Source organism: Parachlamydia sp. AcF125 (assembly GCF_018342475.1).
Lineage (GTDB): Bacteria > Chlamydiota > Chlamydiia > Chlamydiales > Parachlamydiaceae > Parachlamydia.
The window spans coordinates 346,029-403,699 of record NZ_JAEMUD010000002.1; the positions used below are offsets into that span (position 1 = coordinate 346,029).

A 57,671-nucleotide genomic window follows, 5' to 3' on the forward strand; every position below is an offset into this window, starting at 1 on the left:
TATAATTTTCTGGCAAATAGCCCAACGCTGCTTCGCCTAAACCTTTATAGAGATAGTCCTTCCGCGTCTTAATCTCGATTTTATCACTTCCTTTATGTAAAAACAGCACTGTTCCTTCAATTGAGTAGAGGGGGGGAGGATTAAAAGGAGCTGCATAAGGGATGAGTTCATCGACACGACTCGGCACTGAGGAGTCAGGTTGAAGATAGGCAGCATATATTTCATCGACAGATTGTTGAGTAGCAGTGATGACTTTTTCTTTATTTTCTACATTTTTAGGCGAAAAAAAGTTGCCATCTCCATAGGCTCTCCATTGATCACCTCTTTGATTAACAACGTTTAATCCTTCATGGCCATCTTTTTCGTGTTGAGCTCCCGTTAGTATCCCAGCTAGTTTTTTTGCCATATCTTTTGAAAATTTTAGCTGAGATATGAGAAAAACCTCTAACTCTCCTCGCTGATTACGGATATGGCCTGAGGCAAACAAATCGGTTAAAAAATGACAGGCAAAGGCATCTAGTGCATAGGCTCGTTTGAATCCCTCTATGTCTTGCCTTTCACCCGCATCCCTTGCCTCTTTTAATGCAAGAGCGTGCCCGATACGATAAGCATCCCGGGCATTTGAGGAAAAGTGATCGCTATTATCGATTAACAGTTCATCGATGTCGTTTTTGATCTTTTTGATAGCGTTGTTTTTCTCGATCATTTGGTTACTATAACAATGATGGGGCAAGCTCGAGTGTGTGACGGCTGTGCACTCCTGATCGATTTCTAGCAGGATTTTTCGTATCTCATCATTGCTTGCTTGGGCAAGAGTATCGAAAGCTTTTATAAAACGTTCTGTTTTTTCTTCATCTGTTCCTCCCGGTAACGAAATTGCCTGACCGGCGACACCATAAAAGTCTCCAGCTAAAGCAACAATGTGTTGAAATCGAAGGGGAGTAACGCCTTTGATGAGAAGCGGTACATCCTTTGGTAATCCCTTTAGTTGAACGGCTTCCCCAATGGCAACATGCTCTGCCGATCCAAACCCACCTACGACCAAATGGTTCTTAGGGCACGTATCGACTTTGTAGTTCATGTTGGATAAGCTGATTTCTACAATGCCGGCTGTCTTTATAAGAGCTGCTTGCAGTTTAAGGTGTTCTTCAGCGCCAGGGATTAAATTCCGGAGTCTCGATTGGGCCTCTTGACGGCCAAGAATGGGGCTACCCTGAAAGATGTTTTCCGAATGAAGATTGGGAGTTGGTGCAACTTGATAACTCATAAGAGTTTTCTCCTTCTTGATAAGATTAATGGACGTAGGCTCAAAACTTTTATTTCAGTTTGTTCTTTCTGCAAGACTGCTTGCATCTTAAGTACGTTGCAATGTTGCTTTAAGCAAATAAATTTTGGTTCTTCGAAGATTTGCATAGTGAAAAAATAATTTAAAAAAACAATCCATTATTTTAATTATTTTCAGCCTTCAAAAATTTATTCACCACGCAATCTCCGAAGAACCTGAATTTTTAGAAATTTCAATATTTTTCTTCAATATTTATTTAGAAACACAAATTTAATATAACGTCAGTTCGATTTTTAACTAATTTGTTACCAGAAACTTAAGAACATTTTCTCTCAAATGCAAAGAAGGCTTCTTAAGGCGAAGGGTATAAGCAATAAGACCTGCTAATAAATTGACTATAAAATTAGCTGGACTTCTATGCCTGGTGTGCTCAATCTGCGAGATATTCTTAAGCTGATCTATAATCGTTTCAATAATCCCTCTTTTTCTCAGCAAAAGCTTATCCATTAAAGGCATAAGTTTATTTCGCATGTTTGTTTTTATCTTGGTGATAAGTTGCGCTTCTTTTTCCATCATTTTCTTAAATAATTCTGAGGAAAGGTAGGAGAAGAGAGTAGAGGAGTCGATCACTTGAAGCTCCCCCCCCCTCGTTAGGCCCAGATGTGCCCTATTAAGGCATTGGGCTCAAGATAATATCTTTCACACATTTCTGGCATTTAAAATAATTGGTGCGCTATCCTTGCTTGAGGGAGAGGGTATAGCTTAATGAATAGCTTAAATTTCTCCCATGTAAAGCTTTTGTGCTAGCTGCGCCTATTCAGCCATTTGAACGCGATCTTTGTTGCCTCGCGTAAAAATTTTCCTATTTGGCCTCAATTGTGTGAGATGCCATAATATTGGATATCTCCTCTCAATTTGGCTCTAAATTTTCCATATCTCTTTAAGGGGCATTTTATTTCTAGTTTGTTTAAACCCTTCTGTGACTTTGTTTATTTTCGCTTTCATGGTTTTCGATCTCGTATAAGGTTCTTAGCTCAACTCGCTTTATCTACGCCATCTACCCCAACAGCTTTGTTTTTGTCTAGTTGTTGGAAGCTTTCTAATGGTGAAATTGAATTAGAGGTCCCCAGAGACCGCAATTCAGAATTTGAGCCTATGGCAATAAAAAAGCGCCGGAGGAGTATAAGCTCATTTGATGATAAAATTATTTCCATGTATGCTAAGGGCATGACGGTAAGGGATATTCAATCTCATGTGCAAGAATTGTATAGAGCGGATATGTCTGCTGCCATGATATCCAATATTACAGAAAAAGTCATTGAAGTAGCAATTGAATGGCAGGCTAGACCTTTGCAGGCGGTTTATCCCATCGTATTTTTTGACGCCATTCACTATAAAGTGAAAGAAGGAGGCAAAGTTGTCTCAAAAGCGGCTTATATCTGCCTAGGAATAAACCTTGAAGGGAAAAAAGATATTTTAGGACTTGGGATTGGTGAATCAGAAGGCGCCCTTCACTAAAAGGGGTGTTTTACCTCCATAGTGTCTATCTCCTCCCAAAAGCTCTAGCCGCAACTTAAAACTTTTTAATGTCTTCTTTTCCTATAAGCTTCGCAAGCTTTTTTTTCTATTTGCTGATGGCACATTATTCTGAAAGCTGTAGCGCCCGCTCCGTATGTTTCCAAAAAATAATGGGGATTTTTGAATGGCAGTTGAATGAGTAGAAAGGCCTAAATCGTGATTCGAGCTAAAATTAACCTAGGCTGTCCCCTTAATAATAGATTAAGGCGCCTTCCGATCTTTCAAATTCTTTTAAAATCTGCGATGTCAGGAAAAGTCAGCCCATGTCATCGTTATTCTCATCGCGCTGACATTAGCTGAAGGATTTGTTGGCACAGGGCTTTCCCTTCTGAGAAGGTGACATATTGACTTGCTTTTGATAGCAGAACCCACTTTCCATTTTGTATTTCAGTGGATTGCAAAGCAATTTGCCCTGTTACTTCTGCTACAAAGTAGTAAACGCTTTTTCGGATTCTCTGCCCTGCTCGTTGAAATTCATAACGCTCTTCAAAAGACTGCGGAAAGAGAACTGTAGAAACTGATAATCCCGTTTCTTCAAAAAGCTCCCGTTTGGCTGCCTGAAGCTCAGTTTCTCCCGGATTGGGATGCCCTTTAGGAAAACTCCAATAACCTGCAGGCATTTGTATGAGAAAGACATACCACTCCCCCTTCTTTTGCTGCAGGGGAATTATGCCGTAACTTACATCATATTGGATTGAATCAACCATGGGCGTTCGAGTGATAAGGTCCAAAGACGAGAGTAGCGTTATGCCCTCCGAATCCGAACGAATTAGAAAGAGCAACTTTAATAGAGAGTTCTTCCGCTGTTTTGGGAACATAAAAGTCCAAGCCAGGCTCTGGATTTTCTAGATTGAGCGTGGGGTGAACTTTCCCTTCTGCGATAGCTTTCACAGTTACAATCGCTTCTACTCCCCCTGCTGCCCCTAGGCAATGTCCAATCAAAGACTTTGTCGCATTCATGACCACTTTTGAAGGATGGGGAAGGACTTGCTTCAAAGCATTCACTTCCGCCATGTCCCCTGCAGGAGTAGAAGTGGCATGGGCATTCACATAGTTGATATCCTCGGCTAACACTTCTGCATCTTTTAAGGCTTTCTTAATACATACGGCCACCCCTTTACCGTCAGCTCTAGGCTCTGTAATATGGTGGGCATCGCAGGAAGAGGATCCACCTAGATACTCCGCATAAATCGGAGCTCCTCGGGCTAAGGCATGTTCGAGGCTTTCTAAAACAAGGACACCTGCTCCTTCTCCTAAAACAAACCCATCGCGATCTTTATCCCACGGGCGAGAAGCTTTCGTGGGATCCTCGTTTCGCTCAGATAGAGCTTTGCAAGCGCAAAATCCCGCTATTCCTATAGGCAAAACGGTGGCTTCTGCTCCTCCACAAAGCATGAGATCTACTTCTCCGCTGCGAATATGAGAAGCTGCAGCGATGATAGAGTGGTTTCCTGTCGCACAGGCGGTGGAAATGGAATAGTTAGGTCCCATAAAGCCAAGCTCTTTAGCTAAAAGCCCTCCTCCCATATTGGTAATGATATAAGGGACAAAAAAGGGGGAGACTTTTTTGTAGCCTTTTTCAAAAAGGTTTTGGACCCCATCCACAAAAACTTCCATGCCGCCCATCCCAGAACCAATGATAATTCCGCAGCGCTCTTTATCTAATCTTTCCTGTTTTTCCCCACTTAGTCCCGCTAATTCTAAAGCCTTTTTACCGGCCACTATGGTATAGGCGATAAATTTATCGATGCGCCTTGCTTGTTTTTTATCAATGTATTCGCCCGGATCAAACTCTTTAATCTCCCCAGCAAAGCGTGTGGGGTATTCTTCACACGGAAAACCGGTAATGGGCGCAATGCCACTTTTACCCAGCAAGAGATTTTGATAAAAGAGATCAACTTCATGTCCTAAGCATGAAATAATCCCCATTCCAGTTACCACAATTCGTTTTTTATTCATCGTGCTTCACCTCTTCATCCGGATATTTTGCGACTAGCATCAATCACAAGGTCCACAATTTGTGCCTCAGAAAATAAGCTTTCCAAAGCATACTTTTCCCGAAGTTCAGGCACAAGTAAATGGATAAAAATATCCCCCAAATCGATAATCACCCAATCTCCGTCCTTCCCTTCAATATGCAAAGGAGTGATGCCTAAGGGTTTGACTGCCTCAAGAATAGCCGAAGCAATCGAAGAAACGTGACGATCGACAGTTCCTTCTGCAATCACCATATAATCTGTCAAAGTAGAGACGCCTCTCACGTCTAACGCTACAATATTGCTGCCTTTTTTATCGAATATAGCTTGTGCAATAACATTCAGAATCCTTTCATTCGAACCATTCATCTTGTTTTTTTTAGCCCCTAAGCTTGAGAAGGTTGTTAACTGATTTTTTAAATCCTCTCTTTGGAATGTTTCACATGTCAAAATAAACACCACGGAAAAGAAATGAGATCACTTAAAATACAGACTAATAAATATCTTTAGAGTATAGCCGATGTTTCTGTATATAATCTAGTACTTTTTCGGGAACCCAATGACCGCAGTAAAGGCCCTTAGCGATCCTGTGCCGAATTTCTGTACTGGAGATCTCCATAATAGAAGTAACAGTCATTCCCCTTAAAATAGCTTGGCTGATCGGATCCTCTCCCGCTTCCCATCGACAATTTTCTTGGCGACAACCAATCAAAGGTGGAGCTAATTGGACAATTTGCTCCGGTTCCTTCCATTTCAAAAAGGCTGCAAGCTGATCATCCCCCATTAACAAATGCAGTTGACGGGGAAGCGCTCTTTTGATTTCTTGTTCATATAAAAAACGCAAGGTATCGACCGTGTAAGAAGGCCCTTCTCTTTGAGTTTCTATATATAGCAATTTGAATTCTGGAACAGGAACGAGCGCGGTTGCAACCATTTCTAGCCGGTGGCGGCTATCAGCAGCAGCTTGCTTGTCTAGTTTGTGTGGACTGACTCTTGCCGGACAAAACCATACTTCTTTCAAAGCGTGCTTCTCTTTCAGCTGAATCGCCAGATTGAGGTGCCCAAAATGGATAGGATCGAAGGTTCCCCCATAAATCCCAATTTTATCTTTCATTCTCTAAACCGTAAACTAATTTTTAATTTTTAGATAAAAGCGCATGCTTGCCAAGGGCTAAAATCTTCCTACCCTCCCGAAGTTTTCTCACCCCGAAACCCCTTTTCGCTGCAAAACCCGGTTTAATTTTGAGAAGCAGATAAAATAAGGATAAGTAAAGGGCCCTAAATTCTTTCAGCTAACAAAAGCACCCCTTAGTTTAATACCGTCCAATTGTTTTGCAGGCATAAGCGGCGCAACTTTTTACTTGGATTGACCACCACGGCATTTCCCACAGTTTGGAGCAAAGGGAGATCTGCAATATGATCGGTATAAGCAGTAGAGTGGTGGAGGGGAATTCCTTTTTCCTTTAAAAATGAAGCCACATAGGTGGCTTTATCCTGCCCCCCTAAAACCGAGGCCACTCCTATAAGCTTGTCATTTTCTACTATATAGGAAGTCCCCTTCCAATAATCAACCTGGAACCGTTTAGCGAAATGTTTAACTAAAAAAGCGGGAGAGGTCGATAAAAGGATCGTATAATGATTCAATTGCTGGGCCTCCCCTAGCTTTGAAACCACAAGAGGGTTAATCATTTTTTCAAACTGGCTATCTAAAAATTCTTCTATCCAGGTTTCTAGCTCGGAAAAAGCGATAAATTGAAAATAAATCTTTAGGCAAAGCAGATGCAATCTGCGAAAAGAAACAACCCCTATTTTGTGCAATCCATAGCATGCAATTAGAAGACACATTTTATACCACGTGAGTTTCCCCGTTTGATATAAATAGATGCCTAGCTTTAGGCTACTATTTTGCAACAGAAGGGTGTGATCGAGATCAAAAACAGTGAGATGAGTAGGCGTTTTTAGCATAAAAGGGATGATCCATCCACTTGGCAAATCTTTGAAATTGATAATGCCCGTGCTAGGCCCCTCAGAAGATTAGGCGAAGCTGAGGGGCAGTTAGAAAAAGATTATATCTTTTTCTTTAATTCGACAATCTTTCCTTCAATCTCTGCAATTCCTGCATTGATTTTCTCAAGGCGTTCTTTTTCCGTATTTAGACGAGTATTTACGTTCATAGATTGTTCAATGTCGAATCCAGAAGCATTGCTTGCTTTGCGCAAGACTTCAAGCTGAGCTTTAATTTCTTGCCTACGTTCCTGCTTTTGCTTAAGGACTTCTTTAAGCTGCTGCATGGCTTGCTTGTCATTTTCTGACAAAGCGAGAAGCGCGTTCTCTCGCATTTCGGCGACGTAATCGCGCAGAGGTTTAAGTAAACGTTCAAGCTCTTGCTTTTCCAATTTCGAAGGATTTAACTCTGTAATTTTTAGTAAAAGAGCCTCGCGTTCAGCCTCGATTTCTTGAACACTTTGAGTCGAATAAGTTTTCATCAAATTTTCGATTTCCCCTTTTAATAAATTCAAGGCATCTCGTTTTTGACGATCTTTTTCCTTTAAACGATTTAGGCGTTCATCCTCTTCGGCTTTTTGTTTCTCAAGAATTTTCTTGCGAACAAGTTGGAGTTCATCGCGCAAGGTTTTGACTTCTTGTCTCCCTAATTCAATGCTGCGCATATATTGCGCAATCTCATCTAGGCCATGCTGCGCATCTGCAGGAGAGATTCCATTTTGAAAAGCCTGATCCAAGTCTTGAATCTTAGCTAAAACGCTTTCGGTATTTTGCTTAAAAGTTTCCCTTTGCTGAGAACGTTCTTTTTTCCGTTCTTTTTCAAGCTGCTTGATTTCATCCCAGCAAGCACTTAAGCGTGTTCGGCTAGTCGTAAACGCATAAGTATTAAGCGTTAAAACTTTTGCAAATCCTTGTAAAAGTTTAATATCTTCACGCAGATTAAAAAGTAAGTTTTCCTGAATTTCTTCTTTAAAACGCCCTTCAATGAAAGCATTTACATCTTCTAGAAAATGATCGCTTACTTCTTTAATGAGGTTTTTGCGCCGAGGAAAGACGCTGTCTCCGGCCTGCGATAGGCGCTGAAAAAATTTGTTTTTCTGCCGGACACGCATTTCAGTTTTAATCAGCTCTTTTCGAAGCGCATTAATTCTAGCAGCTTGGGCATTTAACAAATTCAACTCTCGTTGAATCTGTTGATAGAAAGATTGCTTTTCTTGAAAAAGAGAATTTCCCAGGGAAAATTGCGGAAGAGGAAGTTGATTTAGGGCCTGCTCAAACTCAACAATCTCTTTTTCAATACCTTGAATAGCTATTTCAATTTGCTCAGCTGCAAAAGCACTCTGTTCATCCAAAATATCCTTTAAGCGACGGGCTTCTTTCGATAGCTCTGTATACTTATTCCAAAGAAGAGAACGCAATGGAGAGGTGGAGTTTTCTTTAAACAAATCTAAGCAAACTTTTCGAATCTCCCAAAAAGTACGAAAATCTGGATTCCCAGATTGAGCTAAAGCGTTTTCCATGCGAGAAATAGCATGCTGCAACTTTCCTTCTCCGTCTGGAAAATTAGTAAGTTCAGCTTGAAAGGCCTCTAGCGCTGGAGAAGGCTTTCTTACGCTTTCTTCGTGAGAAGATTCAAGGTCATGTTCTTGCGGGTCACTTGATGCGTGTTGTTCGTTTGATGGACGCTGTTCGCTTGTATTTAAATATTCGGTCTCTTGATGACCATCAAGATCCTGTGAGTGCTCACGACTATTTTCGGGATCTTCTTCGCGTAAATTTGTACTTTCAAAATGGCTCATGGAGATATCTTTATTGTTGGACATTAATTATTACCACAATTTTGCGGAAACTTTCCGCTTCAAGGTTGACAACTCTTTTTTAGAAGTTGCCAACAATTGCCCCCTGACCCAAAAAAACCCTGCAAAACTACGCAGTAGGCCGGTTTCAGGCTAAATCATAGAAGATCCTTATTTTTAGGTAAAGAAAATGTCTGAACCAATTCAGGAAGAAATAAAAACCATTTATATAAAAGATTATTTTTTGCTTCAATAAAATAATTTTAGCGTAACTTTTGAATGGCTTTGACAAAATTTTGAACTAGCCTTTCAATTCTTGCTTCCATATCAACGTCGAGTAAATTTCCTTGGGCATCAAATGCTTGAAAAGAATAAGGGATGGCTAGCTGGTCAGGAATCACCCAAGCATGTAAATGGCGACAGATCATGCGCATCGTTTGCAGCGCGTTTGTACTCATTTCGCCCCCTAAAACACTAATTAAAGCCACCACTTTTCCTTCCATATCGTTTTCATGCAGTAAATCAAGGGCATTTTTCAACGCCCCACTTATGCTACCATGGTATTCGGGGGTTGCTAAAATAATTCCATCAGCAGTTTTAAAACTCTTGCGCAATGCTGCCACATCCGGATAGTTTTCATATTCTTTTTCACCCTGACAAAAAGGAAGGTTTAAGTGACGCAATTCTATTAATTGCGGAATACCACCCCAGTTTTTAGTTTTTTCCAGGGCTATTTTTAAAACTAAACTAGTTTTTGAATGAGCCCTTAAGCTTCCAGAGATCCCCATAATTTTCATATTCCCATCTCATAGTCCCTTCGTACCATTTCCCCTGCGACTTCTAAATCATGGAGGTCCAAATCCAACCATTGGAATAAGGGTTCTTGTCGAAACCACGTAAACTGTCTTTTTGCGTATCGGCGGGAAGATTTTTTAAATTCCTCTAAAAATTTTTGAAAATCCTCTTTTGTGCGGGGCGTGCGAAGATAATCCAAAGCTTGCCGATACCCAATCGCTTGCGAAGCCGAAGAATTTTGAAGCAACCCCTTTTTTTCTAACCTTTCCACTTCTTCGAGCAGCCCGTCCTCGATCATTTTTTCGCAACGATGTTCAATACGCCGGTATAAATGCTCTTTGGGACGATAAAGAAACCAGCAACGAAAATCATAATTCCTTGGCTTGTGCCTTCCTTTCCAAGAAAGGTGGCTGACTTTTTTACCCGTTAAAGTTAAAATTTCTAGCGCGCGAACAATTTTTTGTTTGTCATGTTTAGTAATGCTGCGCGCATATTGCACATCGAGCTGCATCAATTTTTCATATAAAAACTCGGCTCCCTTTTCCTCAAGCTCAGCTTCCAGCGTCTTTCGCAGTTCAGGCAAAGAGGGAGGCCCACTAGGAGGGCCATACAAAAAAGAGTGTAAATAAAAACCTGATCCTCCCGTTACAATAGGGACATTTCCCCGCTTATGGATCTCTTCACAACACTGCCTTGCTTCATAATAGAAATCCACCACGCTATAATTTTCGGAGATATCGCGGATATCTAAAAGGTGGTGAGGAATTAATTCCCTTTCTTTTAACGTCGCTTTAGCTGTACCAATATCCATTCCTCGGTAAATTTGCATAGAATCAGCAGAGATAATTTCCCCTCCAATTTCTTTCGCGAGTTTTAAAGAGAAGGCGGTTTTACCGCATCCGGTGGGGCCAGAAATGACAATGACCCGCTTTCTAGGTTTTTGCAGGTTTATCGGAATTTGTTTTTGAGCCTCAATCGCAAAATTAAGGACAATGCGCTCAACTTCTTCTCTTTCTATCACGCCATTCACAACCAGCCCTTTTGTTCTCCATTTTTAGGGAATGTCTTTTATGTGATCCACTACCTTTAGCAAGAAAAACAGCATACCAGTCTCGCTTGTTTTTGCCAAAGGATAGAATGGTTAGTGAAGAATAGATAAAGCTTGTTCTTTAGAGGTAGCGATTACAAAGATATGGTCAAATCCGGACATTTTCAAAACATCCATGACATTAGATGTTACGCAGCATAGCACAAGTTTTCCTGATAAGGCCTTCAATTTTTTGGAAGTAGACAAAAGCATGCGCATGCCTGCACTGCTTAAATAAGTCACTTGGGAAAAATCCATTAAAAGCTTAGAGGATCCCTCCTTAATCTTTTCTAAAATTTTTTCCTCCGCCTTTACGGATGAAATGGGATCTAGCCTTCCTTTAAGATGAAAAATAAGGATCCCCTGTTCTTGTTCTTCGCTAATTTCAATAAAGCCTCCCATCAACGCCATAAAGCATCCTGATTTGAAATCATCCCATTAAGAAGAAAGCTCTGCCAATTCAGATATTTTACCTTCAGGCCCATCTTGGTGGCTTTTTTTATCTAAAAATTGAACTCTTTCGGCAGCAACACGAAGTTTACAACGTTTATCGCCATCTTTGGCATGCCAGACATCGAGCTGTAGACGCCCCTCAATCAGCACAGAAGAGGAACATGACAGAGAATTGACACAATGCTCTGCTTGTTTGCCCCATACGACAACGTCGACAAAACAAACCTCGTGTTGCTTTTCGCCATTAAAGCTTACAAATTCACGGTTTAATGCTAACAAAAGATCTGTAACAGAAACTCCATTCGGAGTCTTTCGCAATTCAGGCTTGCGGGTGAGACGCCCTGCAATTAACACTTTATTTAGCGCGACCATATCAGACTTTTCCTAACTTAAATATGAATAATCTGTTTTTTGCCTACTATCTCCACCATAGCAAAATTAAAATTTTAGACAACAGCAAAGAAGAGGGCGCACTAAATATTTTCAAAGGGAAAGCCTATTCCATTAATTCCAAGCGAACTTTTAACCCGAGACGGGCGCAAACCATAGAGGCAATTGTTCTTAAGGCTTTGATTGTCATTCCTTTGCGGCCAACAACCTTGCCAATATCTGCTTGGTTAACGCGAATTTCTACAACGATCCCCGATTCACCTTCATAGCAATTCACTATGACGGATTGAGGATCTTCGACGAGATTTTTAACTAAATATTCTATAAATTCTTTCATGTCTTTACTCGGTCTGAGGTTTCAGAAAATGTTAATGTCAGTTTGAAGTAAGCGTAAGAAACTTTACTCATTTAGATTTCGATAAGACTTTACTTTTCTTTACAGGTCTACATCTAGGCTAAACACAACAAGATTAACGAGTTCGGATACTTGAAGTCTAGTTAAAAAAGCTACCGAAAAAAAAACCAAAAAAATAAGTGGTTCGCAACCTAATAGCAAGCCTTAAAGAAAGCAAGCAATCTTAATAAAAACTTGTGAATCTGTGAAGCGTTTCCTAACATGCTTTGGGGTATTTGCCCCCATCATTCCCCTTAGGTTTAACTAGACTTTTAATAGAGGTCGATTAAAAATCTGGAATACTTGTCTTTAACCATTCTAAATACTCCCTATTGCCATCTTGAATGACTTGATAGGTTATTTCGGGAATTTGATAACTGCAATTTTTTAGGATAGCTTCTTTAATTTTTTCAAATTTTTCCAATCTTGTCTTAAAAACCACCTTGCTTTCCAGAGCTGTTTCCAGTTGGTTATTCCACATATAAAAAGATTCAATTGAGGGAATGATTTGGGCGCAAGCAACAAGCTGTTCTTGCACTAAATAACGGGAAACCTGGCGAGCTTCCTCAATGCTCCCACTCGTCCAGTGTACTTCGATAAATGTTGTCATCTATCCCTCCAGATCAAGATGTAACAAGCTGGATGTAAGCTAAATGAGGGATCCGAAGATCGACCATCACCTCATTTCCTCGCACCTGATTCATTTCTTCTGTTACAGAAAGTTGGCCGGCTTGCTTGTTTAAAAAAGCACGTAAAGCTAAATAATTAGCTAATCCTTGATGAAATTGCTCTGTATTTAAACGCACAAGTCGGGGAAAGACACATAAAGTCCATTTCCCATTTATTTTTCTTTCTAATAACTCTTCAAATACTAACACGATTTGTCTTTGCCCATGACTTTGAGCATAAGCTTTGGACACATCAATTTTTCTAATGAACATACTTTCAGAGCAACATTTTTTAGTCACTAGATTAAAGAGAGACAAGGCCAATTTTATATGTTCCCCTTTAAGGCGACTTCCCCAAACTTTTTGAAACTCTTTTAAATTTCCTAAAAATATTTCGGGCAGTTTTTTCGGAGTAAAAAAAGGCTTAAAAGGGAAAAGAAAGCCATTTTCGTCGAGGGCTGTATTGGTGAAGTCGCCTAAAAAAGCAATAGGCTGCCTCATCGAATAATCTATCCAAATAGCGCTAGGCTTAATTTTTTTGATTTCAGCTTTTTTTATAAGCGAACATGCTTGAAGTTTGCGCTTGGCTTCTTCGATGTTGAATCGGTAAAGGTTGGTTGGACGGTCAATAGAGAGATCTAATAGCTCCGCTAAAAATACGGTTTTTAAAGCATCTGTATGCGAAGTTGTTTGAACGATTGCAGAGATGTTGTATTGATCATCGCGGGTGCGCAGGTCGCGCAGATGCAAATAATATAAAATCCCCATGCCTACGGAACCTGAAACGAGAACCGTGGACAAAAGAATCCAAACAATCGCTTGGCTAAGGGGAATTTTAGGCGGCGAATAGGTTGGCTTCATCGTTGACTAAAATCCAAGGTTGCATACCGCGGCCTTTGCTTAAGAAGTTGGTTAACCCGTTCCACCTCTTCCAAGGGAGTTGTGGCATAATCATTTAAGGGATTTGAAAGATTGTAGGTATAAAGCGTTTCATCGATAAATTTAATTTTGTTTCCAGCCATTTCGAGCATCGGGTAAAGAGTTGCTTTATCTTTCATGATTCGAAAATAGTTTCCATCCGCGTCCCTTAAATCGGTATCTTGGATATGCTTCCATAAATAATATTTAAAAGTTCCGGGGTGCCAAAAGACAAAAGGAATATCGCGATACAGTTTTTGCTCAAGAATCATATCGGGAATTGGCTGAGCGTATTTCATAGGCGTTTTTCCAGGAGGATAAATTTCACATTGTCCCCAGGTTAAATACACGTCATGCTCCGCGTATATTTGGTGAATTTTTTCAAAGGCTTTATCATGGGCAAGCCAGTCATCCCCATCTATGACAACGATCACATCGTCATCTTCACATTGCAGGCTTTTAATCGCTCCTACGAGTCCAAAAAGAGCGCCTTCATTCTTCTTATGGAAAATGGAATTCCACCGATTTCTTTGGCAAAAGTCCTGGATAATTTCTCTTTGTTTAGGCAAAGTTGACCCATCATCAATGACGCATACATCAAAATTTTTGTAGGTTTGTGACTCGATCGAGCCGAGCGTTTTTCCAATAAAATCTACGCTATTAAAAGAAGGGACGACTACTTTAAAACGTTTCATCATATGTGTCACCAGTATTTAAGCAAATTGTCTATAAGCTTTTTTCTCTTTTAGCCTTGTGCGCTGTAAACCCAAGATGAGTAAGCGATCAATCAACTCTTCGCTAGAAAATCCATTTGCCTCACAGATTTGGGGATAGAGGCTCAACGGAGTAAATCCTGGAAGGGGATTAATTTCGTTAAACCAAAAAGTTCCCGATTGATCAAGAAAAAAATCGATACGAGCCAGCCCTTTGCAAGTTGCAGCTCGATAAGCTTTGAGAGCAAGCAACTTTCCTTCTTCTATCCATTTTTCAGGAAGAGCAGCCCTGGCCGCTGAAGGGGTGGCTTTATCGCTTGAATATTTTCCTATATAATCATACATTTTCCCCTCGGAAAAAATTTCTCCGGGGGGAAGCACTGTGATCTGCTCATTTCCTAAAATAGCAAATTCAATCTCTCGCCCTACAATCTCCTTTTCCACTAAAATGACAGAATCAAGCTCAAAAGCATGCAGAATGGCCCTCTTTAATTCCTCCCAAGCGGTCACTTTTTGCACTCCAAAGCTTGAGCCTAAATGAACAGGTTTTACAAAAAGTGGAAAGGTTAAGTGGTGTTGGATTTCTTGAATAATTTCATCGGAGCGATGGGCCCAATCGGTTTCTGTAAAAGCAATAAAAGGAGCAGTTGGAATTCCCTCTCTTTGCATGAGGCGTTTAGTCACCTCTTTATCCATGCAGATGGCAGAGCTTTGGTGATCACACCCAATATAGGGCTTTCCTAAAATTTCAAAAAACCCTTGAATGGTCCCATCCTCCCCAAACGTTCCATGTAAAATGGGAAAAAAAATATCGCAAGCTTGTATTTGCTCAAAAACCTCTGAAGAGATTAAAGGAGTCCCCTTAGCTTCTTGATTTTTCGTCAACCATTGCCCTTCTGGCGTAATCAAGAATTCGGAGACCTCATATAAATCTTGAGAGAGCGCCCGCCGAATATAGCGAGCCGAGTTTAGCGAAACCTCATGCTCGGCCGATTTTCCTCCATATACCATGCCCACATGCAATTTTGGAGGATTGGTATCCATTTCTTGAAGTAACTCGGGGATAACCGCGTGAATGTCCCCTGCTCCTAAAGTCACCACCACATCATGGGGGAAGAGGCGCGGATAAACTTTTTTCCCAATTTCTGTGCGGGGAGCATAGCAACATTCTAAATTTTTGTTTTGGCAAATCTCCTCTAAAATTTTCTGCGCCGAGATGCCCGGAATCTCTTGTTCTCCTGCGGCATAAATGTCTGTGACGTAGACAATATCAACTGAGTTAAAAATTGTTTGGTAAGTCCCTAGGCAATCTTTTGTGCGGGAATAGCGATGAGGTTGAAAGAGAACAATCAATCTTTTTTCCCCAATTGCTTCTCTGATTGCTCTTAAGGTCACTTCAATTTCCCGAGGGTGGTGGGCATAGTCATCGATAAATAAAATTTTCTGCTTTTGTCCCCGTTTTGTGCACCTTCTCCCTACGCCCGGAAAAATTGCCAAAGCTTTTCGGATCTCTTGCTCGTCTAAACCTAAGCTTAAGGCCAAGCCAAAAACAGCCGCACTATTTAAAACATTATAAGAGCCAATTTGGGCAATCTCAATGTCATGATAGCACTCCCCTTGGTATTCCATGTCAAAAAATGCTTTCCATCCTTTTTGAGTGAAGCGCAAGATGCGCAGCTGACAATCAGGATTAAATCCATAGGAAATCCCTTTTAGGGAAAGCTTTTGTAAGCGGGAATCATCCCCACACCAAAAAAGGTGATCACTTGATTTAACTTTTTTAGCAAAAGTTAAAAAAGCTTGCTCAAGTGCCTCTTCAGTCTGATAATAATTCATGTGATCTAAATCAATATTAGTGATAATCCCCCCATACGGAGAATAACGCAAAAAAGAGCCGTCACTTTCATCCGCTTCTGCCACAAAATACTCCCCTTTCCCATGACGAGCATTTGTATTGAGTTGGGCAATGATCCCTCCTACAGCAAATGAGGGATCTTGCCCCATTGCTTGAAGGACCCAAGCTAAAAGGCTAGACGTGGTTGTTTTGCCATGCGTGCCGGTAACGGCGAGAGTTTTTTGATTTTGCATCAGCAACGCCAAAAGCTCTGAACGATGCAGCAAGGGGCACTGAAGTTGCTTGGCTGCCATAAATTCCGGATTGGATTCCTTAATGTCGCTCGTATAAACAATATGCATATGAGGTTGAATATACGTAGCTGAATGCCCAATAAAAAGGGTAGCTCCAGCCTCTTTTAAAGCGCGGGTTGTAGCGTTTTCAGCTAAATCGCTTCCACTGACAGGAATATTTTGGCTCATGAGAATTCTGGCTAAGCCGCTCATTCCTATGCCACCGATGCCAATAAAGTGATAGGATTTCATCTTTCTTTTCCCTCAAGGTAGTCTATAATGACATGATGCAATTCTTTGGACCGATCGAATTGACGATAGCATCTGAGATTTTCTTTCCAAGTCTGCAATCCACCATTTTGCGTTAATGTATTGAATAGCGTGCCTAATTTTACATAATTTAAATCTAACTGCTGAATTTTTGCTCCTCCTTTTATCACTTCCACTACAAAATCTGCGTTTTTATCTTGGTGCTGGTCGGCTGCTTGGGGAAAAGGAATAAGGATTAAGGGAACTTCATACGACATCGCTTCAGCTATCGTCCCCGCTCCCGCACGCGTTAAAGCAAAGTCGGCGGCACTCCACGCTACATCCATACGCGTTTCGAAAGAAGTGACGTAGGCTTGGATTTGCTTTTGCTTATACGCTTGCTGAGCTTTTTCAGCGGCTTCTAAATTTCCTGTGATATGCCAAAATTGGATGTCGTTTTTATTGAGAATTTCTAAGGTGTTTAATACAGTGTCATTGAGGATAGACGCCCCTTGTGAACCACCAAAGATAAGGCAGGTCTTTTTATGGGGATGCAATCCAGCAAGTGCTCTCGCCTCTTGCTGTGAAAGGTGGTGTTTAATGAAATCTTTTCTAATTGGTAAAGCAATCTCGAGAATTTTCCCTTTTAAATATTGCCTAGCTGCCGAAAAATGGATCCCTGTAAAGAGAGCTTTACCAGAAAACAACTTAATGACTTTGCCAGGGATCGCATTGGCTTCATGTAAAACATAGGGGATTCCCGCTAATCTAGCGGCGCATAAGACAGGAAAAGTATAGTAACTGCCAAAACCTACCACTAATTGCGGTTGATACTGTTTTAAAAACTGGTAGCTTTCTTTAATTCCGCCATAAATCCCTCGCATTTCTCGCAAAATAGAGCAAATTCCCCCTTTTCTACTCCACATTCCGCAGGGAACCTCTTTAAAAGGAAAGGAATCTTTCAAGAAATAGGGATTTGTGGCGAGTTTCCCCCCGACAAAATAAGAGCGTATTTGGGGGCAAAACGCCTGCAGTTTTTCTGCTAAAGCAATAGCAGGATAAATATGCCCCCCAGTTCCCCCTGTCGTAATCACAATGCGCTTTTCCACCTGGCCCTCCTGTAATGAGGGCATTAACATAACGCATTAACAATTCTAAATCTAGTTGCATTATAGATAAAAATATCCTGAGTCAATTCCCGCAGGATTGTTAGGGAACTCAAATCCGATTTACACGCCTAAATAAATTTTTATCCTTATAAGATTTTTTCTCGAAAGCTATTTACTTAAATGTCACCAAAACCCGACTAAAATGAAAAGAGCTGTTGCAGGAGGGATCCCTACAATTCCAACCGCGTAAGGTTAAAACTTCCGGAATAGTTCTCAAAACGCTAGGAGAACTTTATTTAAATTTGCTACTGGAAGTTGCGTAGCTAAAAAATCCTTTTAATTTTTTTTGAGATTAATTGATTAAGGCTTGCTTCCCTGATCACTTGTAAAACTTTCGCTTTTCTCTCTTTTAAATCATAGACGTTTAGTTGTGTGGGGAATTGAGAGGACTCTTTTACTTTTTCTAAAAGAGGTTTTATCTTGCTTTCATACACCGCTTTGCTTGGATGTTTGCCTAGCAAAGCAATCGCATATATTCATTTAAAATTATTCAAAACAGTTTGGTGGATTTTCTCAACCAAATGGAAGGAGATTTTGTGTTAATAAGGGGATATTTGCTTTAAGCGCTTTGATGGCAGAAATTGGCTATACCTATAAGCACTCACCCCCTGTAGAATCCCCCTCTTTGATGCAAGGGGGCATCCTACAGCGCACCAGAAAATGCGGATCAGGTCCACGATTTACCACACTCATTGGAAGCCCAAACGTTCTAAAATAAAGCTTTACGACGCTTGAACATGAAATAAAAATTAAGCCTTCAATTAAGCCTAGGATGCCCGTCACCTGGGATCGATAACATTTAAGGTGCAACCAAAGAGATCGGCTATAATGCCTGGTGCTTTGAGAGACCGATAGGCTAGTTTATTAAGTGACTCAAACTTACCTGCTGTTAAAACTGAGAGCGTAGCAGTGGGTATACCAATTATTCCATCGACGGCTCTAGTTACAAGGCAAGAAATTGCCAACAAGGCGTACGTCAGTCGAGAAGCCACATGTCGTTTGAGAAAGTTATTTGAAGAAGAAAACTTTTCAGCCTTCTTATCTAATGCCCCAGCCACTGGATAAGTTATAATTCCGCATCGCTCATCTGAGAACTCGGCTTTAGGATTGACCATTTTTAAAAAATGGGCATAGGGTTGGGCAACCAGCCGGTCTGTGTTAATAAGATGATTAAACGCTATTGTAAAGGTTTTTTGTTGCTTACCAAGAGTGAGGAAGACTCCTACTCCAGTCCCTAAGCCAACTATGGTATCCAGAGCGCTTGTCACGAAAGAAGATGGGACTAAAGCTAGGTACGCCCCTCTTGCTATAACATGTTTTTTTAGAAAATTTGTTTTCTTAGATAACACCCAGTTCTTACTGACATAGTTTTCAATGGGCTTTATAGAGGCAGAAGTTATATTAGTGTAAGCCATTTCAATCCCTTTAGAGTTAAGTTAACTAAAAAATTTACACCCTAATTAAGCAAAAAAGTAAAAGAGTTTATTCTTTTAGGAGAAAGATCATTTTTTGCTAGCTTTAACGGTTTTCACACTTGCCTCTATCCTATTATCCTTTTTTGGTATGCCTGCAGGCGCAACAATCGATAGGCTAAGCTTAAGGTTCATCAGGGATAGGTGCCGTTTGTTGCAACTGGCAGGCGGTAGTCTGTAGAACCGGTATTGGCAATAAGGACCCATTTGAGATCATTCCCCTAGAATTTTCCGTCGCTTGCTGTTTCGATTTTTCTATACCAAGCAGTCTAAAACACGATAGTATTGAGTAAAGACAAGAAAAGATAAATAAGAGTAGCTTTAAAAAGATCTAATAAATTTTAAACTCCCCAAAAAGGGTTTGAAAAATTGCGAGTTTAGCTACGATACTTTGCAGGCTATATCGATCGCATGGAGGGTCATTGCCCTCATGCAATTCTTAAAGTTGCAATCGATTTAATCTGCCCTCTTTAAAGGGGTGAGGTTAAGGTTCTCTTTAATACCGGGGACTTAATACGGCTGGCTTGTCGCATGCCATTAAAGCGAAAAAGAATCCAAAGTATCTAAGCGGAAGGAATGACTTGAAAGGCTCTAACATCCAAACGAACGGAAGAAAGTTGAAAATATAATGGATATCCCTACTTTTTATAGCAAACACATGCATAATACTTTCAAAAGGTCCAGGGGCACCCCCAAACCTTTTGAATGCTGATATTCTTTACAGAGTTAGCTCTTGCTCAAAGAACATGCGTGCCGAATCTTCGACTAAACGAAACTCTTCTGTGTGTCCTCTTTCCTCTTTCCATTTATCCATGAAATAGGGAGGGTTCTCTTGAAAAGAGGGATTTGCCAAAACGCCTTGAATATAAGCCAGTATTTCACTGGAGTAGTCTTTGCCATTCCCAAAGGAGTTGTTTTTGCCTTCCACAAAAGCCTCTGCTTTTAGTTTTAATTCCTCGATATTAACTTTAATGGTGGGGGAATTGCCAAATTTCATGTTTGGAAGAATTTCTGTTTCGAAGAAAATCATGGCCTGATCTTCAGGCATGCGAAATTCCTCAGTATTCCCTCTTCTTTGTTTCCAATCTTTCATGAAATTTTCAGGGTTAGCTTGAAATAGAGGATCATTTAAAACTTTTTCTATATAAACTAGCAAATTACCAGGTTCTCCACAAGTTTGCCGTGCTGCATAGCTCTTCGCTTTTTTGAGAAAAAGATTAAGATTTAAAGACGTTTTCTCTGAAGGGAGGGTATCGCAATCCACTCCTTCCTTTTTCCCAATCGTTTTTTTTGCTTGATCATTTACAATCTTATCGCGCGAAGATAAGTGCAGCTTTTTCCTAACCCGCCCATAAAGAGAAGCGGCTCCATATATGGCGGCAAAACCCAAAGGAACCACGATTGTAAAATAGGAAAGAATTTTCAGTGCTGCTAAGACGTTTGTCTTTCCCTTGTTTTTTTTATAGGTAGAAATATCACTAAGACCGCTAAAATAACTTTTACAAATATCTAAAATTTTCATCAATCAACCTCGTTTAATTAAATAACGTTATTCGCCACTAAATTCTATAAATTTATTATTATAGTTCCTATTAACATAAATTAACTTTTTTACCACACTTCCTAGAGTTTTCAGTCTTACGCCGATTTTCTTAGCAAATTCGCCTTAAGCTTTGGCTTCTTCATTCAAGAGATAGCAACAGCGAGCAGCAACCCCTCTATCTAGAAATCCTTTAGCATCCACATCATAGCGGTTGGAGGGTATCGGCTATTATGGCAAGCCACCGCACTCGTAATCCACCGAGTTTCAGAACAAAAATGGAAGTCCTCGCTTGCATCCAAATAGTCCAGCCTAAAGCTATCCTGCCGCCTGCAGCCATTTGATCGGATCCCTGAAAGAGAAATCCAGCAAAGCAAATGTAACGACCAATCCGATCGACATAAAGAGCAGAGAACCAAGCCTTTTGCTACGGCTAATCGCGCAAATTGACAACTATTATATTTAAAATTAAATCAAAAATCAACAAAAAAGCTAAGAAAATTTTAATTTATCTATTTTGGCTAAAGGTGTTTCCTTGCCTTTTTTTTATAAAACGGGTACCCTAACAAGCTTATTCTTGTGTCGATTATAGACGGAGACCTCCATGACTTTAAACAAAGAAACCTTAAAAAATTTAGCTCAGCTCAGCCGCATTCGCTACTCTGAAGAAGAGGAAGAAGCACTCCTCAAAGATCTTCAAAGTATTTTGGCTTACATCGATGAGCTCAAAGAAATTGACACGACAGATGTCAAAGCTTGTAATCATGTGCTTGAAGAGATTTCAAATGTGATGCGTCCGGATGTTGTAGGAGCTACCCTTCCGCGAAAAACATTCTTAGATAACTCCCCTTCACAAGTTAGCGGAATGATCCGAGTTCCTCTTGTGATTAAATCCAAGTCATAAGGACAATTTTACATGCATACTTTATCAGCCCTTGAAATTCGGGACCGTTTTCTGCGTGGCGAGATTTCTGCTATCGCGATTGCGCAACATTTTCTTTCTCGGATTGAACAATATGACTCACAAGTGGGAGCCTTTCTTTCTGTCCTAAGAGAGCGCGTTTTAAGAAAAGCGGCCGAACTAGATCGGAAAAAAGCCGCGGGCGAAAAACTGGGAAAGTTAGCGGGAATCCCTATTGGGATTAAGGATAATATCCATATTGAAGGGGAAATTACGACTTGCGCTTCTAAATTCCTGACCAACTTTAAAGCTCCTTTTTCTTCTACTGTTGTAACCCTCTTAGAGCAAGAAGATGCCTTATTGATTGGAAAGACAAATTTGGATGAATTTGCGATGGGCTCTTCCACGGAAAATTCTGCTCTTCAAAAAACATTCAATCCTTGGAATCTCAAGTGCACACCAGGAGGATCGTCGGGAGGCTCTGCAGCAGCCGTAGCAGCTCGCCTTTGCCCCATTGCCTTGGGTAGCGATACGGGCGGCTCTATTAGACAGCCGGCTTCATTATGTGGGGTAGTTGGATTTAAGCCCACTTATGGGCGAGTTTCTCGCTATGGCTTAGTGGCTTACGGATCTTCACTTGACCAAATTGGCCCCCTAGCCACCAATACTGCTGATGCGGCCTTGATCATGGAAGTGTTGGGCCAATATTGTGAAAAAGATTCAACTAGTCTCCCTTATGCTGCCGAAGATTACTTGCGCCGCTTGGATGGAAATATTAAGGGCATGAAGGTTGGGATACCCCGCCAATTTTTAGAAGGGCTTTCCGATGAACCGCGCAAAATTTTTGATTCTTCCCTCCTTATTTTCCAAGATTTAGGGGCCGAAATTGTGGATGTGGATTTGGATATCCTCAAATACTCATTAGCGGTCTATTACATCCTAGCTACAGCCGAGGCTTCTACCAATTTGGCCCGCTTTGATGGGATCCGATATGGCCATCGCTCCTTAAAAGCTCAAACTCTAGATGAAGTTTACGAGCTCTCTAAGGAAGAGGGTTTTGGGAGTGAAGTTAAAAGGCGCATTATGCTAGGAACATACGTTTTGTCGGCAGGTTTTCAGGATGCCTACTATAGGAAAGCGCAAAAAGTGCGCACGTTAATGCTGCAAAAATTTAAAGAAGCTTTTCAGCTATGCGATTTAGTTGCCACCCCCGTATGCCCTTGCGCGGCCTTTGAAGTAGGCGCTATTAAGTCGCCACTGGAGATGTATCTTGAAGATATCTACACTATTTCAAGTAATTTAGCTGGCGTTCCTGCAATTAGTATTCCAAGTGGTTTTACACAAGATCATAAGCCGTTAGGTCTTCAACTAATTGGCCCTCAAAAGCATGACGTGGCTGTTTTACATGCAGCAAACGCCTTTGAACGTGTAACAAACTATCATACCTTTATCCCTGAGTTCGTGAAATAGGAGCTTTACCATGACACAAGAGTGGGAAACCATTATTGGATTAGAAATCCATGCCGAGTTGAACACACAATCAAAATTATTCAGCGTGGCTCCCAATCGTTTTGGGGATGAACCAAACCTCAATATTACAGAAGTATGCACTGGCATGCCAGGAGCTCTTCCTGTTTTAAACCAAGAAGCCGTTCGAAAAGCGGTGCAATTAGGCTGTGCCCTACAAGCGCGTGTGGCGCATTTTAGTACTTTTGATCGAAAGTCTTATTTTTATCCAGATAGTCCGCGCAATTTTCAGATTACGCAGTATGAAAACCCGATCATTATGGGGGGAACTGTAATTGCTGAAATAGAGGGAGTAGAAAAAATTTTCCACATTCATCATGTCCATCTAGAAGATGATGCTGGAATGCTTAAACACTTTTCTACTTTTGCGGGTGTCGATTATAACCGTGCGGGTGTTCCTCTTGTGGAAATTGTGTCTGAACCCTGCATGCATAGCCCTCAAGAAGCTGTGGCCTATTGCTTAGCAATCAAAGCTATTTTACAATATATCGATGCCTCTGATTGCAATATGGAAGAAGGCTCTTTGCGGGTGGATGCAAATATTTCTGTGCGTCCTAAAGGAGAGAAAGGTTTTCGAAATAAAATCGAAATCAAAAACATGAACTCTTTCAGCAACATGGAAATGGCTTTAACCGCTGAAATTAAACGTCAAATCCGCGAGTATACAAGCCGTCCCGACGAGCACCACACAGCCGTCATTAAGCAAGCCACCTACCGTTGGGATCCCGATCGAAAGGAGACGGCTCTCATGCGTACCAAAGAATCGGCCGATGATTACCGCTACTTTCCTGAGCCGGATTTGGTCCCCATTGTTTTAACTGAGGCATACATTGAAGAAGTTCGCCAATCACTTCCTGAGCTGCCCTTGCAAAGAGAAAGGCGGTATGTCAATGAATTGGGGCTTTCGGCGCATTCAGCGTTTGTATTAACAAGCGATAAAAAATTAGCAGATTATTTTGAAGTTGCCCTCAAAACAAGCTCCAACGCACGCAGTTTATGCAATTGGCTCATTGTGGAGTTTGCAGGGCGTTTTAAAGAAAGCGGTAAGTCAATTATCGAGAGTGGCATTTCAGCAGAGCATGTAGGGCATCTCGTCAACATGATTGACCAAAAAGAAATTACAGGAAGAATTGCCAAATCTGTGGCGGATGAAATGATGCTGCACCCTGAAAAATCTCCTCAACAAATAGTAAAGGAAAATCCAGACTTTTCTCCTGTCCACGATCAAGCCGAAATTGAAAAACTTGTCACGCAAGTTTTAGCAGATAACGCGCAATCGATTGCCGATTTTAAAGCCGGAAAAGATAAAGCTTTTGCCTTTCTTGTTGGTCAGGTGATGAAGCTTACCAAGGGAAAAGCTTCACCCGAAGTAGTAAATGAGCTGCTAAGACAAAAAATTCAGGATTCGTAATCAAAAGATTCTTGATTTGCTTGCAAAACGTCAGATAAGATAAGCGTTTTATGAAGTAGCTGCTGTGATGACCAACAGCGGCTTGGATGATAATGCTTACAAGGAGCTTTTGTGCTTCATCTATCCATGCAATCTTTACAGCCATCTTTCTACTGGCAAATTATTGATCTCTGGCCAAAACACTTAGAAAAAACTATCCAGAAAGTCAAAAAGCAGATTAATGAGACCCTCTATCGTTATATGACAGGCCAGCTTGAACAAAGCTCTTTTTCTAACTTAGAACTTGAAAATCCACATTTTCGTCACATCGCAGGGAAAAATGACATAAAAGTATTTTCTCTCTCTGAAAGCCCTTCATGGGTGGTCAAGACCCAACGACCTAATTTTTTTAAAAAATTTTCCGGCATTAAAAACAAGCAAGGTCAGCTCTTTTTTGATCCTCAAGGCTGTATGATGAAAGAGACCACGCTTGCTTGGAATATGCGACAAGTTATTCAAGAAGAAAAATTAGATAGATTACATGTTATCAAAAAATATCTATGTTCTTATCCCTTCCCGCCACAAGAAGGACAACAGTCTAAAAACTTTTTCCTCTTTGAGGAGTATGTTCAAACAAACGATCAAAAAACTAAAGCAGAGACCATAAACCATAAAACTCTTGAAGAAATCAGAATCATTTCAAAACAACTTTGCGTTTTGGTAAAAAAAACAGGCTATGCGAACTTGCATTTAGATAACTTGGAAGTTAGCGATCGAGTCACTTTATTTGACACAAAACCCATGAAATTAGCGAAGATTAGCCAAATCGGAATCTCCTCTCGGTTAAAATCTGCCAGAATTGGTCTGCAAAACTTTTCTGATAGCTTGGAAAGCTATGCTAAACGAAATCCTGGAGAGTACCAGGCATTTAGAATCTTCCAACAAGACTGTGCCCACACCATTAGAGAAATTAAAAGCGAGGAAAGAAAGCTACTTGCTATTTCGGCATTAAAAGTACTTTCTTGCTTCTCCATTATTCCCATTCCTGTCTATTTAACGCTTTACTTTTTAAAAAGGTCGCGCGCTATTGAACAAACACGCAAAGCCCTTATTCATTCCCTTCAAACGAATTAAAAGCTTGCACAGTGGATTGGCGGTGCATCATTTGCCAGAGTAAGCGAAACCCTTCACAGGATTGTAGGAGCTCCTCTTTTGTTCCTTCTGCAAGTTTTTGCCCCTTCTCTAAATAGATGATCCGATCGGCATCTTCTATCGTAGATAAGCGATGGGCGATAATAATTTGTGTCATTTGACCGCGCAGCTGCTCAATCGCTTGTTTAATATGAAATTCACTTAACATATCTAAAGAAGAAGTGGCTTCATCCATGACTAAAATGGGAGCATTTTTTACAAGCGCACGTGCAATCGCTAAACGCTGCTGTTGCCCCCCTGAAAGGTTTTTGCCCGCTTCAGAAAGCACGGTTTCATACCCTTCAGGCAGCTGGCTAATAAAGTCATGGGCATAAGCCTTTCTGGCAGCTTCTTCAATTTGTTTTGCTGAAAAGCCACGCCCGAAGGCAATATTTGAAGCGATCGTATCGAGAAAGAGAAAAGATTTTTGAGGAACGAATGCAATCATTTCGCGCAAAGACCGCTGAGTATAAGCACTTAAGGGGCGCCCATCAATCCGAATTTCTCCTTTCTGCGGATCATATAAGCGAGGAAGCAATTGTACAATCGTGGATTTACCCGCCCCCGTGGGTCCCACAATTGCCACACATTCACCTTTTCGAATAGTAAAGGAAAGATCTTGCAAAACCCAATTATCTCCATAACGAAAAGAAACCTGATCAAATTCAATCTTGTCGAGGAACTCTTTAAAATCTCTAGCATGGGCTTGGTCCTCGAGATAAGGTTTAATATTCATCACTTCTAACATTCTTTCAGCTGCTGCGATCCCTCTTTGAATATGGCTATTTTCTTCGGCAAATTTTTTAATGGGCTCATAAAACAGGTATAATAACCCACAATATACAATCACTTCTGAAACACCCATTTTCAAAAAATACAGCCCATATAACAAGGTGATTGCCAAGAAAAACATCGCGATCGTGTGCATAACAGGGCGCGAAGAGAGATCGTATTTAGCACTTCTTTGTTCGAGAGTAGCCATGCGATCATTCAAATCGCGATATTTGTGCAAGGAAAAGTCTTCCATTGCAAACATTTTAACTGTTTGCACTCCTGCTAAAAAATCAATCAATACTGAGGCAAATTTTTCTTGGTTTTGCTGGATCTGCTTTGAAAGGCGTTTAACTTGCTTAGCGATATAACCAATTGGAATGACAAGAAGGGGTAAGCCTAAAAAAACAATCAAAGAGAGTTTCCAGGAGGCATAAAAACAAAGAAACAAACTTGTTAGAATGGTAAAAGGCGTATGAATGTAGTTGACCAAGCAGGCGTTTAAGGCTTCTGCAACTTGGGCAGCGTCTCCAACAACTCGCGAAGATAAGCTTCCACTATTATACTGTTGATAAAAGCTCATAGGAAGCAATTGAATATGCTCAAAGTATTTTTGGCGTAAATCCCTACTCACTCGAATAGCCAGCAAGCGGGTGGAAAAGCGATAAGCAAAAAGAGTGGATGCTTTAAATAGAGCAACCAAGACTAAGAAGTAAGCTAGATTAGTAAGATTTTTTGAAATAGGGAAAATTTGGTTCAATTTTCCCAGCAAGCTTGAAATGAGGTCTTTTTTTTTATGTTGTTCCACAAAATTTTCCGCCTCTTGACGAGTTAAACCTTCTTTTGAAGGATTTAATTCACGCCAACGCTCCTGCATTTGTTCGAAAGTCACTTCATGGTTAGCTGCCAGCTGCCCATTTCTTACTGGCGCAAATAATTCAAAAAATTCTATACTAGCTGGTCCTTTAGTAATGACTCCTAATGCAAACATTTCCAATTGGGAAGCCACTGTTACCAAGCACATGGCCACCATGGTAAATATCATTAAAAATAAATGTTTGCGATTTGCCAGAGCCGCTTTAAATAAAAATTTCATGTTAATAAAGACATTGTGTTGTGCAGAGAAAATGGAAACTAAACAGCGAATTGCCCCATTTTTCTAAATTTGAGATACCTTTGTTCTAGTAATAAAGGGGGCGGAATCATGCGTAGGATTTGCCACTGTTCCAAAACAAATTTCTTAATATTGGTATAAACAACCTCAGGATCATGGTGGGCCCCTCCTAAAGGCTCGGGAATGATCGTATCAATAACCTGCAAAGAAAGGAGGTTTTCCGCGTTTAATTTCAATGCCGAAGCAGCCTCTATATTTTTCGAAGCATCTTTCCACAAAATGGAAGCACACCCCTCAGGAGAAATTACCGAATAGTAAGCGTGCTCTAACATTCCCACCGCATCTCCTACGCCCATCCCTAAGGCGCCGCCTGAACACCCTTCCCCGATCACAATCACAATGATAGGCGTGGCAATGCGCATCATTTCGCGCAGATTTTGGGCAATCGCCCATCCTTGCCCTCGTTCTTCAGCTTCTAGTCCGGGATAGGCCCCTTGTGTATCTAAAAGGGAGACAATCGGTAAATTAAATTTTTCTGCCAAGCGCATTAATCGCAAAGCTTTCCTAAACCCTTCAGGGTTTAGCATTCCAAATTTGCGCTCTAAACGGCTTTCCGTATCATTCCCTTTTTCTTGCCCAATTAGCATAAATTTGACGCCTTGAATTTTTGCAAGCCCCCCAATGATGGCGCGGTCTTCACTAAAAGTGCGATCTCCACATAATTCGTGAAAACTCTCACACATATTGTTAACATAATCGATGGTATGGGGACGAGAGGGGTGCCGGCAAATCATAATTCTTTGCCAAGGCGTTAGCTCAGAATAGACTTTTTCTTTTAATTTTTCTAACTTCTGCTCAAGTTTGCGAATTTCTACTGTAAATAAAGGATTATCTTGATTCTGGTTTTTCAGATGTTCAATTGTTTTAATATATTCATTAATTTGTTTTTCGTGAGGTAGAACGTCCAAAAATACACTCCTAAATGAAGAGGATTACTGCGATTCTTTACCAGGCAGGTGAGCCTCGTAAAAATCCTTAACTAACTCAATAACCGTGGGTTTAGTCACGACTATAGCAAAAATTTCTTCAATGTCTTCGGTAGCGAGACGTATGCAGCCATCGCTTTCATATTTACCTAAGCTACTGCGAACCTCCACCAGTTTCCCTTGCTCATTTAAAGCCCAAGGGAGGCCATGAATTCCAAATCCTTTTGCAGGCGCACTGCAACCTTCTAATTCTTGTTCAAAGGGAATCCACCTTGTTCCAAAAACACGGATTAGCTCTGTCTTCTGCCCTTGATAATAGCCCATTTTATTAGGTTCGTAAATGGCGATCTTATCGCCTAGCTTATACTTTCCCAGCGGCGTTAAGTAACCCGATGGCTTAGAAGCATCTGGCCGGCCTAATCCTACTGAATAGGTTTTTAGAAGAACACGCTCATCGGAGTCAAGGTCATGATAATAAAACCACAGCTTTGCTCGCGATAAATCGACTAGTAGATAAAACTCTACGGGCAGCCCTTCTTTAAATACATTAAATCGATCCCCCTCAGCCACATCTTGTTTTAAATAATCTACTTTTCCATTCAAGCTGCGCGCAATAAAATGGCGAGAGGTGTGATAATGCCCTGCATAATCAGATAACCATGCAGGCCGACCTTTTTGCCAAGAGACGCGGCTTTTGTAAGTGATGGTTTCCACAATAGGCAATTGAGGAGGGGTGGTATTGAATAATTCTGCAATTCGATTGGCCTGGGGAAGTTGGGCATTAGATTGGATTTTTAACGACCCATCGGCAGGTAAAGACGGTTTTTTTGGGCTATCTTCAAGAATTCTGACCTCTTGTTCTAAGATAATGTGTGCGGATTGAGCGATCGATTCAGGATCAAGCGTTTTTTTCTTAGAGCTCTTTAACACTGAGGCAAACAGAATGGAGCCAAACAATAGCACAGAAACAATGAGAAATAATTTAGGAAAATTCATCCCCCCTCCCGATGGTCTTTTTAACACAAACAGTACAGAATCATAAGAGTTCAGAGAAATTTTGCCAATTGAGTTTTAAAGATTTCCTCAAAGTTTCTAAAAAGAGAAGCCTGTGAGAAAATTCCCTCATCTCGCAAAAGTAGCCCAGATGTTTCTTATTTGGCCTCCTTTGGCGTAGGATGGATATCCCAGCAGAAGGTTTGTTGGGAGGAATCGACACGGTAAGCAATTAAAAAATCCGCCCCCCAAAAATTATCTCCCCCTGCCAATGGGATCACCTCTACATGCCCTTGTTCAGCAGTTGCCTTAATCAGAAGATGGGAATCTCCTTTTTTAAGCAGGATAGAAGCGCTATTCCCCCGGTAATGGGCAAAAGTTTTAGGATAAAAAATACTCCCCTCTTCTACCTGGCAACAGTCAGCAGATACAAAAAAAACAAATGCCAACTCCTGCACCTCATTCAGTGACATAAAGCTAGCAGAAATAGATAAAATATTTTCTTTTATTACAAAGGCTTGTTCAACATCCACCCATATTTGGCTTGACAAACCATTTCTAAAATTGGGTAAGGATTGTAAATCCATTTGTTGCGGAGTTAATCCCAAGGTACTTTTAATTTCAAAACCCTTTTCAGTTAGGTTCATCTTCCAAGCCGGCAAGTTAGACTGAAAACGGGATCCTTCTATCCCAAATCTTTGGCAATCACCCAGCGGGAAAAATTGAGGGCCATAATTCACAATCTCCACTTGCGATTGCTTGACATACCCCAGTCCGGTCTGTCCTCCATTACCGGCACATAAGATCGTCCTTTCTGTTGAGCGATAGCCAATTAAACCCACTTCTTGATCAAAAATCCATGGATCCCCAAGGGAAACTTCTTGAGAGGAAACCCCTTGCCCTATTTGACTCAAATACATGTCAAAGAGTAAAAGATCATCCGGTAATTTTTCCGGTTGAACTTCCTTCAAATAATCAAGTTGCCGTGCAGCAATAAATCCAAAATGGGGGTCGCCCTTCAAGAGCGCCATCGCCTGAAATAAAAGGTAATTAGAGATTAAATGCTGTTTAAGTGAAGCATTTTCTTCCAGGACAAAAAGAGATTGAATAGGGAAAAAATCGGCATTAAGCGTATTTAAATGCCATTTAGCAAGATGGTGGGAGGCCTCTATTAAAGAAGACTCTTGCTTCAAATAGCCTAAAATAGCCCACAAAAACCCTAAATCAGCGTGGTAACGCCCATGCGTCGCTTTTCCCCACCTCCATAATCCTCTCCACTCTAGAAAAGCTGCTCCACTTTTCAGTTGGGAAGGTTGTGGAAGAGTGACCGGCAGCCCTGTTAAAGCACCTAAGACAGCTTTTAAAGCCGTTACGAGCTGAAATTCTTCCCACACTTTAATTTGACGGAAATCTTCTACCTTTTCTTGCAACCAGAGGGAATACGGGATCGAACAATTTTTATTTAAGGAAGCAATGAATGCTAAGGTTAAAAGTTGATACCCTTCAGCCACAAGAGTGAAGGGGGTTGTATGACATTCCTTGTCCGCAAGTAAATCATCAAAATTAGGAATACTTTCGAAATCAAAAGGCTGACAACAAAGTGTGGCATGGAGAAGCAAAGTTTTCGGTGAAGAATGGTATAAGTCTTTGCAATCTTCTGCTTGTAAAATTTTTAAATTTAATTTTGTCATTACACGAGCTTTACCACTATTACACGCATACCATTCTTAACGCTATTCTTTCATGACGGATTTGACAGATTGCAAAGAGACCTGCCATTATTGACACCCGCATTTTACCTTCTAGAAATTTTCAAAAAGAGAGCGAATTAGGTTAAGGTTACCCTCTTTAACCTTCATGGCTCAACTTTTTATCGAATAAGCTTATTTTTCAATAAGTTTGCGCATCTTTTTACCAGGAGTAAATTTCACTGCAGAACGCGCTGGAATGATAATAGGCACGGCAGCATTTTTAGGATTACGGCCAATTTTTTGTTTGCGCTCAACCACTTCAAATACCCCAAAATCACGAAATTCGAGCCTTTCCCCTTCCGCTAAGGCTTCTGTCATTCTGTCTAGAAAAGCTTGAATGACATTTCTCACATCATTTGGATGAATTTGCTTTTCCTGGGCGATTGAATTGATGAGCTTCTTTTTTGTCATCGTGCTTTTTTTTGCAAGAGTTGTTGTCATAACTGTAGGACTCCTTAAAGTTATAAAGCTGCTATAGGCTATGGCTTAATGCTGGGAGTAACACTGATATTCGCGCCTCTCTTTCATTGACCCTTAAGTACAATCAAGCGACCTTTCAAATTCAGTTTACTCTTTGTCAGGTGTATAAGCAATGTTTTAGCGAAGTTTCTTACGAGTGCTACGCTCTCACTCGATGAGCTCAGGCCATTCATTCTCGAACGTCTAAGGTCATGAATTTCTCTATCATACGAAAGAAGAATTTCGTTTCAATAATATTTTTTTACAAACTGTTTTTTATAACAGCCTTCCCAAAGAGGGGTGAATCCTCCCGCGGAGAAAATTAAGAAACTCGAATAAGAATTTTATTTTTTTTACCAAAAGCTACCAACATAAGGTTTCCCTCGATCAAGGCTTCAGGTGTTAAAATATAATTTTCTTCTTCCACCCTCAAGTTGTTAAGGTAGACCCCTCCATTTCGAATTAATTTCCTTAAATCTCCTTTGCTCCGTTCTGGAGTAACTTCGCTCACCACGTCGACTAAACGGCGATTGAGAATATGATCAAGGGAAAGAGTATAATTGGGCATATTGTCGGCTAAGCTATTCAGCATTTCTGCGTCTAAGGAAGTGGTTGTCCCCGGGGCCGCTCCCTCGGTGACTTTAAGGGCTATACGCAGTCCTTCTTCTCCATGCACAATACGCGTAACCTCTTCCGCAAGTTTGCGTTGAGCCGTGTTAGCCACATAGTCGCTTTGGGTCATCATTTTCTCATAACTGCGAATCTCCTCCATTTCCATAAATGTAAGGATCTTCATCATTTTGATCACATCTGCATCCGCCACGCGAAATAAATATTGGTAAAATTCATAGGGAGAGAGCATTTCGGAAGATAACCAGATCGCCCCTTGCTCCGACTTTCCGAATTTTTTTCCATCGCTTCGCGTTAAAAGGGGAAAAGTCAGGCCATGCACAGCTTTACCTCTCACTTTGCGAACAAGGTCTATACCTGCGGTAATATTTCCCCATTGATCGCTTCCTCCCATTTCGAGCGTTACCCCATAATGGTCGTAAAGATGCAAAAAATCGTATCCTTGTAAAAGCTGATAGCTAAACTCGGTAAAGCTTAGTCCTTCCTCAGAATCCAAACGTTTTTTAACGCTATCTTTAGCGAGCATGGTGCCTACACGAAAATATTTTCCCGTGTCTCGCAAAAAATCAATCAGCGTAAATCCCTTAAACCATTCATAATTATTGAGAATCGTTAATTCGGTTGTTTTGGATGAAAATTTTAACACGGTTTCTATATTTTTTTTAATCCCGCGTAAGTTCTGCTGAACTGTATGGTCATCCAAAATATTTCGTTCCTTGCTACGACCTGAAGGATCTCCTATCATCCCTGTCGCCCCTCCTACAATAGCGATAGGAGTATGCCCACAACGCTGAAACCATGCTAGTCCCATAATGGCGACCATGTTACCTAAATGCAAACTTGCCGCCGTAGGATCAAATCCACAATAAACCTTTAAAGGTTCTGAAGTAATCTCTCGAAGGTTGTGACTTGTCATGGCTTCTATAAAGCCTCGTTCTTGAAGAATATCTATGACATTTTGCATGACAAAATTTCCACTATGGATTTTAAAACGTAAATTGCTTTAGGTAGAACTGAATGGAGGTATTCTGTATTGTTAAGTGATTTTCTGTCAATAATCTACAGCGACTTTTTCCATTTCCCTATGTTAATTTTTAATTATGACCTCTTAAACCCTAAAAAGGGGTCTTTTTAAGAGCCATAGCTCTTTCGAAAAAGGAAATATCTCTCTTTTGATTAAAAAGGATTGAAAACATCAATAAAGCAACAATCTACTGAAAACTTGCATTTTAAATGCTCTCCTAACGCCCGGGGACCAATTCTTTCTGTGGCAGCGTGACCTAATGCGAAAAAGTTTATTTTTTCCTCATATGCTTGGTGCCAAGTTGGCTCATCAAAACTTCCCGTAATAAAACAGTCTAGTTTTTCCTTTGCCGCCTCCACAATTGAACGATAAGCCCCTCCTGAAATCAAACCCACTGTTTCCACCATTTCTTTTCCGCCTAAAGCGACATGCGCTGGATGCTCGTAATAAAGCTCTAATTTTTCTTGGAAAGCTTCTCTCTTTTGAGGCAAAATTTTCCCTCGAACGCCAATCGGAACCTTATTAAAAAAGCCAAAAGGTTTTAAATCTAACCATCCTAAATCTTTTGCAGCTTTCCAGTTATTTCCAAATTCGGCATGAGCATCCAAAGGCAAATGATAAGCGATCAAAGAAATCCCATGCTTCAAAAGCAAAGCGAGTTTTTTTTGTTTACTTCCTACGATGGGAAACTCATCCCGCTCCCAAAAAAGCCCATGATGCACAATTAAGGCCTGACAATTTAAGCGGGAAGCTTGCTGGATTGTTTCTAAGCTCGCAGAGACAGCTATTCCTATGCGCTTAATCTGGTCATGGCCCTCTACTTGTAGCCCATTTGGGCAGTAGTCTACCAAACCAGGAATTTTCAACAGAGTCTCAAGGTACTCAGATAGTTCTTGTAATGTAATCATCCTCATTCCAAAATCAGTTAATAGAGTAGGCTAAACCATTTTTTGTCTTTATTGCTGTATTCCTGTGAAAGTTGGACCTATTTAATAAAGGATGCTCCAAAATGTCAAATGCTATTTCTCGGGCTAAAGAAGCTGCCGGCCAAGCCGCAGCTGAACTTATAAAAGAGGGGATGCTTGTAGGATTAGGAACAGGCTCAACCGCCCATTATTTTATTAAAGCTTTAGGGCAACGTTGCCGAGAAGGATTGCAAATTCAAGCCATCGCTTCATCCGAACATTCTGCGGTTTTAGCTCAAGAACAAAAAATTCCCCTTCTCCCTGCTAACCAAGTCTCCTATTTAGACATAACAATTGACGGGGCAGACCAGATCGATTCTCAAAAAAGGATGATTAAAGGAGGGGGAGGCGCATTATTGCGCGAAAAAATTCTAGCTTTTATCAGTAAAGAAATGGTGGTGATTATTGATTCCTCTAAAATTGTGGAACAATTCGGGTCTTTTCCCCTCCCCGTAGAAATCATTCCATTTGCTTACCAAGCAACTATTAAAAAATTAGACACGTTTGGCTACAAAGGAAAGTTGCGCGAAAAAGAGGGAAGCCCTTATGTCTCGGATAATGGTAATTATATTTTCGATGTTTCTTTATCGGGACCGTGCTCAACACCTGAAGAAGATAACCAAAAAATTCAGTCTATTCCTGGAGTCGTGGAAACAGGCTTTTTCTCTGGATTAGCAGGACGTGTGTTAATTGGCTTCCCAGATGGGCGAGTTGAAATTCGTTCGTGACAAAAAAAAACACCTGACTAAAATACGAATTTAAACTGAGCATCTAAAGGAAGCTATGCATTCTGAATTAATCCCGTTGTCGTTTGATAAGATTATGCAAACCCGTTCGTATACAGTGGTGATTTTAGGGAGTGGTCAGAAGCGATTTGCCATTTACACCGATCCCACGACAGGGCGGAATTTACAAATGTATTTAACAGGCTTAGAAAAATCTCGTCCCCTCACCCACGATTTGATTGATTCAATTTTGCAAGGGTTAGAGGTTAAAATCCTGCAAGTCGTGATTACCGATTTACAAGATACCGTTTACTTTGCTCGTTTATTTCTTGAACAAACTGTTGGAGAGCTGCGACATATTTTAGAAATTGATGCTCGACCAAGCGACTGCCTCACTCTGGCGCTCATGAACAACGTTCCCGTTTATTGCACGCGAGAAGTTTTAGAAAAAACAATTGCCGTGGAAGAATAAGAGTTTAAACATCAAAAAGGAGAGAAAGGCCCCTCTTACTTAAATTTATAAAACTAGTAATTGATATTAAATTTATTGCGTGCGAGGTCTAAAAGGGTTTCAACAGCTTGCTGAGCATCAACTCCCACTGCTGTAACAGAAATGCGGGAGCCCCGGGTTGCTGCTAACATCAAAATTCCCAAAAGAGACTTTGCATTTACCTCAGTTCCTTGATAGGTTAACCAAACATCCGCTTTGAAACCTGCTGCACACTTCACAATTTCAGTTGAAGGGCGTGTATGAAGTCCCCGTTCATTTCGAACTACAAATATCCCCTTAGCCTTGCATCTTTCCATAGGGTTTTGTATCGACATTCTTCCTCCTAATATTTGCAAAACAGGAAAATTTCACTTGCGGGTATATAGATAAATCGACTTAGTATTTACTTGCAAATGTTTTTTTTTTAAAGTCTCAGCATTCAAGCTTTTCCTAGTCAAAATTCCCTTAAATTCAGTATAAAAGCCTCTTAAGCTAGCCTTTTTGAAAAGTTATAAGCTTCAAGTTGAATCCTTTCTTTCACTTTCACAACCAGTATAGCATATGGAGAATTTTATTATGACTGTCAAACCCAGAAATTTAGTCGATTCGAAAGACTGTTGGAATGTAGAAGCTTTATACCCTTCTTTTCAAACTTGGCAAAACGCTTTTACCGAGACGATTGGGGAAAATCCACACCCTTCTTGGCCTGATATCGATGCTTTTAAAGGCCGCTTAGCAGAGAGCCCCCAAACCTTAAAATCCTTGCTCGATCTTCTATTTAAGCATGAAGAAAAACTTTCTAAACTCTACACCTATGCGCATTTAAGAAATGACGAAGATATCGCACACGACCCACATAAGGCAGGATATAATAAGATTGCCGGAGTTATGCATGACTTTAATCAAGCGACTGCATGGATTGAACCTGAACTTTTATCTCAAAATGTGGAAAAACTCCATACGCTTCTCCATTCCCCTATTTTAGCTTCCTATAAGTTTTTTCTCGAAAAAATTTTAAGAAAAAAAGAGCATACCCTCTCTTCGGAAGCAGAAGCCCTCTGTGCAATGGCTGCTAAAGCTATGCAAACACCTTATAAAGCTTTCCACGCCCTTAATGATGCCGATTTTGATTTTGGAGCGGTGGCAGATAGCCAAGGGGAACAAAAACCTTTAACCCATGGAACTTATGGAATTTATTTAAGGGAGCATGATCCACTCCTCAGAAAAAATGCTTTCAATCAGTTACACGGCCAATATCTTAAATATGAAAACTCTCTTAGCGAACTCTTACAAGGAGCAGTTCAAAGCCATTTATTTCATGCCCATTCTCACCGCTATGCCACTTGTTTAGATGCCGCCTTATTTCCAAAAAACATCGATACCCAAGTGTATAAAGCCCTGATCCAAGCGGTCAATGAAGAGCTTCCCTCTCTTCATCGTTATATGAGTTTACGTCGTCGAATATTAGGATTAGAATCTTTGCATTTATACGACATGTACGTCCCTCTCATTAAAGAAGTGGAAATGAAAATTTCCTATCCCGAAGCAGAGGATTTGATTATCGACTCCGTAGCGCCTCTAGGCGCCGAATACCAAAATCTTTTGCGCAAAGGTTTGAAGGAAGAGCGCTGGGTTGATCGCTATGAGAATAAAAATAAAAGATCGGGGGCTTACTCAAGCGGATGCTATGGCAGCATGCCCTATATTCTCATGAATTATAGAGGTCTTTTAAATGACGCTTTTACACTTGCTCATGAAGCGGGTCATAGTATGCACAGTCTCCTTTCCCGAACTTCTCAACCTTATCACTATAGCGATTACCCCATTTTCTTAGCGGAGGTTGCTTCAACCTTTAACGAAGACCTTTTAACCCGACTACTTTTTGAACGTGCCAAGACCAAAGAAGAAAAAATCTATCTTATCAACCAAAAAATTGAAGATATTCGCTCTACTTTATTCCGCCAAACCATGTTTGCTGAATTTGAGCTTTTCATTCACGAGAGGGCAGAAAATAACGAGCCCTTAACCCCCGCAACCATGAAACAAGCCTATCGGAAATTAAATGAAAAATATTTTGGAAGTGAAACAGTGATCCATACTGAAGCAGAAATTGAATGGGCCCGTATTCCCCACTTTTACTATAATTTTTATGTTTTCCAATATGCCACAGGAATCAGTGCGGCTTTGGCTTTAGCCGATAAGGTAGTGACGGAGGGAAAACCCGCGCGCGAAGCCTATTTGCAATTTTTAAAGGGTGGATCAAGCGGATATCCTATTGAAATGCTGCAAGCTGCAGGAGTCGACATGCAAACTCCTAAGCCTGTAAAATCCGCTATCCATAAATTTGACGAATACGTGAAGTTGTTGGAGCAACTTTTATTTTCTTAGCACTCAAATTAAGAATCTGCTAAAAAGGCTTGCAAAAAAATTGCGTGGAGAGATATATCTTTTGATTTCTATAGGCCTGCAAGCCTTGCTTGCAAGATGTAAACATTAAAATAAGGAGAAACCCTATGGCTCAAGCAGAAGAATTGAAAGCGACTCAAGGTAAAAATACCCTTAAGCCGCTCGGCAATCGTGTTTTAGTTCGTCGCCTAGAAACAGAAGAAAAGCTTAAAGGCGGAATCATTCTTCCTGACACTGCAAAGAAAAAACAAGAACAAGCAGAAGTCATTGCCGTTGGAACAGGAAAAAAAGATAAAAATGGCAAGCTCATCCCCTCTCCTGTAAAAGTGGGGGATATTGTTCTGATGGAAAAATACTCGGGTCAAGAAGTGACTCTTGGCGATCAAGAATACGTCATCGTGCGTGGAGATGACTTGATAGCTATCATCCAGCAATAAGAGACAACTACTATAAAGATCTTTAAGGAGCAATGAACATGGCTGCAAAGAATATCAAATTTAAAGAAGATGCGCGTCAAAATATTCTAAAAGGAGTCCGCACTTTAGCAAATGCTGTCAAAGTGACCCTCGGTCCAAAAGGACGCAATGTCATTATCGATAAATCTTATGGGGCTCCTCACATCACAAAAGACGGTGTAACAGTTGCCAAAGAAATCGAGTTAGAAGACAAGCATGAAAATATGGGCGCTCAAATGGTGAAAGAAGTCGCCAGCAAAACTGCCGATAAAGCTGGAGACGGAACCACAACGGCAACCGTCCTTGCAGAAGCCATCTTTAGTGAAGGGCTTCGCAACGTCGCAGCTGGGGCTAACCCCATGGATCTCAAACGAGGGATGGAAAAGGCTGTTAAAACAATTGCCAAAGAATTAGAAACTCTCAGCAAACCTATTAAAAACCAGCAAGAGATCGCTCAAGTCGCGACCATTTCTGCAAACAATGACCCTGAAATCGGGAAAATCATTGCAGATGCCATGGAAAAAGTGGGTAAAGATGGAACGATCACAGTAGAAGAAGCCAAAGGTTTTGAAACAACCTTAGATGTGGTAAAAGGTATGAACTTTGATCGCGGTTATTTGTCTGCTTACTTTATGACAAACCCAGAAACGCAAGAGTGTATTCTTGAAAATGCCTACATTTTAATTTACGAAAAGAAAATTGCAGCAATCAAAGAATTAATTCCTCTTTTACAAACTGTCGCAGAAAGTGGTAAACCTCTTTTGATTATTGCAGAAGATGTGGAAGGCGAAGCGTTGGCCACGCTTGTGGTGAACCGTTTAAGAGCTGGACTTAAAATTTGTGCTGTGAAAGCTCCTGGATTTGGTGATAGGCGCAAAGCAATCCTTGAGGACATCGCCATTTTGACAGGTGCTCAAGTGATTAGCGAAGAGCTTGGAATGAAGCTCGAACAAGCCACCATTGAGATGCTGGGAAAAGCAAACAAAGTGATTGTCAAAAAGGATGACACAACCTTGATCGAAGGGCAAGGCGATAAAGAACGTCTAAAAGATCGAGTGGCCCAAATTAAGCGTCAAATTGAAGAAACAGAATCTGACTACGACCGAGAAAAATTACAAGAACGGCTTGCAAAACTGGCAGGTGGCGTTGCTGTGATTCGCGTAGGTGCTGCCACTGAAGTAGAAATGAAAGAGAAAAAAGATCGCGTAGATGATGCTCAGCACGCCACAGCCGCAGCGATTGAAGAAGGAATTCTTCCCGGCGGTGGAGTGGCATTTGTTCGCTGCATCCCTGCCCTGAATAAACTCGCCTCAACTCTTGAAGGCGATGAAAAAACGGGCGTCCTCCTTATTACGCGTGCGCTTTCAGCTCCCCTTCGCCAAATTGCAGAAAATGCTGGACAGGAAGGCTCTATCATTTTGCAAGAGGTAGAAAAACTACCCGTCACTCACGGCTATAACGCTTTGACTGGCGAATATGTAGATATGTTCAAATCAGGCATTGTAGATCCTAAGAAAGTCACTCGCTGGGCATTAGAAAATGCCGTATCGATTGCTTCCCTCTTGTTGACCACAGAGGCCACTGTAGTGGAAATTCCCAAAGAAAAGGCAGCGCCAGCAATGCCAGCAGGAATGGATTACTAATCCACTCCCCTAGCAGTCTAACAATGAAGAGCCCGGAAAACGGGCTCTTTTCACTAGCTCCCTTTCCCTTTTTTTTTACACTTTGTAGGATTGCCCCACGATTTTTTATCTTGCTCTTTTTAACATACTCAAAACCGAGGAACAGAAAGCAAGGTAAAAAAAGAAGAAATAAAGGCAAGAAAGATAAGCAAAAGAGCTTTATTTATTTGAGTTCAATATAAAAGTAAGGCTGTTGGTCAACTTGAACCTTAAGGATTGCTTGCTCAATTAGAGCTTGCCAGCTAGCCGCTCCCCCTTTTTTAACTTCTTTAGCCATGCAGTGTACCCAAGCATTCGTAAATAGGCCTCCGTCCACTGTACACCAGGCAAACTCTCCCGTCTTTGCACCTGCAAGTAAAATTTTTCCTCGACACTCGCAAAACAAGGCGGAATAAGCGTCGAGGATTGTTGCAAGGTTTTCCATACTCATACTTCTCGCCACTAAAGGGGGAGCGAACAAATCAGGAATGATATTGTTGCAAACATCCGCGAAGACGATCAGCAAGCGGGAATGTTTGTTTTCAAGGGTCCTGACAATTAAATCAAAATCAGCTCCGTTATTTTCATATGTCACATAAAGATTAGGCCAAGGGCTTTCTTTCCTTTTTGTCCGATAACCGTGCCCGGAAAAATAGAATAAAATCACATCGTCCTCCCCCACTGAGAGGTTCTGGATAGTGGATAATATCTCTGAGGAGGTGATTTTTTCTCCTATCATTAGATACTTGCGCATAGGAAGATTAGCAAACAGAGAAATTTTGGAAATCTCCGCTTCTATTTTTTTTAAGTCCATTTTAACAGACTGGCTAATATTTGCTGCAATCGTATCCGCCACTATAATCGCATGCAAATCCCCCGCTTCTGCGCAGGTCTTAAAAATTAAAGCTAAAATAATAAAAATAGGAGCTATACGCATAAGGTCTTCTTTTACTCCGCTGTTGGGAAAGGGGCAACTCAGCTTTTCCTGTTTTGAAGGGAAAAAACGGTCTCAAACTAAGCTACCTTCAATTCAAATTTTTATCCTCAGATCCTCAGCTTTTCTCTTAAATAAAAAAGCTTTGTTTCCAACTATACGCTCATTATCTATAGGGGTCTAAAAACTATAAGCTTACCCATTGTATACTAAAACATTCTTTACTTCAAAATTTACTTAAGCTTATCATTAAAATAAAAAATACAACAACTTGTAAACATAAGGAGCCCCTTATGGTTGACCGAATTAACGAAGGGTGGCAAAGATACAATCCTACTTTTGAGCCTAATAGGGCAACTCTTATGCGAGAAAATCCTCTTTATAAGGCTAAATCCTTTCGAGGAGGGCTCCATGCAAAAGATCCGGAAATCTCAGCGGTTGGAAAAAACTCTATCCACGACACACCCAGCGCTCCTAAAGATTTATCCCTCTGGGCCAAATTCAAACTTAAAGCCCAGATTTTTTTTTCCTCCCCCTCTTCGATCTCTGCCAGAATGATAAATTATACGCAAAAACGGCAGTTCTTTTCTTTTGTAAAAAGCCAAAGGGCCGAAGATCTTCAAAGTACGCGGAAAGGCTTTCAAGTAAATTCTTCAAAACTGACAGTTATAGAAAGTGCAGAAGCGTTAGCTTCTCTTGCCGAAAACCTACAAGGAATTAAGCATGCAAACGAGATGGTGGAAGTTGCCTTTGAAGGACTGCCCACCCTCCATTTACCTCAGCAATTCCAAAAAGATTTCCCGCGGATGAACGCCTTTAGTGTGGGAGAAAATACCTTTAAAATTGCTTATCAAAACGGCAAAGACCGCCACTCTACCATGGTAGAAGCCGATGAAACGATGTTGCAATATCTCGATAATAATAAAACCTTGCAAACTAATGTGCAAAATCTCATGACTCAATCTATGCTTGTAGAGCCTACAGCCTATGTTTCAGAGCATGGCAAGTATATTGCAAATGGCTCCAATTTTCCCCAACATTTTAGCATTCAAGTAAAAGACAACAACCTCCATATTACTATTATCAAAGGGTTTAAACTTTATCATCCAGACAATATAGAACAAATTGTCGGATACAGAGCTGTAAAAAGAGAGATTGTTATACCAAAAGATGCTTTAAAAGAAGAAATTCCTCAGAAATCTTTGGCCTCTGAGGCAAAAACAGCAGATGAGCTAATTTCTGGGGCTAAAGTCATAGATACCTATACACCGGTTCTCAAGTTCAAGAACTCGCCTTCTGAAACCACCGTGACCCATGCTTTGTATGCCCAGCTTGGCTTTCACCCAACAAGCGCGACAACCTAGAATGCTAAAAACCGCTTCACAAGCTATTCAAAAGCATCCCATGCAAAAAAATGAAAAAAAATGCAAATCTCTTTGCATTAAAATATCCAATTTCATAAGATTATGACTTCTTAAATGATCCGGATTAGCTCAGCGGTAGAGCAGTGGACTGTTAATCCATTGGTCGTAAGTTCGAATCTTACATCCGGAGATTCGCTGATTGATGTGATACTGCTATGAGCACACAAAATGGCTCACGCAGTGTTACAAACAGCTTTTTCCCATCCAATTTCAAGTTAGAAAAGACAAAAATCAATCATCGCTGTGTTTCAGGCAATTTCGAACTCGTGAAGATTTCTTTCGCTCCCTTCGCCCAATCTAATACTGTCTTCGCTGTGATCAGCAGGCATGTATCGCCTGTGTTGACATAAGCCTTCATTTCTGGCGTAATCTCTTGTTGTCGTTTTTTATACTCCCCAAGCTTTTGCTGATAGGCCTCTGAATCCATAGCTCCATCCAAATACATATCAATGAGTTTGGATAAACGATTTTGAATGTGGCCTAGCCCTTTTCGTAGAGTCTCTGGGGAATGTAAAAAAAGCTTTCCTAACATGGGCAAACCGCCTATGAAGTATAACTTCACAACTGACTATATCGGCGATAGGCCTTTCCCTCTTTTGGCCCAAATTTTTCCCTTAAAATTTAAGGCTTAGCTAAGCTGGCAAAAAGCTCAAAAAGATTTCTAAACTTTTAAATATCTTGTATTTATGCTTAGTGAAAGGTTGGGTGCTGCTTAGTTGCAAATAAAATTATCAATCTGTTGGTCGCTAATTTAATTCAAATCTAGTATTCGTAGTTTTTTTTGGCGGGCAATTTCAAATTCAATGCTAGACCTAAGAGGCTATGAAAAGTGGGCAGGCACAGACTCTTAAATGACCCTCACTAGTCCCGCCAGCGGAAGTGCGTGCCATATGAGGGAATTTCTCCTTCATCTTTGCATTATTAAATTAATTTTAATTTGAGGAATCTCGCCTTGATAAAAATACAACACTTAAAAATATTTGTTCTAGCAGTAATCGCAGCTTTTTTCTCCCTGGTTACCCTCAATAACATCGTAGATTATGAAACCAACCATTGGTGCGTTCAAAGCACTCTAGCGATGGAAAGCGTCCAAGCCTCCAATGTAGTGTGGCGAGCCATTCAGTCACCTTGGGTTATCACCTCGGCTTACATCCTTATTATCCTCGTTGAAGCCACTATAGCCTTGCTCTGCTGGCTTTCGGTTATTTTGATGTTGTTAAAACGCGGTGGAAAACGGTTGGGACTGTTAAGCCTAACACTTGCTTTTGGACTATTTATGTTGGGATTTGTCGTTATCGCTGGAGAATGGTTTTATATGTGGCAACACTCCGCCTTAGCAGACATGCAGCAAAAAGCAGCTGTCTTTGCCGTAGTTATGTTAAATAGCATGCTTTTTGTCGCATACGAGGAACCTTAAAGGTAGAAAAAGTCGAAGACATTTGAATAGGCACTTCATTCATTTTTATTACTTTTGTTTCAGCTGGTCATCAAAGATTTTAACCCTTCTCCTTTTAGTTAAGAGCAGTTTTTTTATTTGACTAAACCTTCTTTTCTCCCTTGCTTATCACCCAAAAGGGAAAAACTAGATCATACGTAGCGAAATAGTTTTCAAAGAAAAGATGGCATCTTTTTTTTAAAAGCCTCAATCTTGAATTTAAGGTTTATTAACATCCAGGAAAAGGCAAACCTAAGCTAGAAGCCATTCTAAGGCTTTTTAATCTTAGGATTTTTTTAAAATGAAGAATAGCCCAAATTTCTACCCATAAATCCCCTATTCGAGCTATGTTAAATGGTGCAGTTACGGGAGGGCAATTTTTTGGCTTTTAGAGTTCCCTAACCGGTAGCCGTTGTGGTCCCCTGTTCTTAAGAGGAAAAAATGCCTGAAGCTTCGCAGAATAATGACTTATTTAAACTTGTTGAAAAATTTGAAACAAATGCTCAGAATTTCGGATTTTATTGGGAACATATCGACCAATTAATTGAACAAATTCACAGTGAATGCCTTGAGGTTCAAGAAGCATGGCAGCAAAAGGATAGAGCTCATTTACAAGAAGAGATCGGAGATCTGATACAAGCCTCTATCTGCCTTGCGGTCTTTTGCCATTTTGACCCGCATGATACTTTGTTAAAAAGTGTGGAAAAATTTCAAAAAAGATACGCAGCTATGGTTGCGTTGGTTAAGAATGATGGCTACGTTAACTTGCAAAACCAACCCATGGAAGTTCTGATGCAATACTGGAATAAAGCTAAAAAAGAAAGCCTTTAAAAAAAGCCCAAGTGCATTTAAATAGGTTTACTTCGCTCACACTCGATTAAGGTTTCTGAGGCTTGCCCTTTTAACATCCTCTCGATTCACAATGCGCGACCTTTACAGAAAGCTGTTTCCTTTTTCTCCTGCTTTTGAAGAACCTTAGGCGCGCACTGTAATGAGCTAGCGCAATGCTAACAATAGCTTGGCAAGCTTTTGCCTCTCAAAGGGTTTAAATAAGCTTATCAACCGACAGGTAAAGAGATTGAGGGGCCTAGCCTCATTCTAGGCCCTTTAATTCTTTTATTTCTTATCAAAAAAGGAAGAAAACTTTTCTCTATATTCATGGACTGTCGCATTAGTAGCAATTTTATGTTTCCAGCGGTCGTGATTTGTTTGAGAAACCATTTTAGCTAACTCTTCAAGATTAGAACCGTCAGTGGATAAGATTTGTTCTTTAATTTTATCTTTCAAAATTTCCATCCATGCTTCATCTGCCATTTCCAATAATTGGTGCGCAAAATCTTTTTCGACCACAGCATGGTGGTGATGCTCACAGCACTCATGTTCACCGTGAGGATGATGATGATGGTGGTGGTGATTATCTCCACAGCCACATGAACCACAGCAATGATCTTGATGATTGTGATGGTGAGACATTTTTCCCTCCTATAAAACGAGTTTAATAAAGTGAATAAGTTTAATTGTTTGATAACAGACCAAAGCACGAAAATCAAGAAAAGTTTCTCTCTTTTGCTTTAAACTTTTTCTGCCTTGGTTTAATTTCTAATTATCTTATAGAGACGTATTTATCGATCATTCCCTCTTTCGAGAGCACGACTTGCCAAAGTTGAAGGCTTCTTGCGCGAAAGCTTCCGGCACAGGATAAAAGATAATAACTCCATAGGCGATAAAATTTTTCCCCATATTTTTTGGAAAGCTTGTCCCAATTTTTAACAAAATTGCCATACCAAGCCATAAGAGTTTTGTCATAGTCTTGCCCCAAATTATGCAAGTCTTCCATCACAAAGAGCCCTTCGATAGATTTTCCTATTTGAGCAATTGAGGGGAGATGCCCATTGGGAAAAATATAAGTACTAATCCACGGATCAGCGAGAGTGGCCGTGACGTTGGCCCCAATGGTATGTAAAAGAAATAGCCCCTTCGGAGCAAGGTGCCGGTAAACCACTTCCATGAACTCTCGATAATTTTTTTCTCCAACATGCTCAAACATCCCAATTTCTAAAATCCGGTCATAAATCTCCTGCTTCATATCCCGATAATCTTGCATTTTTATTTCCACAGGCAAACCCTTTGTTACCGAGCGTGCATAATCGGCTTGATTATCCGAAAGGGTAATACCTGTCACCTGCACTCCATAATTCTCTGCTGCAAACTTAGCAAAACCTCCCCAACCGCATCCGATATCCAACACTTTCATTCCGGGAAGTAAATGCAACTTTTTGCAGATTAAATTATATTTAGCTTTTTGAGCCTCTTCTAGCGTCCGCGCATGTTCCCAATACCCGCAACTATAAGTTAAAGTAGGGTCAAGCATATTTTGGTAAAGGTCATTTCCAATTTGGTAATGTTTATCAATCACTTCTAAGCTCTTTTTTTTGGTTTGCAAATTAAAAAGCTTCGCTCTTATAGTATCCCACAGCATAATCCCGGACTTGGCAAACTGCTGATCCAAGTTAGCCCCTAATAATTTTGAAAAGCATATATCGAGGGCCTCGCAATCCCATATCTTCTCCACATAGGCCTCCCCAAAGCCAAGCGATCCATCTCGCCATATCCGATGATAAAACTCCTCATTGTGTATGCGTATATCCCAGGGGCGCGTTCCGTTAATTTGAATATCTGCTAAAGCGGCAAGATTTTGGATGGTGTGTTTAGGTGAACGGCCTGAAAATCGAGGAAAAAATAACACGCCAATCCCCAGCAGGAGAGAGATAAAAAAAATAGCTAAACTCAACCATTTTAAAATTTCCATTTTCGTCTCCTTTTTAATCCGAATTAGGATTGAAAAATTTGTGCAAAAACAATCCTTTCATCTAGACAATGAAGCAGCCTAAAAGAACAACCAAATTCTGCACAAAACTACTTTATTAAAAAGCTAAATTTATTAATTACATTGAAACTATTCTCAATTAAAAATAAATCAAAAAAATGGTGGAATTCTGCAACAGAGGAATATCGGTTTAGCTATTTGCCCACACAAGCGAATGCGATTGACTGGAAAAGCTGGCAAAAGAAGGATTTTTGGGAAACTCGTGTACGAAAGGTAGGATGGCATTTGCAACTTTAATGCTTTCAGAAATTGGCCGGTTCACATTAGGTTATTTTTTTTAAGAATAGGGAACTATTTTTAAAAATTTTTACTAAATAAATCATGGGCGATTTTTATACCTTCTCAACTTGACATGTTTTTGCTGAGATGGAAGCTATTCTGAAAAGGATGGGCTTTCTATGCTCTTCATGGGAAATAGTTTTTGCTATTTCTTGCGCCTTTTCAAATTGGCCAGTTTCTGCTAAGAGAGTAGAAATCTCTGAGAGTGCGTAATCTTTTTCGTCTTCCCCACGAATTGTCATTGCAATTTCTAGTGACTTATCAAGCTGGCCAGTTTCTGCTGATTTGGAAGCTATTCTGATAAGAATGGCATTTCTCTGCTTTTCATCAGAAATCGTCTTTGCAATTTCTAGCGACTTATCAAGTTGGCCAGATTCTGCTAAGAGGGTAGAAATCTCTGAGAGTGCGTAATCTTTTTCAGATTCCCAAACATTTGCGTTTACACATTCTAGCGCTTTAATAAACTGGCCAGATTCTGCTAAGAGGATAGAAATCTCTGAGAGGGCGTAATTTTTTTCGAACTCCCCAGGTATTGTCTTTACAATCTCTAATGCTTTTTCAAGATGGCCAGCCTTTGTGAAGAGGATAGAAATCTTTGCAAGAGCTTTACTTTTTTTGTATTCATGAGGAATTGTATGCCCAATTTCTAAGGCTTTATCAAGATGGCCGGCTTCTGCTAAAAGGATAGAGACCTTTGAGAAAGCTTTACCTTTTTCGTCTTCGTCGGAAAGGTTATGCGCAATTTCTAGGGCTTTCCCAAGCAGATTTTTTCTTACTAGTTTACTTATGCCATCCCAAATACATGGGTAGTAATGTGTAGCTGGATCAAAAATACCTTTGAAAAGCCAAGGCAATTCTAAGACTTGGGCTCGTTCTTTTAATTCTTTACAGTATTCTGGATAGCGGGTTAAGACAAACAAAAATTTAATTTTTTCACAGAAAAGAGAACTTGCCAGTTGAATAAGTGTCGCTGATGCTGATAAGTTGAGGCTGTTTTTTATTTTTTCTAAATCTTTTAAATTCTCATGCCAAAATTTTAAATTCTCCTGCCAAACTTTTAAATTCTCATGCCAAAAGTCACTACTATAATCATATGACAACCAACTAGCGTTTTGCTCAGCATCAAAAAAGAAAGCTTTTTGAGAATCACAGTGATCCATTACACATTGAATAAGTTTGCAAAGGAGGAAAGCCTCTTTTCTTTTTGCGACCTGTATGAGCGTTGTATTCCATTTTTTATTGACTTCTGAGCAATTTTTATAATCTTCCCCTCCTAGAGCACTTAATATTTGTTCAAATATTTCCTGAGGCAGATCTTCTAACTCGAGGGATGGACTTAGGTTCAAAGAGCGATTTTCTTTTCTCCTTTTAGGTGGGGGATTATCGCACTGTGCGTTATCCCCTGAATTAGGTATGTGCTTTTGCTTGATAACGTTATTTGGTTTAGCCCAACTGTTCGTATTTCCAATGAAAGGAAGGCCAGAAATAACCTGGGGGAGGTTTAATGATTTTATTTTTTCAATGATTGCGACAAATGCCTCCTCTTTCTCTTTTCCCTTGGCGTATTGCGCTTTGCTCTCAATCCTTTTTACTATATTGACTAATGTGTCTTTATCCCCACTTGTCAAAAATCTTTGGTTTTTTTCAGCAAGCTCGCAAACGACTTCCGCCACTTTCAAAGGCATTTTCAGCTTTGTGCTGCTGGTTAGCTTAGTCGTTAAATAAAGGTTAGGTGTATCGCTAATTGATTTAATCTCAGCTAAAGTGTTGCGAAATTCATTCAAATTATTGGCAATTAAGAACGACATAAACGACTCTCTTCCTTAAAGCTTTTTAAGTTAGTTACGATAAATAACTTAAGATAGTTATACTAAATAGCTCAATTTTTTCCCAATTTCTTTAAAATCTTATGAGAGGGCAATTGATCTTTCAGATAAAAATTAATCGATTGATTGCTTCTTGCAAAAGGCGAAAGGGGCTTAGCGCTATTTAGAAAGTGAAGGCTTTCCCTCCCTTGCAACTTTAATCTCATCTATCTTTAACAAACAGATGGCTTTATAAGCATTTTACCTATTTGCCATGGATTACTTAGATAATGCCCTGCTGGCTAACTTGATAAAGCATTAGAATTTGCATAGATAATTTTTTACAAATCCAAAAAAGTTAGAGCTCTCTCACAGGTCTCTATCATCTTAGCAGAAACTATAGGCTCCTAAGTTTAAAAGAGGAAAGAGCGGAGAGGCATTTATTTCGGCAAAGCCCCATCAATCACTTTATTTTGTTAAATTAAAAATAAAAATCATAATATACATTGAATTTATTTTTTATTTGAATTAATTTTAAAATACAAGCACACAAAACGTGTAGATAATCTCCTGTGGATTGATTAAATAATTACCTCTGATAAAAGTTTACAAAATTTAATAATTGAAGTGAATAAAGGTGAAATTATGAAAAATTTTAAAGAAATTGCAGTAGCAGGGATCGTTTTCTTAGTAACATCTTCTATCTTACATGCTTTTGAAGATGCTAACCGGACCTCCAGTCCTGTGACAACTCCTTCAAAAACCAATCCCTCAGCTCTTAATCCTTCAGGAAAAGAGGCTGCCAGTCAATCAAGCACACAAAATATTCCTAGTCAGAATGCCGCGCAGCAAAATACCCCCTCCTCAAGTCCGACCTCTACAGTTACTCCCTCGAGTTCAGCCACTTTAAACAACTACAAAGCACAAGCTCCCTCTACCGCTAATCCCCGTCGCCCCAAACCTTCCTACAAAATGGTGGCAGAAGCAGATGTGCGTACTCATTCAGGAGCTTCACTGGATGACGATATTATCCAAAAAATCCGCTGGGGAGTTAAGAATGACAAAACGATTTCCGATAAAGGCAAAAGTATCCAAGTCGCGGTGACTAAGGGTGAAGTTACCTTGATTGGAAATGTGGCTACTCAAAGCGAAAAAAATAAAATTGAATCCCTGGTAAAACAAATCGACGGCGTGCAAAGAATTAATAGCAAGCTGTCCATCTCTAGTAAATAACTTTAAGTCCTAGCCTAATAGCAATAATAGGCTAGGACTTTCCTTTACTTTATTTGCAAAAAAAGAGGCCTCCGTTAACCTCCAATTTATCTGACTTCCACATCCCCGGAATGTAATAAAGGCAACTTATAACCAATAAGTTATGTTAAAACAAAATCTCTCTCCTTCTCGCCTTTTATTCCTAAACAGCGTACATTAACATTTTTAGCTATCTTGTTTTATAACCAACTATTTAAGTGAAACCATTTGCCACCAAACTCAAGGTAGCCATCTACTTTTTATCTATTTTTGAGGTCGCTCCCATGGAAGCTCCATTTTCCCTTTCCCCTTGTATGAACTTAAACCCCTCCTCTTATTTTAATCCCTATCAGCAGGTGACTTTTATTTGTTCGGGTGGTGAGCAGCAGAAAGTATTCCTGGGGTTATTTAGTGAATGGCCTCACTTAGAAAAAATTTTTAACAGTTCCCACCCCATAAAAATTTCCCTTTCAGAAACCACCTTTTTCCTTCTCTTAAATTGTTTAGGCTACTTAAGCAATCCCTCTTCTAGTTTTTTAATAACTAGTTTTTTAGAAAAAAACCTAAAAAATTTAAGCGAACTTTATGAACTCAATCAATTTGCTCATCAATACCAAATGGAAGAGCTGATGATTTGCCTAGAAGATTATATTAAAGTTCCCTCTTTTTTAGGGGCTATCCAGCAAAAACAATTAGATGACCTTTACGCGGTGATCTATTCAAACCGGGAAAATGAAACTGATCGTCTATTAGCAAAAAAGATTATTGTCCAACATCTATTTTTTCATAATCAATTCCGCTCAACCCCTGCGCTAGGTTCAAAGAAAGAAATCGAGAATTTAACTGAGCGTTACATGAGGAGTTTTGATTTGGAAGCTCATCCCCCTGTGGCAGAGCTTTTTGCTTGTATAGAAAGCCTATTGTCGTGCGAAATACCCTCTACAGAAAAAGCGTTAAATTTTCTTTTTATAACCCAATCACACATTTTAAATTTTTTTAAACTTAAAGCCGCAAAAAACCTGCCTTTTTCTATCACCATCAGCTCTATTTATACGGACATTTTTTATTCTCTTTTTCATGTCGCTAGTCAAATTCAAACCTTTACGGCTGCAGAATATTTCTTTAACCAACTTTTAAACCTTACTCTTCCTAACTTAGAATTTACTCCTCTTAAAGCGTTTGAAAAAAAGCTCATCACCCAAGAAATCAAATTTTCTTATCCGTTTAGCTCTCAAAAGGGAGCTTTATTTTGCCTACTTTTTAACGAAATTGTCAAAAACATGCAATCTTCCGAAATTGGGCCACTTGTTCAACTATTTTTCAGGATCATTCATACCTGTGAAAAACCTAAATCCATGTTTTTATCTCTCATAGATGTGCTACCTGCGTATGTAGTAAAAATTTTGGCTTTACAATTAGAAGCGGTTGACCAAATACAAAATTACTTAAGACAACTAGAAAGGATTATGCGGCTTTACAAAGAGTTAAAGCCGTGGATGGAACAAAATGGGGGGAATGCGGATTTATTAATTGAAGCATATGGGGAAACTTCTCCTAAAGCCAAGCTGGCACTTACGGAAAAAGTTTTTTTAGACAACCATGCCCTTGTGGAAAAAATTTTGGAATATAGGCGCCATTATCACCCTATTTTTCTAACTCCTGTTGTGCGCTACATTTATTTTCATCTTTCACTTCCTCTAAAACTAAAAAACACTCTTCTCTTAAATTTTCCCTTCCTTGAAAAAGAGGCAAGCAATTTGCCCTGTCTCGCCTATTCCGATTTAACTTCAGAATCCCCCCTCACTTGGGCAAAAACGAGGCCTCCAGAAGTTTTAAGTCATTGGTTAGGATTAAACGACAGGGAAAGCCATCAAACATTTCCATCTCTCATGCAATTCGCCATCCAAAATTTAAACCTTAGCCATTTTCAAATTATTTTTTTAAAATTGAAAAATGAACCTCATTTAATGAGAGTGTTTTACGAAAATATTATCCATCTTTTTAAAAACAGATTTGTCCTGGAGCCCTCTTATTCTACTTACCAAATTATCTTTCACTATGGAATTCCCGCCATTGAATATCTACAACACCCTCCTCAAGATTTTATTCCGGCGTTAGAGACTCTCGTGAAATTAAAGCTATTAGAAGCCATGAAATACATTGAATTTTTTTTCACAAAATTTGGCTTAAAAAAGAATAGCCAACCCTCTTTTTTCGCCGCCAAAATGCTCCTAGGAGAAATAGAAGAAATAGAATCCTTATTAAAGCCTGAAACTGACCTTTCTTTTTTAAATCAAACATTAACCCTTTTACAAAACGAGGATAAAACATTTGTTAGAATGCCTGACAATACCTATTTCAAATTAATCCGGTATGCACAAACACAATTAAAAAAATGGAGTGTAGTAAAAAAGGAATCAGCTTTCCCTTCGTTTTATTTTTTCCTCCTATCTGAACACCTTCACAGAAGAGAGATTAAATCTGCTCAAGTGTTAAGAGAAAGGGTACTCAAAGAGGTGGCAGAAGCGCATCTTCAATATCTGGAAACCTTGCTGCGCCATAAGTTAACCCATTTGGATTCTACCCTTGCGAAAACTTTTTTTAGGATTTTAAGTGAATGCCCCCATGCCAAAAAAGCCTTAAAGCAATGGGCTATTCAATTAGCCCACAGAAATGACACCTATTTTTTTAAAAATGTCGTGGCATTTTTTTTCGATTGTTTTGAAGCTAAAAAGTTTTTAAACTATATTTATATTTTTCAAGGCACTTTTATCAAACATTTAAAGTGCTATTCACAGAAAGAATTTCACCAATTTGCCTTTAATTTTTCAGCCTCTTTAGATGAAACATTGCCTCTAGCTTATAGAACCTTTAAAAAGTCGCAGCTAATCTCCTCTACCAGGCAAACTCCTCTTATTTTTAAATAAGGAGACAATCTCTGACGGTTCTTATTTCCAGTAATAAAGTCTTAGAGCATTTATAATGACTGAAATAGAGCTCAAGCTCATCGCCAAGGCTGCGACAATAGGGCTAAGCAACCAGCCTGTAAAAGGATAGAGAATTCCCGCAGCTAAGGGAATTCCTAAGCTGTTGTAAATGAATGCTAAAAAGAGATTTTGTTTGATGTTTCGCATAATTGCTCGGCTCAGTCTGATCGCTTTTGCAATCCCAAGTAAGTCCCCTGAAACTAAAGTTACCTCTGCGCTCTCCATAGCCACATCTGTTCCTGTTCCCATGGCAATTCCGACATCAGCAGCTGCTAAAGCAGGCGCATCATTAATCCCATCTCCCGCCATCGCTACCTGGCTATTTTTCTTTTGCAGATTTCTTACAAAAGTTTGCTTATCAACAGGAGAAATTTCGGCCACTACTTCATTTATCCCCAATTGGTCGGCCACAGCCTGAGCGGTTTTCAACCGATCGCCTGATAACATGACGATTTTATTTTCCATCCGGCGTAATTCAGAGATAGCTTGTGGGGTTGTAGATTTGATCGGATCCACCATAGACAACAAGCCAGCAGCAACTCCATCGACGGCGATATGTAAAATAGTCTCAGCAGCCTCTGTTCTTTGCTCAAGCTCCGTCAGTAATCCTAAATCCTGAATATTAAGCTGTTTTAAAAAATGCAGTTTTCCAATAAAAACCTCTCTCCCCTCAATTTTTCCTTTTACTCCGCCCCCCGCCACGGAAATAAAACCTTCGGACTTAGCAAGGGAGATAGAACGTCTTTTAGCTCCCTCTACAATAGCCCGAGCTAAAGGGTGTTCACTGTTTTGTTCAATTCCTGCAGCTAGATAAAGCAAATCTTTTTCTTTCCATGCCCCTAGCGCAAAAACTTGATTTAAAATCGGTTTTCCCTCAGTTAACGTCCCAGTTTTATCCACCACGATTGTTTGGACTTTTTCTAGTTTTTCTAAAGCTTGGGCATTTCTAATTAAGATCCCCTCTGCCGCTCCACGCCCTATTCCCACCATGATTGACAAGGATGTCGCTAGCCCCAGTGCACAGGGACAAGCTATCATTAAAACAGCGACAGCATTCAATAAACCATACACGAAAGCAGGCTGAGGACCCCACGTATACCACCCCATAAACGTCAAAATAGAGGCGAGAATAACAAGTGGAACAAAATACCTAGCAATTCTATCGGTTAATTTTTGAATAGAAGCTCGACTTCTCTGCGCCTCTGCCACCCTCTGTACAATTTTTGCAAGTTGGGTATCTTTTCCAATTTTGTCGGCGCGCATTAAGACAGTGCCAATTTGGTTAATGGTTCCTGTTAACAGCGTATCATTGACTTCTTTCTCCACTGGCATAGGCTCCCCTGTCATCATGGCTTCATCAAAAATACTTTTTCCCTCTACAATGATCCCATCAACTGGAACTTTGCCTCCAGGTTTAATTCTTAAAATATTTCCGATCTGAACCTCTTCTACCGGAATTTCATATTCAATTCCCTCCTTTATCACATAGGCTGTTTTAGGTGACTTTTCTAAGAGGGCTTGGATCGCTAGTCCAGTTTTGCTAAGGGCTTTTAATTCCAATACTTGTCCCCCCAAAACTAAGACAGTAATCATAGCGGCAGTTTCAAAATACAGAGGAGTTAATCCTTGATGATGCAAAGGAGAGGGAAAAAGAGAAGGAACAAATAGGGCAGCTATACTATACAAAAATGCGGCAGAGATTCCTAATGAAATGAGGCTAAACATATTGAGGTTCCACCTTCTGAAGGACTGCCAACCTCGCTGGAAAAATGGCCCACCCGCCCATAACACAACAGGCAAGCTCAACGCAAATTGAACGGATCTAAATACCCAAGAGGCAAAAAATTGGGAAACAAACATTCCTCCCATAGAGAGAAGAAATAAGGGAATTGTAAAAAGAAGCGCGATCCAAAATCTATTCTGCATCTCGCGTAATTCCTGATTTTCTTCTTTTGTAAATATTTGAGGTTCAAGGATCATTCCACAAATTGGGCAATTACCTGGATAAGCTTGTTGGACTTCTGGATGCATAAAGCAGGTATAAAGTTTGGCATGCTTCACTGCTTGAGTGGCGGCTAAATATTTTGTAGGATTACGCCTAAACTTTTCCAAGCAAGCCTTACTACAAAATAGATAGCTCTTTCCTTCGTGAGTTAATCGGCCAGCTTCATGCGATTGCTCGACTTTCATGCCGCATACGGGATCTGTGTTAACGAAGTTTTCAACCATTGCAACCTCACTAATTTTTTTTAAATATTCATTTAAAATAAGACCTGTTATAATACATCTACCATTTTTAAACTTTAAATTTTAAATAAATCATGTTACTTCCTCTTGCCTATTACGGAAACCCGGTTCTCCGGAAAAAAGCGACACAAATTGAAAAAATTGACGATTCTATTCGCCAATTAGCTGCAGATATGATTGAAACCATGCACGCCACTAATGGGATTGGCTTAGCGGCTACTCAAATCGCTCAGCTCCTCTCTATCTTTGTGACTTGCGTTCCTATTGCTCAAGAAGATGGGAGTTGGATTGAGGGCAAGGATCGGGTCTTTATTAATCCAAAAATTTTAACGTACAGCCAAGAATTCCACGTTTTTTCTGAAGGCTGCCTCTCTATTCCCAAATTATTTGCCAATGTAGCACGTCCTGAAAGGATTAAAATTCAGGCGATGGATCTAGAAGGACATACTTTCGAAGAAACCATGACAGGTTATGAAGCCACTAATTTCATGCACGAAAATGACCACTTAAATGGAGTTCTTTTTATCGATCGCTTAGAGCGCAAGGAAAGAAAAAAAATTGAACCTATCTTGCAACAAATCAAGAAAAAATATGCTTTGAAAAATTAATTCTTAAACAAAAAAACTTGTTATAAAGGAAAAGATGTTCAATTTTAATCTTAGATACGTGTGGGAGTCTAAGGGATGTATGATTCATTTGACAAAGAACATCTTAAGAAATTAATCCATTTGCATAATCGCAAGGAGATTACGCAAGCCGTTAAAACTTCTTTACCAGCAGATTTAGCAGAGCTTTTTTCCGAATTATCGGAAAAAGATCAAAAATATCTCTTTGAATTGCTTCCCCCAGACCTTTCTACAAAAGTCTTTGAATTTCTTGATTCCTCTACGCAGCAAGAAATCTTAAAACTTCTTTCCATTTCTCAAGTCACTCATTTATTGAACGCCATTTCGCCTGATGACCGTACGGCCTTTTTAGAAAAACTCCCACCTAAATCTCTGAATGACTATTTAATCCTTCTCACCCCTTCCGAGCAAAGTGTAGCACTGAAGTTACTGGGATATCCAGAAAATAGCGTGGGTCGCTTAATGACGCCTGATTTTCTAGCAGTTAGAAAAGAATGGTCAGTGAAGCAAGTCTTAGACTACATAAGAGCGTATGGACATGACAGCGAAACAATTAACCTCATTTATGTCGTAGATGAAAAAGGAAAGTTATTAGACGATATTAAGATTAAAGAGTTTTTATTTGTTCCTCCTACCTATAAGGTGGCCGATTTAATGGATAACTCTTTCGCAGCTCTTTGCGTAACAGACGATCAAGAAGTCGCGATTAATACTTTTAAGAAAAATAACCGCGGCGCTTTGCCCGTGATTGACTCTCAAGGGATTTTAAAAGGCATTGTTACGATTGACGATGTTTTGTTTGTTGCCGAAGAAGAGGATACGGAAGACATCCAAAAAATTGGAGGAGTGGAAGCATTAGAAGACCCCTATATGGAGGCCCCCCTTTTTCGATTGATTCAAAAACGTGCCTTTTGGTTGGTAATATTGTTTGTAGGAGAGCTTTTTACAGCCTCTGCCATGACATTTTTTGAAGAAGATATTGCCAAAGCAGTCGCTCTGGCATTATTTGTACCCTTAATCATCTCAAGCGGCGGTAACTCGGGATCTCAAGCATCTTCGCTCATCATTCGAGCTATGGCTCTTGGCGAGATTAATTTGAAAGACTGGTGGAAAGTCATGGGTCGTGAGCTTATTTCTGGCCTTTTGCTAGGATCTATTCTGGCTATCATTGGATTCGTACGGATTGGAATTTGGACCCTTTTTACAGATGTCTATGGGCCTCATTGGTTGCTGCTCGGGTTAACTGTGAGCCTTTCTCTCATTGGAGTAGTAACCTGGGGAACGATTATGGGTTCTATGCTTCCTATTCTCATTAAACGCCTAGGAGGAGATCCCGCTTTATCTTCAGCTCCCTTTGTCGCCACCTTGGTAGATGTCTCGGGAATTATTATTTATTTTAGCCTAGCAGTCCTTATTCTCAAGGGAGTTTTGCTATAAAAAACAAAATTTTTTTCCTCTCGCACGCCTCTCCCTCATAAAAATGGAACAATCGGGATCAATTTTCGTGTGCTTTTTTCTGAAAAAGCCATCTAAGGCTTTCTAAAAACTTAGAAACCCGATGAATTAGGGATCTGCAGAAGAAAATTTGCGAAACCGCTCGCTTGCAGCTCGGAGGGCAGGGTTAGGGGTTAAGATTTTACTTAAACGCTCTCGCGTGATAGGAGAGGTTCCGTTTTCCTCCATCCATTTTTCAATAGCCCATGCTTCATAATTGGAACCGTCGCTTGCTGTCACGGGATTTTT

General features: G+C 40.1%; 50 protein-coding genes, 1 tRNA gene and 2 pseudogenes (2 of these 53 cut by a window edge). 18 read left to right on the plus strand and 35 right to left on the minus strand.

Features of this window, described 5'->3' with window-relative positions:
• Positions 1–1,267 carry the 5' portion of a hypothetical protein gene (locus PARA125_RS05540; protein ID WP_213157731.1) on the minus strand. 809 nt of this gene lie to the left of the window's left edge, so the window shows 1,267 of its 2,076 coding nt (coding positions 1–1,267); its start codon is at positions 1,265–1,267; its stop codon lies off the left edge, out of view.
• 315 nt (positions 1,268–1,582) lie between these two features.
• Positions 1,583–1,888 (minus strand): annotated as a pseudogene (locus tag PARA125_RS05545) (transposase); the annotation flags it as partial.
• A gap of 501 nt (positions 1,889–2,389) precedes the next feature.
• On the opposite strand from PARA125_RS05545, the pseudogene PARA125_RS05550 reads away from it, so the two are divergent.
• A pseudogene (locus PARA125_RS05550) lies at positions 2,390–2,794 on the plus strand (IS256 family transposase); the annotation flags it as partial.
• Between the two features lie 347 nt (positions 2,795–3,141).
• Here the strand turns inward: PARA125_RS05550 and PARA125_RS05555 are convergent.
• The 18 genes from PARA125_RS05555 to PARA125_RS05640 all read right to left on the minus strand — a co-directional run bounded on the left by PARA125_RS05555 (position 3,142) and on the right by PARA125_RS05640 (position 20,596).
• Positions 3,142–3,570: a bis(5'-nucleosyl)-tetraphosphatase gene (locus PARA125_RS05555; protein WP_213157734.1), complete on the minus strand. Its 429-nt coding sequence runs from the start codon at positions 3,568–3,570 to the stop codon at positions 3,142–3,144.
• The gene (gene fabF / locus PARA125_RS05560; protein WP_213157735.1) at positions 3,563–4,822 is read right to left on the minus strand and encodes a beta-ketoacyl-ACP synthase II; all 1,260 of its coding nucleotides are present in this window, start codon (positions 4,820–4,822) and stop codon (positions 3,563–3,565) included. Before fabF ends, PARA125_RS05555 begins: the two co-directional genes overlap by 8 nt.
• A gap of 14 nt (positions 4,823–4,836) precedes the next feature.
• Positions 4,837–5,289, minus strand: coding sequence for a ribosome silencing factor (gene rsfS / locus PARA125_RS05565; protein ID WP_249274216.1), 453 nt, complete (start codon positions 5,287–5,289; stop codon positions 4,837–4,839).
• 43 nt (positions 5,290–5,332) lie between these two features.
• Positions 5,333–5,953, minus strand: coding sequence for a nicotinate-nucleotide adenylyltransferase (gene nadD, locus PARA125_RS05570; protein WP_213157736.1), 621 nt, complete (start codon positions 5,951–5,953; stop codon positions 5,333–5,335).
• 194 nt (positions 5,954–6,147) lie between these two features.
• Positions 6,148–6,804 (minus strand): HAD family hydrolase, encoded by a 657-nt coding sequence (locus PARA125_RS05575; RefSeq protein WP_213157737.1) that lies wholly within the window; start codon positions 6,802–6,804, stop codon positions 6,148–6,150.
• A gap of 101 nt (positions 6,805–6,905) precedes the next feature.
• Entirely contained in the window at positions 6,906–8,666 is a 1,761-nt protein-coding gene (locus PARA125_RS05580; RefSeq protein ID WP_213157738.1) for a coiled-coil domain-containing protein, read from the minus strand.
• Between the two features lie 236 nt (positions 8,667–8,902).
• Positions 8,903–9,436: an NADPH-dependent FMN reductase gene (locus PARA125_RS05585; protein WP_213157739.1), complete on the minus strand. Its 534-nt coding sequence runs from the start codon at positions 9,434–9,436 to the stop codon at positions 8,903–8,905.
• Positions 9,433–10,464 carry a tRNA (adenosine(37)-N6)-dimethylallyltransferase MiaA gene (gene miaA / locus PARA125_RS05590; protein ID WP_349305682.1) on the minus strand — a complete coding sequence of 344 codons (1,032 nt, stop codon included), beginning with the start codon at positions 10,462–10,464 and terminating at the stop codon, positions 9,433–9,435. The genes PARA125_RS05585 and miaA overlap by 4 nt, the downstream gene beginning before the upstream one ends.
• 111 nt (positions 10,465–10,575) lie before the next feature.
• Positions 10,576–10,932, minus strand: a complete 357-nt coding sequence (locus PARA125_RS05595; RefSeq protein WP_213157740.1) for an STAS domain-containing protein — start codon at positions 10,930–10,932, stop codon at positions 10,576–10,578.
• Between the two features lie 27 nt (positions 10,933–10,959).
• A complete protein-coding gene (locus PARA125_RS05600) occupies positions 10,960–11,346 on the minus strand; it encodes a single-stranded DNA-binding protein (protein ID WP_213157741.1) in 387 nt (128 codons plus the stop codon).
• A gap of 124 nt (positions 11,347–11,470) precedes the next feature.
• A complete protein-coding gene (locus tag PARA125_RS05605; protein WP_213157742.1) occupies positions 11,471–11,701 on the minus strand; it encodes a KH domain-containing protein in 231 nt (76 codons plus the stop codon).
• 343 nt (positions 11,702–12,044) lie between these two features.
• Complete coding sequence (gene cutA / locus PARA125_RS05610; protein ID WP_213157743.1) at positions 12,045–12,368, minus strand: divalent-cation tolerance protein CutA; 324 nt, start codon at positions 12,366–12,368, stop codon at positions 12,045–12,047.
• 13 nt (positions 12,369–12,381) lie between these two features.
• The gene (locus tag PARA125_RS05615) at positions 12,382–13,287 is read right to left on the minus strand and encodes a cell division protein FtsQ/DivIB (protein ID WP_249274217.1); all 906 of its coding nucleotides are present in this window, start codon (positions 13,285–13,287) and stop codon (positions 12,382–12,384) included.
• Entirely contained in the window at positions 13,284–14,042 is a 759-nt protein-coding gene (locus PARA125_RS05620) for a glycosyltransferase family A protein (RefSeq protein ID WP_213157744.1), read from the minus strand. Before PARA125_RS05620 ends, PARA125_RS05615 begins: the two co-directional genes overlap by 4 nt.
• A gap of 15 nt (positions 14,043–14,057) precedes the next feature.
• A complete protein-coding gene (murC, locus tag PARA125_RS05625; protein WP_213157745.1) occupies positions 14,058–16,436 on the minus strand; it encodes a UDP-N-acetylmuramate--L-alanine ligase in 2,379 nt (792 codons plus the stop codon).
• On the minus strand, positions 16,433–17,542 hold the full coding sequence (locus tag PARA125_RS05630; protein WP_213157746.1) for a UDP-N-acetylglucosamine--N-acetylmuramyl-(pentapeptide) pyrophosphoryl-undecaprenol N-acetylglucosamine transferase: 1,110 nt from the start codon (positions 17,540–17,542) through the stop codon (positions 16,433–16,435). Before PARA125_RS05630 ends, murC begins: the two co-directional genes overlap by 4 nt.
• Positions 17,543–18,381: 839 nt before the next feature.
• On the minus strand, positions 18,382–19,017 hold the full coding sequence (locus PARA125_RS05635; protein WP_213157747.1) for a hypothetical protein: 636 nt from the start codon (positions 19,015–19,017) through the stop codon (positions 18,382–18,384).
• Between the two features lie 775 nt (positions 19,018–19,792).
• On the minus strand, positions 19,793–20,596 hold the full coding sequence (locus PARA125_RS05640) for a hypothetical protein (RefSeq protein ID WP_213157748.1): 804 nt from the start codon (positions 20,594–20,596) through the stop codon (positions 19,793–19,795).
• A gap of 622 nt (positions 20,597–21,218) precedes the next feature.
• On the opposite strand from PARA125_RS05640, the gene gatC reads away from it, so the two are divergent.
• The 4 genes from gatC (at position 21,219) to PARA125_RS05660 (ending at position 25,566) form a co-directional block, all read left to right on the plus strand.
• On the plus strand, positions 21,219–21,518 hold the full coding sequence (gene gatC, locus PARA125_RS05645; RefSeq protein ID WP_213157749.1) for an Asp-tRNA(Asn)/Glu-tRNA(Gln) amidotransferase subunit GatC: 300 nt from the start codon (positions 21,219–21,221) through the stop codon (positions 21,516–21,518).
• A gap of 12 nt (positions 21,519–21,530) precedes the next feature.
• On the plus strand, positions 21,531–22,985 hold the full coding sequence (gene gatA / locus PARA125_RS05650; protein ID WP_213157750.1) for an Asp-tRNA(Asn)/Glu-tRNA(Gln) amidotransferase subunit GatA: 1,455 nt from the start codon (positions 21,531–21,533) through the stop codon (positions 22,983–22,985).
• A gap of 10 nt (positions 22,986–22,995) precedes the next feature.
• Positions 22,996–24,453, plus strand: coding sequence for an Asp-tRNA(Asn)/Glu-tRNA(Gln) amidotransferase subunit GatB (gatB, locus tag PARA125_RS05655; RefSeq protein WP_213157751.1), 1,458 nt, complete (start codon positions 22,996–22,998; stop codon positions 24,451–24,453).
• 111 nt (positions 24,454–24,564) lie between these two features.
• Positions 24,565–25,566, plus strand: coding sequence for a hypothetical protein (locus PARA125_RS05660; protein WP_349305685.1), 1,002 nt, complete (start codon positions 24,565–24,567; stop codon positions 25,564–25,566).
• On the opposite strand, the gene PARA125_RS05665 is transcribed toward PARA125_RS05660, so the two are convergent.
• The 7 genes from PARA125_RS05665 to PARA125_RS05695 all read right to left on the minus strand — a co-directional run bounded on the left by PARA125_RS05665 (position 25,541) and on the right by PARA125_RS05695 (position 34,256).
• On the minus strand, positions 25,541–27,490 hold the full coding sequence (locus tag PARA125_RS05665; RefSeq protein WP_213157752.1) for an ABC transporter ATP-binding protein: 1,950 nt from the start codon (positions 27,488–27,490) through the stop codon (positions 25,541–25,543). The two genes, PARA125_RS05660 and PARA125_RS05665, sit on opposite strands and share 26 nt — an antisense overlap.
• 38 nt (positions 27,491–27,528) lie before the next feature.
• Positions 27,529–28,476 (minus strand): acetyl-CoA carboxylase carboxyltransferase subunit alpha, encoded by a 948-nt coding sequence (locus tag PARA125_RS05670; RefSeq protein ID WP_213157753.1) that lies wholly within the window; start codon positions 28,474–28,476, stop codon positions 27,529–27,531.
• Positions 28,477–28,500: 24 nt separating this feature from the next.
• Complete coding sequence (locus PARA125_RS05675) at positions 28,501–29,490, minus strand: L,D-transpeptidase (protein WP_213157754.1); 990 nt, start codon at positions 29,488–29,490, stop codon at positions 28,501–28,503.
• A 155-nt stretch (positions 29,491–29,645) separates the two neighbouring features.
• Positions 29,646–31,178, minus strand: coding sequence for a hypothetical protein (locus tag PARA125_RS05680; RefSeq protein WP_213157755.1), 1,533 nt, complete (start codon positions 31,176–31,178; stop codon positions 29,646–29,648).
• Positions 31,179–31,370: 192 nt separating this feature from the next.
• The gene (locus PARA125_RS05685) at positions 31,371–31,679 is read right to left on the minus strand and encodes an HU family DNA-binding protein (RefSeq protein ID WP_006340871.1); all 309 of its coding nucleotides are present in this window, start codon (positions 31,677–31,679) and stop codon (positions 31,371–31,373) included.
• A gap of 340 nt (positions 31,680–32,019) precedes the next feature.
• The gene (gene tyrS, locus PARA125_RS05690) at positions 32,020–33,291 is read right to left on the minus strand and encodes a tyrosine--tRNA ligase (RefSeq protein ID WP_213157756.1); all 1,272 of its coding nucleotides are present in this window, start codon (positions 33,289–33,291) and stop codon (positions 32,020–32,022) included.
• Between the two features lie 212 nt (positions 33,292–33,503).
• Positions 33,504–34,256 (minus strand): Nif3-like dinuclear metal center hexameric protein, encoded by a 753-nt coding sequence (locus PARA125_RS05695; RefSeq protein ID WP_349305690.1) that lies wholly within the window; start codon positions 34,254–34,256, stop codon positions 33,504–33,506.
• 104 nt (positions 34,257–34,360) lie between these two features.
• On the opposite strand from PARA125_RS05695, the gene rpiA reads away from it, so the two are divergent.
• The gene (gene rpiA, locus PARA125_RS05700) at positions 34,361–35,044 is read left to right on the plus strand and encodes a ribose-5-phosphate isomerase RpiA (protein ID WP_213157758.1); all 684 of its coding nucleotides are present in this window, start codon (positions 34,361–34,363) and stop codon (positions 35,042–35,044) included.
• 55 nt (positions 35,045–35,099) lie between these two features.
• On the plus strand, positions 35,100–35,513 hold the full coding sequence (locus tag PARA125_RS05705; protein ID WP_213157759.1) for a bifunctional nuclease family protein: 414 nt from the start codon (positions 35,100–35,102) through the stop codon (positions 35,511–35,513).
• Positions 35,514–35,566: 53 nt separating this feature from the next.
• Here the strand turns inward: PARA125_RS05705 and PARA125_RS05710 are convergent, their stop codons facing one another.
• On the minus strand, positions 35,567–35,866 hold the full coding sequence (locus PARA125_RS05710) for an HPr family phosphocarrier protein (RefSeq protein WP_213157760.1): 300 nt from the start codon (positions 35,864–35,866) through the stop codon (positions 35,567–35,569).
• 241 nt (positions 35,867–36,107) lie between these two features.
• On the opposite strand from PARA125_RS05710, the gene pepF reads away from it, so the two are divergent.
• The 3 genes from pepF (at position 36,108) to groL (ending at position 40,035) form a co-directional block, all read left to right on the plus strand.
• Positions 36,108–37,919, plus strand: coding sequence for an oligoendopeptidase F (pepF, locus tag PARA125_RS05715; RefSeq protein WP_213157761.1), 1,812 nt, complete (start codon positions 36,108–36,110; stop codon positions 37,917–37,919).
• 125 nt (positions 37,920–38,044) lie between these two features.
• On the plus strand, positions 38,045–38,374 hold the full coding sequence (locus tag PARA125_RS05720; protein WP_213157762.1) for a co-chaperone GroES: 330 nt from the start codon (positions 38,045–38,047) through the stop codon (positions 38,372–38,374).
• A 38-nt stretch (positions 38,375–38,412) separates the two neighbouring features.
• Positions 38,413–40,035, plus strand: coding sequence for a chaperonin GroEL (gene groL / locus PARA125_RS05725; RefSeq protein WP_213157763.1), 1,623 nt, complete (start codon positions 38,413–38,415; stop codon positions 40,033–40,035).
• A gap of 202 nt (positions 40,036–40,237) precedes the next feature.
• Here groL and PARA125_RS05730 read toward each other — a convergent pair whose 3' ends face one another.
• A complete protein-coding gene (locus PARA125_RS05730; protein ID WP_213157764.1) occupies positions 40,238–40,990 on the minus strand; it encodes a caspase family protein in 753 nt (250 codons plus the stop codon).
• A gap of 290 nt (positions 40,991–41,280) precedes the next feature.
• Between PARA125_RS05730 and PARA125_RS05735 the strand changes: the two genes are divergently transcribed.
• Both PARA125_RS05735 and PARA125_RS05740 read left to right on the plus strand, forming a co-directional pair.
• Positions 41,281–42,351, plus strand: a complete 1,071-nt coding sequence (locus PARA125_RS05735; protein WP_213157765.1) for a hypothetical protein — start codon at positions 41,281–41,283, stop codon at positions 42,349–42,351.
• A gap of 118 nt (positions 42,352–42,469) precedes the next feature.
• A tRNA-Asn gene (locus PARA125_RS05740) sits at positions 42,470–42,541 on the plus strand.
• A gap of 105 nt (positions 42,542–42,646) precedes the next feature.
• Here PARA125_RS05740 and PARA125_RS05745 read toward each other — a convergent pair.
• Positions 42,647–42,943, minus strand: coding sequence for a hypothetical protein (locus tag PARA125_RS05745; protein ID WP_213157766.1), 297 nt, complete (start codon positions 42,941–42,943; stop codon positions 42,647–42,649).
• A gap of 420 nt (positions 42,944–43,363) precedes the next feature.
• On the opposite strand from PARA125_RS05745, the gene PARA125_RS05750 reads away from it, so the two are divergent.
• Complete coding sequence (locus PARA125_RS05750) at positions 43,364–43,828, plus strand: DUF2165 domain-containing protein (RefSeq protein WP_213157767.1); 465 nt, start codon at positions 43,364–43,366, stop codon at positions 43,826–43,828.
• 459 nt (positions 43,829–44,287) lie between these two features.
• A complete protein-coding gene (locus tag PARA125_RS05755) occupies positions 44,288–44,677 on the plus strand; it encodes a MazG nucleotide pyrophosphohydrolase domain-containing protein (RefSeq protein WP_213157768.1) in 390 nt (129 codons plus the stop codon).
• Between the two features lie 285 nt (positions 44,678–44,962).
• Here PARA125_RS05755 and PARA125_RS05760 read toward each other — a convergent pair whose 3' ends face one another.
• The 3 genes from PARA125_RS05760 to PARA125_RS05770 form a co-directional block, all read right to left on the minus strand.
• A complete protein-coding gene (locus PARA125_RS05760) occupies positions 44,963–45,319 on the minus strand; it encodes a hypothetical protein (RefSeq protein ID WP_213157769.1) in 357 nt (118 codons plus the stop codon).
• A gap of 130 nt (positions 45,320–45,449) precedes the next feature.
• Positions 45,450–46,655, minus strand: coding sequence for a cyclopropane fatty acyl phospholipid synthase (gene cfa / locus PARA125_RS05765; protein ID WP_213157770.1), 1,206 nt, complete (start codon positions 46,653–46,655; stop codon positions 45,450–45,452).
• A 410-nt stretch (positions 46,656–47,065) separates the two neighbouring features.
• Positions 47,066–48,820, minus strand: coding sequence for an F-box protein (locus tag PARA125_RS05770; RefSeq protein WP_213157771.1), 1,755 nt, complete (start codon positions 48,818–48,820; stop codon positions 47,066–47,068).
• A gap of 642 nt (positions 48,821–49,462) precedes the next feature.
• Between PARA125_RS05770 and PARA125_RS05775 the strand changes: the two genes are divergently transcribed.
• Complete coding sequence (locus PARA125_RS05775) at positions 49,463–50,050, plus strand: BON domain-containing protein (RefSeq protein WP_213157772.1); 588 nt, start codon at positions 49,463–49,465, stop codon at positions 50,048–50,050.
• 302 nt (positions 50,051–50,352) lie between these two features.
• Positions 50,353–52,995 carry a hypothetical protein gene (locus tag PARA125_RS05780; protein WP_213157773.1) on the plus strand — a complete coding sequence of 881 codons (2,643 nt, stop codon included), beginning with the start codon at positions 50,353–50,355 and terminating at the stop codon, positions 52,993–52,995.
• Between the two features lie 21 nt (positions 52,996–53,016).
• On the opposite strand, the gene PARA125_RS05785 is transcribed toward PARA125_RS05780, so the two are convergent.
• Positions 53,017–55,284: a heavy metal translocating P-type ATPase gene (locus PARA125_RS05785; RefSeq protein WP_213157774.1), complete on the minus strand. Its 2,268-nt coding sequence runs from the start codon at positions 55,282–55,284 to the stop codon at positions 53,017–53,019.
• A gap of 92 nt (positions 55,285–55,376) precedes the next feature.
• On the opposite strand from PARA125_RS05785, the gene def reads away from it, so the two are divergent.
• Positions 55,377–55,910, plus strand: coding sequence for a peptide deformylase (def, locus tag PARA125_RS05790; RefSeq protein ID WP_213157775.1), 534 nt, complete (start codon positions 55,377–55,379; stop codon positions 55,908–55,910).
• 75 nt (positions 55,911–55,985) lie between these two features.
• Entirely contained in the window at positions 55,986–57,365 is a 1,380-nt protein-coding gene (mgtE, locus tag PARA125_RS05795; protein ID WP_213157776.1) for a magnesium transporter, read from the plus strand.
• Between the two features lie 126 nt (positions 57,366–57,491).
• Here mgtE and PARA125_RS05800 read toward each other — a convergent pair whose 3' ends face one another.
• Positions 57,492–57,671: the 3' portion of a U-box domain-containing protein gene (locus tag PARA125_RS05800; protein WP_213157777.1), read on the minus strand. It continues 2,262 nt past the right edge of the window; only the last 180 of its 2,442 coding nucleotides appear in the window; its start codon lies beyond the right edge, outside the window; its stop codon occupies positions 57,492–57,494.

Coding starts and splice junctions, on each gene's coding strand:
- mgtE (WP_213157776.1), top strand. CDS start 55,986: ATGTATGATTCATTTGACAAAGAACATCTTAAGAAATTAATCCATTTG.
- PARA125_RS05555 (WP_213157734.1), bottom strand. CDS start 3,570: ATGGTTGATTCAATCCAATATGATGTAAGTTACGGCATAATTCCCCTG.
- tyrS (WP_213157756.1), bottom strand. CDS start 33,291: ATGCAAAATGTCATAGATATTCTTCAAGAACGAGGCTTTATAGAAGCC.
- PARA125_RS05755 (WP_213157768.1), top strand. CDS start 44,288: ATGCCTGAAGCTTCGCAGAATAATGACTTATTTAAACTTGTTGAAAAA.
- PARA125_RS05685 (WP_006340871.1), bottom strand. CDS start 31,679: ATGACAACAACTCTTGCAAAAAAAAGCACGATGACAAAAAAGAAGCTC.
- PARA125_RS05635 (WP_213157747.1), bottom strand. CDS start 19,017: ATGGCTTACACTAATATAACTTCTGCCTCTATAAAGCCCATTGAAAAC.
- PARA125_RS05680 (WP_213157755.1), bottom strand. CDS start 31,178: ATGACAAAATTAAATTTAAAAATTTTACAAGCAGAAGATTGCAAAGAC.
- PARA125_RS05735 (WP_213157765.1), top strand. CDS start 41,281: ATGGTTGACCGAATTAACGAAGGGTGGCAAAGATACAATCCTACTTTT.
- PARA125_RS05600 (WP_213157741.1), bottom strand. CDS start 11,346: ATGGTCGCGCTAAATAAAGTGTTAATTGCAGGGCGTCTCACCCGCAAG.
- PARA125_RS05665 (WP_213157752.1), bottom strand. CDS start 27,490: ATGAAATTTTTATTTAAAGCGGCTCTGGCAAATCGCAAACATTTATTT.
- PARA125_RS05595 (WP_213157740.1), bottom strand. CDS start 10,932: ATGGCGTTGATGGGAGGCTTTATTGAAATTAGCGAAGAACAAGAACAG.
- cutA (WP_213157743.1), bottom strand. CDS start 12,368: ATGACAACATTTATCGAAGTACACTGGACGAGTGGGAGCATTGAGGAA.
- gatC (WP_213157749.1), top strand. CDS start 21,219: ATGACTTTAAACAAAGAAACCTTAAAAAATTTAGCTCAGCTCAGCCGC.
- PARA125_RS05585 (WP_213157739.1), bottom strand. CDS start 9,436: ATGAAAATTATGGGGATCTCTGGAAGCTTAAGGGCTCATTCAAAAACT.
- PARA125_RS05580 (WP_213157738.1), bottom strand. CDS start 8,666: ATGTCCAACAATAAAGATATCTCCATGAGCCATTTTGAAAGTACAAAT.
- PARA125_RS05770 (WP_213157771.1), bottom strand. CDS start 48,820: ATGTCGTTCTTAATTGCCAATAATTTGAATGAATTTCGCAACACTTTA.
- gatB (WP_213157751.1), top strand. CDS start 22,996: ATGACACAAGAGTGGGAAACCATTATTGGATTAGAAATCCATGCCGAG.
- def (WP_213157775.1), top strand. CDS start 55,377: ATGTTACTTCCTCTTGCCTATTACGGAAACCCGGTTCTCCGGAAAAAA.
- PARA125_RS05760 (WP_213157769.1), bottom strand. CDS start 45,319: ATGTCTCACCATCACAATCATCAAGATCATTGCTGTGGTTCATGTGGC.
- PARA125_RS05775 (WP_213157772.1), top strand. CDS start 49,463: ATGAAAAATTTTAAAGAAATTGCAGTAGCAGGGATCGTTTTCTTAGTA.
- PARA125_RS05615 (WP_249274217.1), bottom strand. CDS start 13,287: ATGAAGCCAACCTATTCGCCGCCTAAAATTCCCCTTAGCCAAGCGATT.
- nadD (WP_213157736.1), bottom strand. CDS start 5,953: ATGAAAGATAAAATTGGGATTTATGGGGGAACCTTCGATCCTATCCAT.
- PARA125_RS05720 (WP_213157762.1), top strand. CDS start 38,045: ATGGCTCAAGCAGAAGAATTGAAAGCGACTCAAGGTAAAAATACCCTT.
- gatA (WP_213157750.1), top strand. CDS start 21,531: ATGCATACTTTATCAGCCCTTGAAATTCGGGACCGTTTTCTGCGTGGC.
- PARA125_RS05705 (WP_213157759.1), top strand. CDS start 35,100: ATGCATTCTGAATTAATCCCGTTGTCGTTTGATAAGATTATGCAAACC.
- rpiA (WP_213157758.1), top strand. CDS start 34,361: ATGTCAAATGCTATTTCTCGGGCTAAAGAAGCTGCCGGCCAAGCCGCA.
- PARA125_RS05605 (WP_213157742.1), bottom strand. CDS start 11,701: ATGAAAGAATTTATAGAATATTTAGTTAAAAATCTCGTCGAAGATCCT.
- PARA125_RS05745 (WP_213157766.1), bottom strand. CDS start 42,943: ATGTTAGGAAAGCTTTTTTTACATTCCCCAGAGACTCTACGAAAAGGG.
- PARA125_RS05675 (WP_213157754.1), bottom strand. CDS start 29,490: ATGAATTTTCCTAAATTATTTCTCATTGTTTCTGTGCTATTGTTTGGC.
- PARA125_RS05730 (WP_213157764.1), bottom strand. CDS start 40,990: ATGCGTATAGCTCCTATTTTTATTATTTTAGCTTTAATTTTTAAGACC.
- PARA125_RS05785 (WP_213157774.1), bottom strand. CDS start 55,284: ATGGTTGAAAACTTCGTTAACACAGATCCCGTATGCGGCATGAAAGTC.
- PARA125_RS05575 (WP_213157737.1), bottom strand. CDS start 6,804: ATGCTAAAAACGCCTACTCATCTCACTGTTTTTGATCTCGATCACACC.
- PARA125_RS05620 (WP_213157744.1), bottom strand. CDS start 14,042: ATGATGAAACGTTTTAAAGTAGTCGTCCCTTCTTTTAATAGCGTAGAT.
- fabF (WP_213157735.1), bottom strand. CDS start 4,822: ATGAATAAAAAACGAATTGTGGTAACTGGAATGGGGATTATTTCATGC.
- PARA125_RS05780 (WP_213157773.1), top strand. CDS start 50,353: ATGGAAGCTCCATTTTCCCTTTCCCCTTGTATGAACTTAAACCCCTCC.
- PARA125_RS05710 (WP_213157760.1), bottom strand. CDS start 35,866: ATGTCGATACAAAACCCTATGGAAAGATGCAAGGCTAAGGGGATATTT.
- groL (WP_213157763.1), top strand. CDS start 38,413: ATGGCTGCAAAGAATATCAAATTTAAAGAAGATGCGCGTCAAAATATT.
- murC (WP_213157745.1), bottom strand. CDS start 16,436: ATGAAATCCTATCACTTTATTGGCATCGGTGGCATAGGAATGAGCGGC.
- PARA125_RS05640 (WP_213157748.1), bottom strand. CDS start 20,596: ATGAAAATTTTAGATATTTGTAAAAGTTATTTTAGCGGTCTTAGTGAT.
- cfa (WP_213157770.1), bottom strand. CDS start 46,655: ATGGAAATTTTAAAATGGTTGAGTTTAGCTATTTTTTTTATCTCTCTC.
- pepF (WP_213157761.1), top strand. CDS start 36,108: ATGACTGTCAAACCCAGAAATTTAGTCGATTCGAAAGACTGTTGGAAT.